Below are 57671 nucleotides of genomic sequence, written 5' to 3'. Positions count from 1 at the left end.
TCAGTCACTCCACTCAGCGCAGATACTACTACTATAACAGGCTCTTCTATCTTATTGATGATATCTATACATCTCTTTATATTCACGGCATTAGCCACTGATGACCCGCCAAACTTTATTACTTTCATAAAATTTCATTGATTTGGTTTTCTCCCAAAGCAAGTAACTAATTGATATTAATCGCTTTGGATAATATAAAATACAGCCGTTAATAAATAAACGACCACAGACGATGGTTATATGTAATAAATTCCCCCTTTACAGGGTTGAAATAGATGACGATGACGAAGATGTCAACGTAATAGTAGTTACTGTCGAAGTAGTAACGTTAGAAACACGAGAAGTTGCACCACTTAAGATAGTAGTGTTTAAAACAGGATTATATGTTCTAAAATTCGCGTTCATTGATATGGCTAAGATACCAAAACCATTTTGAAACAAACCAATAAAAAGTTAAAGAAATTCAAATATTTATTTCAAACGCCTTTATTAAAGCACTCTTAATCCCAACAAATACAAGGGATAAGCAACATTAAAAATATTTTTTAAAACACTCCTATTTACGCAAAAAACAAAGAACTCCATCACTAAAAGCGATGGAGTTCTTTGTTTTTTAAACTCTGTAAACTTATTTTATACCGTCTTCATCAGCCAAATAAGCATATTTCTTTTGTCTATTTTGCCATCTTTCTTCTGCATATTGTCTTAAGTCAACAATCTTATCTTTCTCATCAATAATCTCAAAGCCAAGTAGAGTCTCGATAATATCTTCCATAGTGACTAGACCATCTACTTCACCATACTCATTCACTACAATAGCGATATGCTCATGCTTCTCCTTCATCTTATTCCAAGTTGTAATTACATTCAATTTTTCAGACACAAATAGAATATCTCTCTTTATATCCTTTAATTGAATATCAAATCTATCTTCTGCTAAATACTCGAACGCAACTTCTCTTAGCACATAACCTGTAATATTGTCTTTCGTATCACTATACACAGGGATTCTAGAGAAATGTAGAAATTCTTTATTCTTCAGGAACTCTCTTAAAGTCATTTCTTCATCTGCACTAACCAACATAATACGTGGCGTGTGAACTTCGTCTATACGTACTTCATTTAACTTGAATACATTTTGAATAATCTTGTTCTCTTTAACACCTAAGATACCTTCTTGCTCTCCAATACTTGCTAGAGTTGCAATCTCTTCTCTACTGGTAGAAGACTCTGCATTCTTCTTGCTCAACCTCTTTGTCAAGAAAGATGACATAACCACTAATGGATAACTTACAACAACCATAGCAGAAATAACACTTGCCATAGAACCATAAATATCCTTAGCATAATTCGCTCCTAAAGTCTTCGGTATAATCTCTGTTAAGACTAAGATTAATAAAGTCAATACAGCTGATACCAATCCGAAATATGCCTCTCCAAAAACCACCGTTGCTTGTGCCCCTACTCCTGCAGCTCCTACTGTATGAGCAACTGTATTAAGAGACAAAATAGCCGATAAAGGTCTATCAATATCCTCTTTTAGGTTTATCATTTTTAAGGCTTTCTTATCTCCAGCTTCTGCCTTTGACTTTAAAAAAGAAGGGGATAAAGAAAGTAAGCTTGCTTCTGCAATAGAACAGATAAAAGATACGGCCAAAGCCAGAAACAAATAAACTAATAATAATGTCATGTATTTTTAAATATATACACAAGATTACCTATAAAAAACACATAACAAGGATAATAATTAATCAAAACATACAAATTAGCTTCTGAAACGTCAATATGAGTTACTGATATTTAGGTATGTTGCATAATGTATCCACTTACTCTAGTCTTATCACACCAGAAGATATAACACAGTCCACCACTACCGTAATACACTTCACCTCCCTTTACATCAGGAACTTCTGAGTCTAACTGCATAATAAACTGCATCTTCTCTCCGCTAATAGGACAAGTCAAAACCTCTCCACTCTGTACCCAAGAAGGTTCTCCTCCTATTCTAAACAAATTCTCTCTACTATTAGCGCTTGCCCATGACTGAAACGACCAGCGAGAATCCGTAGATACGATGCTTACTTCTGTAGGAACCATAGCATGCTCTTCTACCCATTCTATCACCATTGGCTCTCCTATTTTATGAGGAATCCCTTGTTCATCATGTTGATAAAAGACAACACCATTTTCATTTAATTCGCGTAAATGACATCCTAACACTAGTTGAGATAAACTTATTGGCAATCCTTCAGGAATAGGGTTTAATGTAATTATATGCATAAAGGGGTTATTCTCATCTTCCGCTAAATACCCACCTACTTTATACTTATTTGCTAATGGTGTACCATTCCACGTTGGGTGATCTGTACGGTTTAAATGTACTGCACTTGGCTTGTTTAAATACTTTGGTTCAAATAAAATATGATACGTTTGATCTGAACAGTATCTTTTTACCTTTCCATGTTCTCTACACAATCCCACACCTTCTAAATACCCATCGATATAATCTGCTGAACTCACATAAGTGCTCAATTCTAATTCTAACGCATGTGGAATAAGGCTTTCTATAGTAGTGATATCTCTAGATTCGACTAAACAATTAAACAACTTAATCTTAGTTTCTAAATCTGTATTCGATGCTAAGAATTGAGCTAAATAAGGTTGTAATTGAGCAGAAGTACAATTTCTCCAATGATAATCTGCAAAATAGCTATCCCCATTAGGATTTAAGACTAATAAATCATCTAGATAAGGATGTAATATATGAGGTAACTGAATACCTGCATACTCTATAACACTCTCTGCTACGGCACTCTCTTTTTCTTTTAAAATATCAATTGCTATTTTAACTAATTGGCAAAAGTCTTTCTCATTAACATAACTTAGTGCACTGTGAAAAAGCGTTGAATCCTTCTCTATATTCATCAGAAACTCTAAGCAGAAAGCATATATTTCTGCTTCATCCTTCATTAATCCTCTTAATTGATTATAAACATCAGGTGTCTTCCATTCTGTCTGTTTATAATCTATTGCTAATTGTTGTCCTTTACTACTCATTCTTTTCTATCTCTATCCGATTTATTCTAGTTTGCCTTATTGAGAGGTACTTTATACCTTTTGTACAAAGTCTAATCGCTGTATTCCTTGCACTTTGGCGCACATTGCTTGCACTTTCCTAGGACTTTCCTTGCCCAGAGCACCTTTTTGTCGAAGAATAGTGCAAGAATACCTCAAGGAATCTGCTAGCATCATACAGCAAAACTAATCTTGAATTATGACATACTTAAATCCCATCTCTATTTTAATAAAGCCTCGATTCTCTTCAAAGCTTCTTCTGTCGAAATTCCATCATAAAAGTCTTTTATAAATACTGAATCTCCTTTTTTATGAGGTAAGATAGTTGGAATCCCTTTACTATTATCTACCTCAACATTGGTAGGTAAAGCAAAAGAAGTATTAGGAGGGTAATTAGGTAAATTAGTCACTAGCCAACCAAAGTAAGTAGTCTTGTACTCTTTATCCTCATAGTGCTCATAATAGTCCTTCATACTCGCCTCACTAAGACTAACCCAAACCCCGTAATCCAAGTATTGGCAGGCATCATAGACATACTGAGTCAACACCCCTCTCAGATACCAATGTGTCTCATCTCCTTCATCTATACTACATATTTCGCTGGTTAAATCTGCGTGTTCTCTTTCTTCCTCAGACAATGCTAAGTAAGGATCAGGAGCTTTAAATACTAATGCAGGCCAATCTTCGTGTTCTTGCCCACAATCTGCACATATATATTTCATTAGAATGTTCCGTTATCTATTATAAATTGTTGATGTTCTGTTATTTCTCCTTCTAAAGATTCTATCTCTCTATAAATCAATTCCTCTAGGCAGAAAGCAATTACTGTTCTACTCCAAGACTCATTTTGTAATTCTATAATTTGTCCATACGTCCCTGTATCACTTGGATCAGTATCTATCAATAGGTAGTCTCCATTCTTTCCTTCTGCAAAAGGAATCCACTTAGGATTAGCATATCCTGTACACTTAAGTCGGGTATCATAATCAGCTATTGTATCTTCATCTACCTCCTCATCATCGAACAACTCATTGATACCTTCCCATTCATCTGCTATCTTCTCAAAAGGCAACAAATCGTAATTCCAACCATTGGCATGCAAACTTAAAGCTGAAGTAACAGCATTCCACTTCACATTCGCTATCTTATAGAAATTAACCAAAATAGCAGGCAATTCTACTTCATCTAATTGCTCTACAACAGTATCTAACTGCTCTTGAGTAATACCATGAGTAGGGTTATAGTATTTATTATCTGCACCAACTCTATTTTCTATTGTTTTTTTCCATTCATACCATACCGCCTCTAAATATTCAAAGTTTTCATCAATAGGAAGTAATGCTACTTCTACCTCCTTTGCTTCTTCATAGGCTTGTAAAGAAAGTGAGTACAACTCTTCTCTTCTGATATTATACCACACCGTCACATCATTAAATCTAAAAGCACCAGTATCATCTGTATCCCAAAGTTTTATACGCTCTTGCTTATGTTCGTTATAATACTTCATTACATCTGATTCCTCATTTAATTTTAATTGACCTATAAATGCAGATTTCACAGCTGTACTGTAATCTTCTACCCTATAGGTTACTTCTATGGTATTAATATTTATTCTATCCTTAGCGAAAGCTCGTAATCCTACTGTATGCCAAATATAAACATCATTGTGCTCTCCTGAGAATACCTCTGGCTCTCCAAATAGCCTAAACATTTCTTCTTTCGCTATCGGAAAGCTATACAGTTGCCCATTTATCTCAAATCCTTTTGATGTAAAAGCAAAGTCTATCATCTTTTTTATTTTGGGCTAAAATACTATTAATTTCAAACAGTAATGTCACTGAATATATGGAAGTATTTACTATTTTTATAAAAACAATCCTTATGACAACAATAGAATTAACCACAGAACGCCTTCTTCTAAATCAACCTAATCTACAGGATATTCCTCGCCTATTAGAGATTATGAAAAACCCTGTGTACAGTCAGAATACAACCAATATCCCTTACCCTTATACAAAGGCAAGTGCTACTTTTTGGGTAAACTTAGCTTTAGAAGGCTTGGAAATTGGAGATAAATACATCTTTGCTATTCGTCTAAAAGGTAGCTCTACGATCATCGGAGGAGTCGGTTTAGGCATAGACAAGGCAAATAATAAAGCTGAAATGGGCTATTGGTTAGATGAACAATATTGGAATAAAGGATATATTACTGAAGCAGCACAAGCTCTCATTCATTATGGCTTTGAGACATTGCATCTAAAAAGAATATTTGCTTCTCACTTTATACATAATCCATCATCAGGAAAGATTATGCAGAAGATAGGAATGCAACAAGAAGGGGTATTGAAAGCCTATACCCTAAAGGATGGTGAATACCTTGACCATGTATTATATGCGTTAGTAAATAAATAATGGTTAGAAGCTAAAGCTTCTAACCATTATTTATGTATTGAATTAGTTCTAATTACTTTTTCTTCACTTTTACATTTTGAGAAGTTGTATTAACCATCGTGATATTAACTCCTTCATCTGATTCTATATTAACTGTAACATCTAACTTACCTTCTATAGATTCAAAATATTTCTTCTCCATATCGTAAATAACTTCTTTAGTACCGCCTCCCTTCATCTCAGCAAACTTAGTAGAAGTACTCTTAGAAGTGATTGTAGTCTCAATAACTAAATGTGCTTTATTATTAGCTATTTTGGCTATTTTATTGACTTCTTTAGTTGTTACCTCCACTTCACTTTCTTCTGATAATCTCATCTTTTGAGTGTTAGTAGACTCAAATTCTTGATTCACTTTTATAGGATCATTCCCTAAACCATTTCCATTAAATAAATCATCTAACATTACAACCAAGTCTCCTTCTAAACTCTTGTACTTAGCACCTAATGATTTAGATAGTTTTAATCCTTTTCTTGCATCTACACTTCCCTTAGTATATCCTTTTATAGGTCCTTCAGTCTCAGTATTTACAACTGATTTCCCTTCAAAATCTCTAGTAACTCTCTTCTCTAAGTCCAAATCAAAGTTAAGAGCATTCTTCTTCTTAGTTGTCCAATGTAATGTATAACTTGCATTAGATTCTTTAGTCTCGTAAGTAGGATAAGAATTCTGCCCCTCTTTATTAATCATTTCAATGATTTCTTTATTACCTACAAGGTTAGTAATCGTACTAAACTTATCATTTGAAGTTATCTCATAAGAGCTACCTGGCTGTAAGTCAAGTAATAAAACAACAGATTCTTGTGCTTGTACCTGAATAGAAAGTGCTACACAAGAAATAAAAAACAGTATCTTTTTCATCTTTTTTAATTAAAATCAACACAAGGTAATTACTTTTTAACAATTAAACTATTCAAATATTAAAAGCTTTTCTCTGCTAGATTTCTTATTTCAATAAACTCACATTGTAAATTAAGCTTCTTAGATCTTGTTGGATTGTTTTTACGGTTGCTTGAAGTTCATTATTCATATCAGACATTAAATGAATTCCGTCTGATTTAAAAAATCCACCTTTGCCAAAATAGAGTTCCTCTTCCTTTTTACTAATCTCTTCATCAAAAGCAAAAAACAACCATCTATTCTTTAGTGTTTGTATTAGGGATAATTTGCCTTCATTACTAAACGATTTATCATTCATCACTCTCCATACCGCAGGAGGAAATGCAAAATTATCATTCTGTTCAAACCAAATATTACTAAGTAAACTTCGATTCGTTTTTAGTTCTACTTTTTTGCCTTTCGGATTCAATAACAAAAACCCTAGTCCTGTACCTACTACCCCACCTGCAATATTTAACCCTTTATTCGTATTATCATTTGTAATCAAGGCTGTAGATAATGTAACTGCTGCACCGATCGCGATAGAAGCAACTGTTAGTTGAGTATTGGTAGTTCCATTTTTAGCATCCAATACCCTTGCTAGTTGATCATATCGCTCCCCATTACAATCAAGTTCTGCTGCCAAAGCATCTATCTCTGTCTGAAACAATTGAACTCTAATAATAATCTGTTGCTTCGCTTCTAATCTCTCTATAGGATCTGTACTATTTATAAACTTAGCCAACTGAGGCACTAATCCCAGATGAGACGCTAGTCTATAATCATGAGTAGACAACTTCTGTTTAACACCTAAATCTTCAAACGCCCTTTGCTCTTCAGTGGTATCATCTGTATACACAATGTTAGGCGCACAGTAATTCTCTTGCAAAACAGTCACTCTTGAACTTTTAATAACTGATGAACAAGACGCTAAGAAAGTACAGCCTATAAGCACTATTATTAGTTTAATCCATTTCATTATACTTATTTTTAATTAAAAAATAGTTAATATTAGTTAAAACAATTCTTCTTAACCAATATTTTTACAATAAAAACAAAAGAGATAAGCATTACACTTATCTCTTATTCTTTTACTTAAATAACCTTCTTAACCAACTCTCTTTCCCTTTTGTATAAGGAGGATATTTCATATTAGATTCAAACCAAAATGGCTTGTGCAAAATACTTTTAAAATGAGTAAACGCTTCGAAACCATATCGTCCATGATAACTCCCCATCCCACTAGCACCAACTCCTCCAAAAGGCAAAGTACTTGTGGTTAAATGCATTAAACTATCATTGACTGCACCTCCTCCAAAAGAGACTTCTCTTAAGATCTTCTTTATAAGGCTCTGATCCTTGGAATAAATATAACATGAAAGAGGTTTAGGTTTTTCTTTTACTTTCTCAATTACCTCATCTAATGACTCAAAAGCTATAATAGGCAATATAGGGCCAAATATCTCTTCTTGCATAACACTATCTTCCCAAACCACATTATCAAGGATTGTAGGGCTTATAAAACGTTTTTCTCGATCTATAAAACCTCCATAACATACCTTCTGGGGATCAATTAGTCTTACTAATCGATCAAAGTGGTGTGTATTAATAATCTGTAAATAGTGAGAAGGTAAGGTTCGACTATCTTGTGGATAGATCTCCATTTCTTTTTGAAGCAAATGAATTAGCTTATTCTTTATCGACTTTTCTACTAATAGATAATCAGGAGCCACACAAGTCTGTCCTGCATTCAACAACTTCGCCCAAACAATACGTTTAGCCGTTATCTCTAAGTCACAATCTTTTAAAATAAACACAGGACTCTTTCCTCCCAGTTCTAGTGTAACAGGAACTAAATTCTTCGCTGCTGCCTCATACACTATCTTTCCAACGGCAGTACTTCCTGTAAAAAACATCTTATCAAACTGTAGACTTAATAATTGTGTAGTTTCTTCTATTCCACCCTCTATGACATAGAGTAATTCTTTTTGAAAAGCGTTATTAAGTAATTCAGCTAATACATTGGATGTATGCATTGGTAACTCACTAGGCTTTATCATTACTGTATTTCCTGCTGCTATAGCTGTCAAAGCAGGTAATAAAGACAACTGATAAGGATAATTCCACGCACCAATAACTAAAGTTACACCTAATGGCTCTGGCATTATATATCCTCTTCCTGGGAAGTTGATAATTCCTGTAAAAACTCGTTTAGGCTTACTGAGTTTCTTAATATTCTTAATAAAGTAATCAATCTCTAGATAAACAATAGACAACTCTGTAATATAGGTCTCAAAAGAAGACTTTCCAAAATCTAGATAGATCGCTTCTGCTAACCTCTCTTCATTGGTTTTTAGCAATTGTTTTAGCTTCTTTAATTGTGCAATGCGAAAGCTAATATCCTTCGTTTGATTGCTATTAAAGAAGTCCTTTTGAGCTTTAAATATTGAGAGTATAGTGTCCATAGCGTAATAGTTATCCTATCAAAGATATTCATTTTACAGATATGATAAAGTGATACAAAAAACGAGACTTATAGCCTCGTTGGTTATTACGGAATTTAAAGAATAACTCCATCGTTATAATAAGTCAAAGTTCCTTTCTCTGTTAGGTAAATCACTTTATTCTTCGCTAATACTTTTAGACGTATTACCATCTCATTTTCTTGTTTAGAAGATTTAGGTAATAGTACTTGCCAATTCTCTATTTTACTAAGATCAACACTTAATTGTCCTTTTAAGAGATTTTTACCAGCAGAAAGATAAATAGCCTCCTCCGTATGACAATAATCTCCTGCACCTAATAATTCAATATCATCTCCATTGTCCTCGAAAACAGACTTACTATATACTTCTAAGATTTCTTTTGCTGTATAATCTTTAAACTGAATAAGACTACCACTGTACATCAGATGCTCTAGCCCTGAAGTAAAATATACCTGTTCTCTATCTTCAAAGAAATTCACTACTGGTAATAGCTCCATTTTAACCTCATTCATATTTAAATCAATAAAACTCTTATTTTCTGTATCAAAAGCAATAATATCTCCACCCCATTCTCCATAATTAAAACCTCCCCAAATAACATCACTCCTATCTATAAAATAAGTTGAAGGAACAGACATGCCTTCTTTCATTCTTATTTGAGTATTCATAATTTTTTGTTGATTGTATATTTTAGATGTAGAGACATCTTCTATTCCTTTATCAGTGAATAAATAGCCAGCACCTTTACTAGTATATTGTACTCCATTCACCTTATTAAGACTAGTGTAGATAATCTTCCACTCCTTATTTTGGTAAAGGAGAAGATTCTTATTATTAGCAACTGCAATTAACTCATCCTCTTTTAAACTAATATTATTTAATTGTGTATATCCTGCAACTTGGATTTCCTCTACTAGTTTTAAATTAGCTTTATTATACACTGATACTTTATTCTGTCCCTTTAAGACGTATACAAGTGAATCAGAAACAACAAAGTCTCTGACTTTCTGACCAAAAACAGTACTCATAAAAACAAGATTTACTAAACTTAAAATGATAAACTTTTTCATATTCTTTCTATCAAAGACTTTACACTACTCTTTTTAACCTTCTCTTATCAATAAGGCTCTTAGGAATGACAAGAATGCTTACTAATATACATTATCTCCTCTTAGTACAACTATTTATTAAACAAAAAAAGGGACTCGTCTCTGAGTCCCTTTCAGTTATAATTATATTTTTTAATGGATTACCAAACGAACATTGGTCTTTCTTCCATCATTTCATTTACTTCGTCTGCTACTTCCTCTAAAACAGCCTCATCAGTATGATTCATCAATACTCTATCGATAAGGTCTACGATAGTTTCCATATCAGCTTCTACTAAACCTCTTGTAGTAATAGCTGGAGTACCAATACGGATACCAGAAGTTACAAATGGAGATTTGTCATCGAAAGGTACCATATTTTTGTTTACTGTGATTTCAGCTTTCACTAATGCTTGTTCAGCTTCTTTACCAGAGATATTCTTATTTCTTAGGTCGATAAGCATCATGTGGTTATCAGTTCCACCAGAGATAATGTTATATCCTCTCTTCACGAAAGCAGCAGCCATAGCTTTAGCATTTTTTTGTACTTGCATCATATATTGGAAGTACTCATCTGTTAATGCCTCACCAAAAGCAACAGCTTTAGCAGCGATAATGTGCATTAAAGGTCCTCCTTGATTCCCAGGGAATACAGCACTGTCTAATAAAGCAGACATCATACGTACTTCTCCTTTAGGAGTAGTTAATCCGAATGGATTAGGGAAGTCTTTCCCCATCATAATCATACCTCCACGTGGTCCTCTTAAAGTCTTATGAGTAGTCGTAGTGATAATGTGACAATGAGGTACAGGGTCATTCATTAATCCTTTAGCGATTAAACCTGCAGGGTGTGAAATATCAGCCATTAAAATAGCCCCAACGCTATCTGCAATCTCTCTGAAACGTTTAAAGTCCATATCACGAGAATAAGCAGATGCTCCAGCGATGATTAATTTAGGTTGCTCTTTAGTAGCTACCTCTTGTATTTTATCATAATTTAATAATCCTGTCTCTTGATCTACTCCGTAGAATACAGGATTGTATAACTTTCCTGAGAAGTTAACTGGTGATCCATGAGTTAAGTGTCCTCCATGAGATAAGTCAAAACCTAAGATTTTGTCACCTGGTTTAAGACATGCAAAGAATACAGCTGTATTAGCTTGTGATCCAGAGTGAGGTTGTACGTTAACATACTCAGCACCGAATAAAGCTTTGGCACGGTCTATCGCGATTTGCTCTACTACGTCTACTACTTCACATCCGCCGTAGTAACGTTTATTAGGGTATCCCTCAGCATACTTGTTAGTCAAACAAGAACCTGCTGCTTCCATAGTTTCTTCACTTACAAAGTTTTCAGAAGCAATTAATTCAATACCATGAATTTGTCTATCTTGCTCTTCTACGATCAGGTCGAAAATTTCTGAATCTCTTCTCATTTAGTTTGTGTGTTTCGTTAATTTGATTCCAAATGTACAAAAAACGTTTGTTATATTCAGTCTTAATTATATATTTGAATATACTATTAACTTAAACAAAAAAACAATTATGATGATTAGTGCAAATGATCCGATGAGGAAAACATGGTTACCAGTAGAGAGTGATTCTGACTTTCCAATTCAGAATATTCCTTTCGGTGTTTTTATCACCAAAGATGATATTATAACTATAGGAACTCGTATCGGAGATTATGCCATTGATTTGAGTGCCTTACAAATGCTTGGATATTTTAAAGGTATAGAGCTGACAGATGATGTTTTTTTACAAGACACACTTAATGACTTTATCTCTAACGGCAAAAAAACATGGCGAGCGGTAAGAAATAGAATCGCTGAGATATTTGACAAAAACAACGATGAACTAAAAAACAATACTAAACATAGAGATGTTGTCATCTTCAAAATAGAAGATGTAGAAATGCAATTACCTGTGTATATAGGAGACTATACTGACTTCTACTCAAGTAAAGAGCACGCTACCAATGTTGGGACCATGTTTAGAGATCCTGATAATGCTTTATTCCCTAACTGGCTTCATATCCCGATAGGGTACCATGGTAGAAGTTCTACTATTGTTCCTTCAGGAGTAAATGTAAAACGTCCTGTAGGACAGACCCTTCCTAAAGGGGCTACCACTCCTATATTCGGAGCGTCACAACGTGTAGACTTTGAACTAGAAACTGCTTTTATTACTACAGATGCTAACCTAATGGGAGATAGTGTACCTGTAGATGATGCTGAAGAGTACATCTTCGGTATGGTTCTTCTAAATGACTGGAGTGCTAGAGACGTTCAGACTTGGGAATATGTACCACTAGGGCCATTCTTAGCTAAGAACTTTGCATCTTCTATCTCTCCTTGGATCATCACTTTAGATGCTCTTGAGCCTTTTAGAGTAGCAAGTCCAAAACAAGACCCTACTCCTCTCCCTTATCTACAACAAACTGGAGATAAAGCTTTTGATATCAAATTAGAAGTTTATATACAACCAGAGAATAGTGAAGATAAACTAGTCGCTGAATCTAACTTTAAATATATGTACTGGACAATGAGTCAGCAATTAGCTCATCACACTGTAAATGGATGTAAAGTAAACTCAGGAGACTTAATGGGCTCTGGTACTATATCTGGTCCTACTCCTGATAGCTACGGTTCTATGTTAGAGTTAACTTGGGCTGGTAGTAAACCTATCACCATGCCTGATGGTAGTACTAGAACATTCTTACACGACTATGATACAGTAACAATGAAAGGATACTGTAAAAATGATGAAGTAAGAATTGGTTTTGGTGAAGTAAGAAGTACTTTACTTCCTGCTACAATCAAGTTTTAAAACACTATACTGATCAAATATAAATGACATACAAAAGCGTGAAGTAACTCTGTTATTTCACGCTTTCTTTTTGAGTAAACCTATACTCTTTTCTAATTATTAAGTACATTTGAACCTTCAATACTATGACTATGTACACAGAACAAATCAAACGCATCAAAGAAAAAATAAGTCAACTTGACAAATTAGACCAAGACTTGGAAGTATTCGGTGCTGATACACATGAATATATATTAAACCCTGTATTAAGCGAGAAAGAAGTAACACAATTTGAAAAAGAGCATCAAATCAGTTTACCAAAAGACTACGTAGCTTTTATTACACAAGTAGGAAATGGTGGTGTGGGTCCGTTTTACGGATTACAAACACTAATGGAAGCTAGTGTAAACGAAGAACTAATGATAATCACAGGAGAAAACACTTCTTCTCTTTTGCAAAAAGCTTTCCCGCATACTCAACCTTGGAACCCTATTGAGGCACTAGGGGAAATAGATAATAAGATAGAAAAAGCTGCTGAAGAAGGAAACGAAGAATTAGAAGAGGAACTATACGAAGAGAGATTAGAAATAATCGGTGGCGAAGAGCACGATTATGGAAGACTTAACTTATGTGACTATGGATGTGGTATTACCCTATTCCTTGTTGTGACTGGTGACCAAAAAGGAATTATGTGGACAGACGACAGAGTCAATGATGGCGGATTATACCCAAGTATTGAGCTAGAGAACGAAGCTAGTCTGTCTTTTCTAGACTGGTATGAGCTTTGGTTAGATAATACTATAGCTGAATTTGAATAAAACTCAGTATACATAATTGAAATAAAGAAGCGTGAAACGCCCCGTGCGTATCACGCTTTTTTTAATAGACTAATAATCTTTTTAGCCATAGTCTGTACATGGTAAGTCAATGTCTTATTCCTTTTTCTTTTTCAACGATTTGATTAAAGTGTACAGCATACTTCTAATCTCTGTAATAGTAGAATCGTATTGAGCTATATTCTCTAAATAATTCAGATCATGTGCTATCACCAATTGAGTTTCTAACTCTGCTAAATTTCCTAGAGCTATGTATAGAAACTGTTTATACTCCTTATTCCCTTTTCTAGCACTCCCCTCAGCTATATTAGAAGGAATAGCTAAAGCACTCTGTCTTAACTGACTGCTCAGTCCATATATTTCCTCTTTCGGGAAGTCTTTTGTAATATCATAAACAGTAGAGACGAACTCTACACTGTACTTCCAAACCTCTAAGTTGCGATGTGTATTCATAATTAAATTTTAGTCGAAACTACTTATAATAATGCTGGTATAGGCTATCATAAATATTACGAAATAATTAAGTTATCGTAAAGTAGAGATTATACACTCCTCTATCTTTCCTTTCCTAACCTGAGTTCGATTACTATTAATTTTTTACAATTACATAAAACGTAAAAACAAAACAACACTATAAGCAACTACACAACAACGCATTTTATCACCATACTTAAAGATAAGTGCGTGAAATCTATTTTATATAATAAGTTTTATACTTTTTTATTTCATACTAAGTCTAAAAAGGCTGTCAAAACAAAGAGACTTGCTTTTATCTTTTAACCTTATTCAGTGTTTTCTAAGAAATGCAATAGCTTCATGTAGTTAAAACCCACAAAGACTATTAAAACTCTTGCGTATATTGCAAAACTACCTGTACAAAAGAAACTGATTAGCACTACTCAAACTAAACATTAAACAAGGTTTTCTTCGGGCGTTGATTGGAGAGTCTTTTGGAGTTCTTCGGAAAACTAGTCTTCCTTCCGAAGAAACACTGAATTATTCCGAAGAGGTTCCGAAGAAACGCATAGTGACAATATTACTTATCACTGTAAATCAAATAATTACAACGCCAATATAGGAATAAAGTGGAAGTTTTTGGAAATAAAGAGAAGTTTTTGGAAGAAAATGGAAGAAAATGGAAGAGAATGGAAGAAAGTGGAAGCTATTCTAAAAACTTGTTTTTCTGATTGTAGTTTTGCTATGTAATCATAAAGAGAAATATGATCTAATTGGAATCCTTTGATTTTTCCTGATAAACCTACAAGCTAACTTCTTTTTTAATTTTTTTATCAGACAACCATGATTTTATATCAGTCTTTATTTACAAATTAAGGATAGTTTTATTTTGATCTACTAGGGGATTGCTTGAGGTTTTCTTGCACCTTTCTTGCACCTTTCTTCGACAAAACTACCTTCTAGGCTAGAAAACCCCTAGAAATCTCCTAGCAATCCCCTAAGAAGTGCAAGCCAAGTGTTCTTGTTCTATTCCTAAATATGAGTGTCATTCTATATTAATACCATGATACACTAATGGATAAAACCTCTTTAGTCCAACTGAGGTTCCTAAATAAAAAAGCCCCTTAGTATGATCACTAAGAGGCTTTAAAAAAAGTACATTATTTACTCTGAAAGTAAATCGTAATTAACATCCTATACTTTCGTGCGCCGCTACAGGCTGTATAGAAACATTATTATTGGTTGTATCTGACAGATACAATGTCGGTCTAGAGATATTGTACTCCGTAGAAGTATTGATCAATATATCTATTATATTATCACCATTAAGATCTCCACTAAAAATCACTTTAGGCACCTGTCCTTCTTCAAAGTACTTCTGAGATAATAGCATCATTTCGCTGACTTGTTCTCCATCTTTTATCTCCATACGTAGAGTATAATTCTTCACATAATACTTAGGCATTTCATAGCCTTGCTCTACAGAGTTTAAGAAGTCTTCTTCGCTTACTCCATTAAGCTTTCTTGTACCCGTAGCATATAAAGTATATTCCTTACCTTTAAATGAAATTTGTACTTTCTCACCAGGATAGATATATGAAGGAATATTTGCCGTCTCTACAACAGCCTCTTTCAGACTACTATTTTTCTTCTCTATAAACATTAGACAAGCTTGTTTTCCACTATTAGAAATAGCTACTCCACTCACTTCATCTTCCTCTTCACTAGTATCTGCAAGAATCTTAGATACCAGAGGCGCCATAGCCACTAACTTATAAGTATTAGTACTATCCGATATTAAGCCTAGCCATTCTTTTGACTCTATTCTTTCAGGAACTTCATCTGCATGAAATGCCCCAGGTGTAAGAAGCGTATTGTCAAATGAAAAATGTTTTGGATAATCCTTAATATTTTCGGTTCCAGACACTATACTATAGTGTTCAAAACCATCGTCATCTGTTCCTAAGTTACTGATGACTATTTCTTCAGGTTTTAGGTTAGCGTAACCAATATTCCGCTCACCCTCAGTAGATACTTCTTCTACTTTTTTGTTTTTACAACTGTTCATAGCTAACCCAATTGTCAAAACTATCACTGCAATTAGTGATTTTCTTTTCATCGTTATTTCGTATTTTTAAGGTGGTGCAAAAGTATATGTTCTTCTGATATCCCAACTATAAAAACCCTATTTTAACACTACACATAATCAGTTAAATAACAATCACTTACACACTAAAACAATAATACCTCATTGCTATTTAATGTCAAAACACTTAAAAAGCTTCCCAATGAGTTTACTATACCTCTTCTTTTTGTAAATTGCTGATTCTTAAAAACAAGATGAACAGTAAAGATAGTCTTCATCTTTTACACCACATAAATGCAATACATCATGAATGCAAAAACATACTTAATATTTGGAGTAAGCAAAGGCTTAGGAAAAGCCATCACTCAATATATTCCTAATGAACAAGATATCGTTTATGGGATCTCTCGCACTAGACCTAATTATTTAGATAAAAACGATCAGAACAAACATTGGATAGCAGGAGATTTATCTCATCCTAGTCAAGCTACTAACGACTTAAAAGAAACAATAGGGCAACAAAAAATTGATTATTTAATCTATAATGTAGGGATATGGGAACACAATGCCTTCTCAGATACATACAGCTTCCATGATAATACACAAGAAGAAATCATCAATATGATTAATACCAACATCTCTTCTTGTATTCTAATGATTCAAGCCTTTATAGAAAACCTAAAGTTATCAGAGAGTGCTAAGATTATCTTGATAGGATCTACTTGGGGATTAGACAATCACAATGGAAAAGAAGTTACTTTCTCTGCTACAAAGTTTGCTCTACGAGGCATTATTCATTCACTAAGAGAAAATTTAAGAGAACACCTAATCGGAGTATCGATTCTAAATTTAGGTTATTTAGCAACAGAATATGGATGTGCGGAGCCAATAGAGACCATTATAGAACAATCTAACGGAGAACTTATCCCACTACAAGATGTCTTACAAGCCATCCGTTTTATTATATCAACATCTAAAGCATCTTGTGTAAAAGAAATCAATATGCCTGCGATGAAGGATATAAATATGTAGCAAAACAAATATCAAAAAAGCCATAACACACTGAATGTCTTAAAAATATAAAATAAAAAAAATCTAAACCTGTATTTTATTTATACCTTTGTAACAGATATTAAAATCACAATACTTATGAAAACTAAACACACAGAAAATCAAAACAAAAACGGATCTTGTGTTACTCTCTGCAATAAAAGTATTAGCACAGAAATCATAAGTAATACTATATCACAAGAACATAAAAATTTTATAGATTCTAGATTAGAACACTATCATAACAATCCAGATGACTTAATGGACTTTGGAGAATTATTAAATAAATTTGAAAAAGAGCTATAGTGTATATATTGGTAAACAATTCTTTAGTTGAACAAGATATTAGATTTGCCTTTGATTACTACAAAAGTATATCACACAAACTTGCAAAAGAATTTATACAACAGTTACAAAAAGCAAAAGAGAACATAATATTATACCCTTTCAGTAATGATATAGTCTATAATAATGTACGTCTACATAAGTTAAAACAATTCCCTTATCACATACATTATATTGTAGAGGAAGATAAAATGAAAATTATCATTCTCGCTATTGTACATACTAAAAGAGAATATTCTAAATACAAATAAAAGAGGCTGTCCATGGACAGCCTCTTTTATTTGTATTGGTTGTTTACTAACATCCTAAATTCACTAAAGCCGCAACAGGTTTTACTGTTACTGCTCCTGATTTACCTTCTGATAGATACAACGTATATCTACTCATATTATAGTTATAAGTAGTATTAATTAGAAAATCAATATTTCCATCTCCATTTAAATCTCCTACAAAGTCAATTGTTGGAGTAGCTTCTTCTAAACTTGATAAATCTAATAAAGTGATTACCTTATCTTGTCCCTTAACTTTTAAGAATAAACTGTATTTTTTAATCTCATACCCTTGTACCTCTTCTCCTTCTTCATTTTGGTAAGTATAGGCTGCTCCTTTTTCTCCTTTAGCGAAGAGAGTATAGGTTTTTCCCTTAAATATAAAATCTTTGCTCTCGCCTGGATAGATAGTCTTAGGCAAATTAACTGTTTCTAAGTTACTACCTTGAGTTAATACTCCTTCATTCGTCATGAACACCACTTCACCCACACTCTTAGCAGAGACTTTTACCCCTGTCATTTCTCCTACCTCATCTAATACTACATCATGTATTAGTTTAGTAGTAGGATTTACTTTATGTACACTATATGTACCATCTGTTTCCTTTACTAATCCTACCCAAGACTTACTACTTACGTTATCTACTATTTCTCCCTCATGATAATCACCTGTCATAATTAAATCATGCTTAAACTTAAAAGAAGTTGGATAAACTGTAGGGTCATAATAATCTTCCTCTCCTTCTACTACAGCCTCATCTACTATAGCTGCAGGTTCCTCTTCTCCTTCATTAACAGAAGTTGTTGTTTCCTCTATAGGAGTTTCTGTTGTAGAAGATTCTTCTTGTTTGTCTTTACAAGCTGTAGTTAAACCAACTATAGCCGTAAATACGAATATAGACATCAGTCTTTTCTTCATAATTTGCGAGTTTTAAAACCTTGCTAAAATAAAAATATTCTTGCTTCCTACAACTCATAACTCACAGAGAATAAATAATTAAAAATCAAAAAGTTATATCAAAAAGAATATTTATCTCCAAGTACAAGAGTCATTTTTACATCCAAAATTAAAGAAAGCTTGTAAAAACAAATACAAAACTGGAATCATCAAAATCCACAATTCTGAATCTAAAGCTTGAAATAAAAGTAATACTCCTAGACCTAGACGAATCCACCTCATCACTGTCCATTTCTTAAAATATGCAATAATCATCTTATATCATTTAGTACTTCAAAGATAGGTAACGATAATCTTACCTACTGTTACATAAGTTACAGACTCTCTCTTTTAAGATGACGACATTAACTTCTTCAGGAATTCGTGTCCAATAGATGGGGGCTCTTGCTGGAAAACCTCATTAACAAGAATATTACATGAATTGACAAAAAAGAAAGAATAACTTTTCATTATTTAATCCTTGTGTAACAATTGTTACTTCACTTGTCTACACTATCTGCTACTTTCGCTGATATATAAACCATAATATAGTAAACAATGAGAAAATTAGTTTTAGCCATCGCTTTATGTTCTATCGTAAGTGCTCAAGCATTAGCCTACAATACAATAAACAATGAAACATCTATTGTTGCTTACGAACAAGATACTAAAGGAGATAAATATGCTATTCTAGTACAATCTATAAAAAACCTACGCTCTTCTATAATGACTGGAAGTGAAATCAAACAAGCTAATCCAAAAGCTGATTTCCAAATCGTAATCATGGGGCAAATGGTACAAGACTTAAACAATAAAGAACTACATGCTGAATTAGATGCTGCAAATAAAGCAGGTATTAAATTAGTAGTATGTGAATTTGCATTAAACGTTTACGGTGTAACATTGAAAGACTTGCCTTTGTACTTTATCGGAACACCTAATGCGCATAAATACATGTTTCAGTTAAATGAAAACAACTACAATACACTTTCTATTTAACCCAGAATACGCGAGAGACCTATTAACGAGAGTAAATTATACAAAACAGCTCTGAATTTATGAAAAAAGCATACTCTAGTATGGTTTTAGAAGAAATGAAAGAGATGTAAAGTAGAATTTATTCGTAGTATTGGGCGAATGCGAAATCTGGGTTAAGTTAATAAAGTCCCCCCTGTATTTATGACAAAAGAGGCCGAAAGCCTCTTTTTTATTTTACCTCATCTGTATTCCATTGATCCCAATATTCAGGTCCATATATAATGTCTATATACTCTCCATCTTTACTGTCCATATCTCCTAAATACATCTGCATATGTTCAGGGATACGTTCATAAGCTATTTTTAATGCTTCTTTTAATTCATCTGTAGGATTCTCTTGATAAGCTTCTAAAGCCTCTCTACAGAACTGAAGTAAAGATTACTCTCCATTTAACTGTCTATAGTCATCTTCTAATTCTACGAATATCTCTTCAATCTCATTACTATAAAACTCCTCTACTATTGTAAATTCTCCAAGGTTTTCTATTATCACTTTAGCCCCATTAGGAATGGTACTACAGACAATACCTTCATCTATCAAAGCCCTTAAACGTTCAAAGTCTAAAACTTTTTCTTCTCCACAACCGTGAATTAAGATCGTTTTATCTTTAAAAAGTAATAATTGCACTAAATAATACTTCCCTTCAAAGACATAAAATAGACTGCGATTCTCTCCTTTTATTTTAGTAGGAAAAAAGTGATCTACATTAACTGTATCAATTTTATACAACGTTCCTGTTCCTGACTCTCCTACTGTGACGCCATTGACTTTTCGCTCTTGATAAGTATATATATTTGTCCAATTAGGATTAAGCTCTAATACCAAGCTTTTTATAAACTCAAGATACTCCTTAGGTGTATAATACCACTGCCCTTTATCTATTTTCCAAGAACCTAAATTAAAACAAGAGATTTCCTCTCCGTCAGGTATATTAGTGACAACCCATCCTTTCTGTACATCTTTAATAAAATGTTCGAAATCTTCAAAGTTCCAATCCGCTATCCTCCCATCTTCATAAACATCAAAATGTGTAAAATGGTAGCCTCCATTATGGATAATACCTGGTGTTTTCACCCCTTGTAAAGTTGTCGTTCTATAAACTAGTGTTCTACTCATCCTATAGTCTCAACAGTAATTTCTCAGTATCAACACCATCTATACTCTCATGTGAAGTATTAAAGACCGCTTTTCCTTTAGAAACAATGATTAATTGCGGTGACTCGTGATGCACATCTAGTTCTTCTTTTACCTCCATAGACTGAAGTCTATTATTCACTACATCTACTAGATAACAATCTACACCAGTAGGATTAGTAAAGCTTGCTTCAAAATTTCTTAATGCAAATTTACTAATATGGCATCGAGGACTGTGTTTAAAAATAATTACTGCTTTATCATTTGAATTAGCAATCAGGTCTTTTACTTGACTACTTTCTGTTATATTGATCCATTTCATAAGACAAAATGTTAGTGTGTTCTACGTTACTTAAGCGAATTTATGACTTTTTGACATCTTTTACTAATAAGAATAATTCAAATATTGCCAAAAAGTCTTAATTTTAATATTGGAACACCTTTTGTCTATTACGATATATCCAAACAAATAAACGATTTAGTATATGAACTTAAATAATTTTACAATAAAATCACAAGAAGCCCTACAACAAGCACAGGTAATCGTGCAAGGGCTTGGACAGCAACAAATAGAAAACGAGCACATCTTTAAAGCGATAATGGAAGTAGACGAAAACGTTACTCCATTTATCTTAAAGAAATTGAACATTAATGTAGATACATTTAAATCTGTATTAGATGCTACAATCTCTAATTTTCCTAAAGTAGCTGGTGGACAAATGGGCTTATCAAGAGAAGCAGGTACTGCTATCACTGAAGCTCAGGCTATCGCTACGAAAATGAAAGATGAGTACGTATCTATTGAGCATTTAATCTTAGCGATCTTTAAATCAAAAAGCAAAGTAGCTCAGATCTTAAAAGATCAAGGTGTTACAGAAAAACAACTTGAAGCAGCAATTAACGAAATTAGAAATGGAGCAAGAGTAACTTCTGCCTCTGCAGAAGAGACATACAACTCATTAAATAAATATGCGAATAACTTAACGCAATTAGCTAATGAAGGTAAACTGGATCCTGTAATTGGTCGTGATGAAGAAATCAGACGTGTGTTACAAATCTTGAGCCGTCGTACTAAAAATAACCCAATGCTTATCGGTGAGCCAGGGGTTGGTAAAACAGCTATTGCAGAAGGATTAGCACACCGTATCGTACAACAAGACGTACCTGAAAATCTAAAAGACAAGCAAATCTTCTCATTAGATATGGGGGCATTGATTGCTGGTGCGAAGTACAAAGGTGAATTTGAGGAGCGTTTAAAATCAGTGGTTAAAGAAGTAACTTCTGCTGAAGGAAATATCATCTTATTCATTGATGAGATTCACACCCTCGTAGGTGCTGGAGGTGGTGATGGTGCGATGGATGCAGCAAATATCTTAAAACCTGCATTAGCACGTGGAGAACTACGTTCTATTGGAGCAACAACATTAGACGAGTATCAAAAATACTTTGAGAAAGACAAAGCTTTAGAGCGTCGTTTCCAAAAAGTAATGGTAGATGAGCCAGATACAGAAAGTGCGATCTCTATCCTACGTGGTATAAAAGAGAAATATGAAGCTCACCACAAAGTACGTATAAAAGATGAGGCGATTATAGCTGCTGTTAATTTATCAGAGCGTTATATCACCAACCGTTTCTTACCAGACAAAGCTATTGACCTTATGGATGAAGCTGCGTCTAAATTGAGAATGGAGATTAACTCTAAACCAGAAGAACTAGATGTACTTGATCGTAAGATTATGCAATTAGAAATCGAGATTGAGGCAATCAAACGTGAGAACGATGAGGACAAACTTAAATCTCTTGGGTTAGAAGTAGCTAACCTAAAAGAAGAAAGAAACGATATCTATAGTAAGTGGCAATCTGAAAAAGAAGTTGTAGATAAGGTGCAAGCTATCAAACAAGAAATAGAAACTTATAAACTGGAAGCTGAAAAAGCAGAACGTGATGGTGACTATGGAAAAGTAGCTGAGCTTAGATATGGTAAGATAAAAGACGCTCAAGAAGAACTTGAAAAAGCTCAAAAACAATTAGACGAGAACCAAAATGGTCAATCGCTAATTAAAGAGGAAGTAACAAGTGATGATATCGCTGAAGTAGTAGCAAAATGGACTGGTGTACCTGTTACTAAAATGCTTCAAAGTGAAAGAGAAAAACTACTTCACTTAGAAGATGAATTACACAAACGTGTGGTAGGTCAAGAAGAAGCAATTGAAGCGATTAGTGATGCTGTACGCAGAAGTCGCGCTGGATTACAAGACCCTAAAAAACCAATTGGTTCATTCCTATTCTTAGGTACTACTGGGGTTGGTAAAACAGAGTTGGCAAAAGCGTTAGCTGAATATCTATTTGACGATGAGAATGCGATGACTCGTATTGATATGAGTGAATATGGCGAAAGACACAGTGTAAGTAGATTAGTAGGAGCGCCTCCAGGATACGTAGGATATGATGAAGGTGGTCAATTAACTGAAGCTGTTCGTAGAAAACCTTACTCAGTAGTGTTATTAGATGAAATTGAGAAAGCACACCCTGATACATTCAACATTTTGTTGCAAGTATTAGATGAAGGACGTCTAACAGATAATAAAGGACGTTTGGCTGACTTTAAAAACACAATCATCATCATGACTTCTAATATGGGTAGTCATATTATCCAAGAGAAGTTTGAGAATGCTACAAATATAGAACAGGCTTCTGAAGATGCTAAAGTGGAAGTATTAAACGAGTTGAAACAACAAGTGCGTCCAGAGTTCTTAAACCGTATAGATGAAGTAGTGATGTTTACTCCATTGAGCAAAAACAATATCTTACAGATTGTAGACATACAACTACAAAGTGTATTCAAGATGCTTGCTCAACAAAACATACATATGGAAGCTACTGCGGAAGCTAAAGAGTTCTTAGCTACTAAAGGCTTTGACCCTGAGTTCGGTGCACGTCCTGTAAAACGTGTTGTACAAAAAGAAGTGTTGAACCGATTGTCTAAAGAGATTTTATCTGGTAATGTGAAAGCAGATAGTATGATCTTGTTAGATTCGTTTAACAACGAGTTGGTCTTCAGAAACCAACAATAATATTTGGATTGATTAGTTAGTTATAAAATAAAAACACCCTAAGTCAAAATGGCTTAGGGTGTTTTTTATTGCGTATACTTTTAATTAGTATTCCCAAAGCATTAATCCTGCCTCATAACCAGCGCCTAGTGTCCAAAACAAAATCTGTTCTCCTTGTTTAATCTTCCTTACTCTTCGTTGATATTGATCTAATGCTAAAAAAGGACTTGACGAACCAGTATATCCTAATTCATGAGAATAAAAAGGCACTTTATCATCGCCTAAATTAAAATACTCTTTGATTAATTGTACATTTTTATAAGAAAACTGAGAAAACATAAACAAATCTATATCTTCTAAACTCATTTTATTTCTTTCTAAAAATGATAGTAGTTCTTTCTTTATGAAATCCACACTCCCCATTCCATCAAAGGAACGATCCCACACTAATACATCTTCATTCTTAAACTGAGAAAAACCAGCAGGCGGATAAGACACTGTATCAGCAATATCACTATCTGTATGATACATTACATCTTTTAGTCCTCTACTTTCTCCATCTTTATCAAGGATAAAAGCAAAAGCAGAATCAGAAAAACAAAATGCTGTAATTGGATTATTATTATCAACTATACGACACAGATTCTCTGCACATACAATTAATGCTCTCTGCATTCTAGGAGTACATTGCAAATATTTAGTCAACTGATCTAATGCTATAAATGCTCCAATACAATTGGCATTTAAATCAAAGCACATAGTTTTCTTCTTTGCATTCAACATTTGATGTAACTTGATAGAAGCTGATGGTACTAAAAGCTCCGGTGTAGCAGAAACTAAAGCAATAACATCAATATCTTCAATATGCAAACCACATTCTCTTAATGCTCCTTCTGCGGCTTTAGTAGCCATAGTAATTGTTGTTTCTGCAGAATTTCGATCTAGAATAAATCTTTTTTCCCTTCCAAGACTCTGTTGGATTTTTTGCATTGGAATATTTCTTTGCTCAAAAGAAGCTATCACACACTCATTTGTTTCATAACTAGTTGGGTGATAAAAATAGGTCTGTTTTATTGTCATAATTATAAATTTTAATAGTAATTCAATTACATAAATTTATAAACCCTACTAGTTAAAAAATTAAAACTATTGAATTTTAACACTAAAAACCATACTTTATAACATCTACTAATACTAACAAAAACAACCTTTTATACAAAAAACATATTCTAAACACCTTTATTCACTACCTTTTATTTTCAAATAAAAGATGGTAAAAAGGGTCTTAAACACTAACTAAAAAACTGTACTATCTATAACTCTACCTTTTTTAAACTTCACACTACTCTTACCATAATACCAAATCTCGATATCTCCTTGTTCTTTTATATCTGTAGGATCTCCTTGTACAGCCCATACATCATTCTTACTCGCTCCTATTTTAAATGCTTTCTTAGTTTGAAACTCATCTTTCAGGTTATCTGTTTTAGAACTTGGTTTAGTAAGCTTTTCTTCTTTACTTATTTTAGTTGTCTCTGTCTTCTTTTCTACAGAGATTTCCTTTTTCACTTCTTTTGCCTTATCAGTTACTAGTATTTCTTTCACACTTTCTGTATGTTGATACTCCTCTTCTTTTTTTTCGGCTGTATAAATCTCTCTTCTTACCTCTACAGGCCTCTCTTCTACTTTCTTTATATTCGCTTTAGGTTTTGGTAATTCTTGCTCAACAACCACTGTTTCTTGAACCTTCGTATCTTCACTCTCACTAAATGTATAATAAACTAAATACCCTCCTAAAACAACGATAATACCAATAACCACAAATAAGAAAATATAGGCATTATTACTTCCTGTATCTACTATCTTTTCTTTCTCTTTAGGGATTTCTTGTTTATCCTCAGGTCTAGAATAGACAGGTACCTCATAGCCATTAGCTATATTATACTTTTCTCTCTTTTCTCTATCTCCTAATGTAGCATAAGCTTCATTCAGTTGTTCGAACATCGTCTTATAGAATAAACTACTCGGATTCTTATCTGGACTATAACGCTCATATAAAGACTGAAAAGCACGCTTGAGCTCTTCCTCTGATACGGTAGGATTAACTCCTAACACTCTATAATAATTAACCTTACTCATTTAAATAAATCAATTTATTAACAAAATTAACAATAACAAATCAATATAAGTTTAACTAAACAAATACTTTTATTACAAAGTCTAGTGATAATAGAAATATTACTTCTTTATAAATTGTGGATTTTTAGGTTGAAAGATATTTTGTAACTTTTTAGATAGACGCTTTAAAGTATTAGAATGTTTAAGATAATAAGGTATTTGATCTAGAGGAATACTTCTAACATTAGCGATCATCTCATCTACTGTATAATTATGCATAAAGGATCTTTTTAACCAATCTGATATAAACTCATCCCATTGGTCTTTATTCCCCCAATAATGCCCTATAATATGATCAGCAGACGTCATATCTCCAGCCGCTCCTAAAGCTAAAGAAAAAGCAAGTTGTTCTTTTGTAAATGCTTTAATATTTGCTTCACACATTTGGTCACTTATATCTAAAGCCTGTTTAATACTTGAAAAATTAGCTTTTGATACACCTATAACACCGGCATTCCACATACAAGTATTTTCAGTAATAAGAATTCCACCATAAGTATTGTCTTTTAATTCCTTCCAAAACCTCTTTCCGGTTTTTGTAGTAAACTTGTTGAGTTGCCCTTCATCTATATGCATAATACTAGTCCCTTGTTCTAATTTATCACTTAGAGGAGCTAATGACTTATAGACAAAAGTATCTACATCTAGGTACAATAAATCTTTCTCTGGATACTGCTGAGCGATATACTCTAATGCCTTTATTTTTACTCTAAACATATATTGGTACTTCCCTAACCAATCTTTAACAAGATCCTTATCTAAAGATTCTACCGTTATTCTTCCTTTTAATTGATTAAACAGCGAAGGTTCTTCAGTCAATACAATAATATTATCACTTGCTCCTTTATGAGCCAATACGGTATATATAGAGAAAAAAACTTGTTGATAATAACTCATCTTATTACCAAAAATCAAATAAACAATATTCATTCTAAATATTAAATTTGAAACAAAAATACAACAATATAACAAATACCATATATCTATATAACAAAAAAAAGATCTACATCCATAAAGAATGAGATCTTAAATCATTAATTCCAATATTTTATTTATACCGCCAGCTCTCTTACGATTTGATGCCACATGATGGGTAAGTCTGTTATGCTACTCCATTTCTCAAAACCAATATTCTTCACTATCATTACGGCATCTGATATCTGCTTTTTGGAAGTACTTTTATTGACAATTGATTGCGCTATACTACTCAACTGACTAAACGCCTTTGTTTCCTCTATTTTCATAATCATACAGTTAAATGAAACCTCTTCTCTTGCTCTTATTATTGACTATAGATTAATCACTTATAAGATCTTTTTATGTTTTATAATTCTTTTATTAAGATACTCCTTTTTAGAGTAATAACAAAACTTATATACTAATTCATATTGATTTTAACTTATCTTTTATAGTCATCTAACTAAAAAAGTTATACTTTAGAAAAGAACAAACACAAAAGATTATGAGTCACAAAAAACTATTTGCAGGCAGTGAAATAATGGTATTGGCTGTTAGAAACATTCTAGACGAAAACAACATCTCTTATATCATCAGAGATGATATACAGTCAGCCATAGGCATCGGAGCAGGTACTCTAGATAGAGCTGTACATATCCTGGTCAATGAAGAAGACTTAACTAGAGCACAAACTCTATTAAAAGAAAACGATTTAGAAGAATAATAAAAGGGACTCTTAGCTAAGAGTCCCTTCCCATTTATATACACTAGTCATCTAGTTTTCTATTGATAATTCTATCAAAATAATCCTGAAGAAATGCCTTACACTTCATTTCTAGCTCTTCCATTTCTTTATTCTTTTGTTTGATTAGGTTTTTTCTTAAGGCTTTATCATGGATATCATAGAACCCCGTTGCCTCTTGTCCATTAAATCGAACAATATATTTATCTCCTTGATACGTTATTTCATTAGCTCCATAACTCACTGTAAAACGGTCATTGATAGGTCCGTTAATCAGACTACTTCCCCAACTCCTAAATGGCTCGTCATATCCTACTAGATCTAAGATCGTTGGATATATATCCATTTGTTGAGCTAGTCGATTATCCTCCCCTTTCAATCTCTCATCTGGCGTATAGATCATAATCGGGATCGCTGTCCTATTGACCAATTCTTTATATTTATCATAATAAATCTGATTAGTATGATCCGCAGTGATTATAAAAATAGTGTTCTCAAACCAAGGTTCGTTCTTACTCTCTTCAAAGAAACGTTTAAAAGCATAATCTGTATATCCCACAGGTCCGTGAATTTGTAAATTACCTTTAGGAAACTTCCCTTTATATTTTTCTGGTAACCCAAAAGGTTCATGTGAAGAAACAGAAAACAACGTTGCAAAGAAAGGAGTTTTCTTTTCATTTAATGTTCTTCGCATAAACTGAAAGAAAGGCTCATCCCATATCCCCCATGTCCCATCGAAGTCATCGTCATTATCGTATTCTGTCATTCCATAATAATGATCATAGCCTAAGATATTACCAAAGCCTAAGAATCCCATAGAACCATTCACAGCTCCATGAAAGAAAGAAGTATCATACCCTTTTGAGTTCAGTAGAGACACTACTGACTCTATCTTCTGATTAGGAAACGGAGAAGACGTAAACGCGTCTTTAAAAGATGGAATACCAGCTAGAATAGAAGGAATAGCATGAATCGACTTATATCCATTTGCAAAAGCATTAGTATATATTAAACTATGTTGCGCTAGCGAATCTATAAAAGGAGTATAACTTTTATAATCTGGTATATCAGTATCTTTATTAAACGCACCTATATACTCTCTACCGAAACTCTCTGTGATAAACAACACAATATTAGGCGTACTTGGCTTATTGACATTATATTGCTCTATACCATCTACATACTTTTCTAATGTTACTTTATCCATATAGTTCACCATTTTATAGCTACTCTTACCTATTGTTCTTAAGATAGCAAAGGGAGTGTTTAATACGATATCTCCATGCTCTGGTTTAGTCGTATGTCTATTAGCATCGACTATATTGATAGGTCTAGTTTTTTTAGTTACTCCACCTCGTATACCAGATACGATTCCTACTGATGCGATAATGGTGATAACAAGAGTAGACACAAAATAATCTTTAGTAGGCTGTCTCTCCACAGGGCTCATTTTAACCCTAGTGTATAGATATATCCAAAGCGCAGAACTAATCAAAAATAAAACCAACACATCCCAATAATTCATTAGAAAATTAGAAAATAATTGTGTCTTATTCTTTTCATGTTCTAGACTATCTAGCACTGCGATAGTTGTTCTAGACAGAATAAATCTATAATATATTAAATCGACGAAGTTAGTCGCATAAGCTATTAGATTAGGAATAAAGTAAGCTATGAATACCACTTTCTGATATCCAGGTTTTGTATTTATAAATGCTGGCAGTATAGATAGTAAAATAAACAAAATACTGACATAGAAGATAGCCGCACTATCAAATGATAAGGCATAAAATGATAAAGCTAAAAACTGTCCTATCGAATCAACATTTAATAGATCTGCATTATAAAAATAAAATAGCAGACGAGCGACGAAGTAAAAAAGAAAAGCTAGTGATAGTCTATATAACAATACTTTTACCTCGTATACTCTAAACTTATTAGGGGTCATAAGGTTGTAAGGTTTTAATTTTTAAGGTGGCCAAATTTAACCAAAACTTCACTCTAAAGAGTTAACCTACAACAAGTTTAAGACTCACATTTTTTTTTAATACAATTTTCACAAAAAAGAAAATTATCAAGATTTACAACTTTTTACTTAAATTAAGATACTATTCTATAATTAACAATAAAAAAGAAAATATCATCGTCCTTATTTATCAAAATCCCCATACAAAGCATACTGTAATCTCAATTTGAGATTTAACCTATACACCTGCGTTTCTCTTAAATACAGCATATAAATCGTTTAAAAAACACCAAACAACAAATATCTTTGTTCTAACTCACAAAAAACCAACTTATTATTAATTTATAATACTATACTATTATAAACTTTCTAGTAAAAACATCTATTAACTTACAAAAACAATAGTGCACTAAACGAAGAAAGCACCTTATATAGGTGCTTTCTTCGTTTTAATTATCTGTCTAATCGCTTATCTATTATACGTTCAAAATAGTCTTGAACAAAAGCTTTACACTTTATTTCGAGTCTCTCCATTTCTTTGTTTTTTTGACCGATTAAATTTTTCTTTAATCCTTTATCATTAATATCAAAGAATCCTGTCACCTCTTTCCCATTAAATCTTACGATATAATTCCCCTCTTGGTAAGTGTATTCATTTCCTCCATAATTAATCGTATATGGAGTCGTTATTGTATCATTCACTAAACTTCTTCCCCAGCTTCTAAAAGGTTTGTCATATCCTATTAGGTCTAATACTGTAGGATAAATATCTATTTGCTGAGCTAGTCTCTTATCTACCCCTTTTAATCTCTCATCAGGAGTATAGATAAGTATAGGCACTGCAGTACGATTAACCAGTTCTTTATACTCATCATAAGCGATCTGATTAGTATGATCTGCAGTAATGATAAAGATTGTATTCTTAAACCATGGTTCTTTACTACTCTCTTCAAAGAATTTCTTAAAAGCATAATCTGTATACCCTACCGTCTTATGAATAGGAACATCTCCTACAGGAAACTTCCCTTCATACTGAGCAGGAATATTAAATGGCTCATGTGAAGACACTGTAAATATAGTAGCAAAGAAAGGATCTTTCTTCTCATTCAATGTAGTACGCATATACTGGAAAAAAGGTTCATCCCAAATCCCCCATGTACCATCGAAGTCATCATCATTATTATACTCTGTCTTTCCATAGTAGTGATCATACCCTAAGATATTACCAAATCCTAAGAATCCCATAGATCCATTAGGTGCACCATGGAAGAAGGAAGTATCATATCCTTTAGATTTCAGTGTAGACACTAGAGATTCTATCTTCTGCTTCGGATATGGAGATGATGTAAATGCGTCTTTAAACGAAGGAATTCCCGCGATGACAGATGATACACCATGAATAGATTTATATCCATTGGCGAAGGCATTAGGGAATATTAAACTATGCTGAGAAAGCGAATCTATAAAAGGCGTATAACTCTTATAGTTCTTAATATTCATATCTTTATTAAAAGCTCCTATATACTCACGTCCATAACTTTCTGTGATAAACAGTACTATATTAGGAGTACTAGGTTCATTAGTATGATACTGCTTCACTCCACTTATATTTTTATTAAGTGTAGCTTCATCCATATATTCTACTTTCTTAAAACTTGTCTTACCTATTGTTCTCAAGATAGCGAATGGAGTATTTAATACGATATCTGCGTGCTCAGGTTTCTCTACATGTCTATTCGCATCAATGATATTCAGTGGTCGAGTAGCTTTCTTTAAATCCCCTCTTACACCTGCTACAAAGCCGACTCCTGTCACAATAATAATCAATACAGTAGACAGCCAATAAGACTTCTTATTTTCTACCTTTAAGAATCGTGTAAACTTGACCTTAGTATATAAGTAAACCCATAACACACATAGTACAATACAAATAAGAAAAACATGCCAATAATTAACCAAGAAGTTAAAAAACAATTGCCCCTTATTTGACTCGTGTTCTAAACTGTCAAAAACAGCTATAGTAGTACGTGCATAAATAAATCTATAGTAAATAAAATCAATAAAATTAGTAGAATACGCTATCAAGTTAGGAATGATATAAGCGTAAAATACTACCTTCTGATACCCTTTTTTCGTATTGATAAATAAAGGCAGAATAGATAATAATATAAATAATATATTTACATAGAAAATAGCCATCCTATCAAACGTGATACCATGATACGCTAATTCTAAAAATTGACCAAAAGAGTCTACATTTAATAAATCACTATTATAGAAGTAAAATAGTGTACGAGCAATGAAGTAAAAGAAGAAAGCTAAGAATAATCTATAAGCCATTACTACTACTTCATTCAATCGATATCGATTAGAAATCATATTATTATTTTTTTAGAAACACAAACTTAATCATTTCTATTCGGACTTGTATTAGCATTTAGAAGCATTTTATACCCATACTAAAGGTTTTTTTAAGAAAAATTATATTATCCCTTCTAATAACAATATCTGATTCCATCTATCTAGAGAAGTAATGCTCTTCCACAGAACATTCAGTCTTCATGCATATAGCTACATAGTAACTATCTTATCCTTATGATATCAGTCCGTTATATCTTACCAAAAAACGGACTTACTACGGACTCATAACGGACTCACTACGGACTCAAATCAAGCGAAACTTGTCTCGTCCTACTATAACTGTACAGCTAGAACAGAAAGAAAGAATACAATTGTATTGAAGATAAATACTAAAATGAAATTCGTATAATCTCTAAATTAACTAATATCCTATAATAATTTTTAACGATTATTTTAATATATCACAAAGATACTAAATGTTTTTTCCTTATATTTATAGAGCATGATTTACAGTCATTTAGACTCTTAGTATAAACTTCATCAACAAGGAACTATAAAATGAATAATGTAGTTTAGAAGAAAATCAACTACAAGAATTGCAAATAAATCAGATAAAAATTGCCAAGTACACACTAAATACGAGAAATCTTATATTTTTTTTGTACTTTGCGTTAGCTAATTAATGATAACATGGTAAATCCTACAAGACTTTTTGATATTCCTTATTTGCAGAATGAACACTTTCCTCTGGCTGCATCCTTAGTTACTAAGGTAAATGGAGTATGGGAAAAAACATCCTCACAGGAATATATAGATAAGGCTAATATGGTTTCGCGTGCCTTACTACGTCTAGGCATAGAAGCAAATGATAAAATAGCTGTCATCTCTACTAATAACCAAACTAAATGGAATCTTTTAGATATTGGTATTTTACAAATCGGTGCTCAGAACGTGCCTATCTACCCTACTATTGCAGCAGAAGACTATCAATACATTCTTAGTCATGCAGAAGCGAAGTACTGTGTAGTATCAGATCAAGAAATTTACAACAAATTAATAAGTGTTAAAGATCAATTACCTCTTCTTAAAGGTATTTGCTCATTTGACCATATCGAAGGTTGCAAAACTTTTGATGAGATTCTTGAATTAGGAAGAGATACTTCCAATCAAGAAGAAGTAGATCGCATTAAAGACTCTATCACACCAGATCACTTAGCTACACTAATCTACACATCTGGTACTACAGGTAGACCTAAAGGTGTAATGCTATCTCATAACAACATCTTATCTAACGTGATAGGTAGCTGGGACAGAGTTCCTTTTGGTCGTGAAGATCATTATAAAGCACTTAGTTTCTTACCTTTATGCCACGTATTCGAAAGAATGCTAATTTATCTTTACCAATTCTCAGGTACATCTATTTACTATGCAGAGTCGATTGATAAAATGGGAGATAACTTAAAAGAAGTTAGTCCTAATGTCATGACTGTAGTACCACGACTATTAGAGAAAGTGTATGATAAAATCTTTGCAAAAGGTTCTTCTCTAACAGGTATCAAAAAACGTATCTTCTTCTGGGCTCTTGAACTAGGGTTCCAATATAAACCATATAACAGAAGTGCTTTCTACAACTTCCAGCTAAAAATAGCTCGAAAGTTAGTATTCAGCAAATGGCAAGAAGGACTTGGAGGTCAAATGAAGATTATTGTTTCTGGTAGCGCTCCTCTCCAAGCTCGTCTATCTAAAGTATTTAATGCTGCAGGTATACCTGTAATGGAAGGATACGGTCTTACAGAGACATCTCCTGTTATATCTGTAAATGATGCTCGTAATGGAGGATTGAGATTCGGTACAGTAGGCCGCCCTTTAAGTAATGTAGAAGTAAAAATAGCAGAAGACGGTGAAATCTTATGTAAAGCTCCTAATGTAATGATGGGGTACTTTAAAGATGAAGAAAAAACCAATAGTGTTATAAAAGATGGGTATTTCCATACAGAAGATATTGGTAAAATAGACGAAGATGGTTTCTTACACATCACTGACCGTAAAAAAGAAATGTTCAAAACATCTGGAGGTAAATATGTAGCTCCTCAGATGATTGAGAATATGATGAAGCAATCTCGCTTTATCGAACAAATCATGGTTATCGGTGAAGGAGAAAAGATGCCTGCTGCTTTTATTCAGATAGATTTTGACTTCGTTAAAGAATGGGCACGTCGCAAAAGATATGATATAGGTACTACGAATCAAGAAATAGTAACAAATCAAAAAGTTATTGACCGTATAGCTGAAGAAGTAGAAGCTGTAAACAAAAAATTTGGTAAATGGGAACAAGTGAAGAAATTCGAACTTACTCCTGATGTATGGAGTATTGACAGTGAGCACTTAACCCCTACTCTTAAACTTCGTAGACGTATTATTCTTGAGAAACATAAAGACTTATACGACAAGATTTACAGAAGTTAATGACATAAAAAATCACTAAATCAAGAAATATTTTAAAAATAGTATGCGTGCATACTATTTTTTTTTATATTTGAATTATTCTAAATGGTATGAAGAACACAACAATCGATTATATACTTAGAGCAACATGGCAAGCTGTAGCTAGAATGTACAATGAAGAAGCCGCTAAATACGATGCGACAATGTCACTTGCTTTTGCACTACTAAGTATAGACAAAGAAGGTACCCCTTCTACTCTACTAGGACCAAATATGGGTATGGAAGCAACGAGTCTTACTCGTACTCTAAAAAAATTAGAAGAGAACAAATTAATCACACGTGAAAAGAATCCTAATGATGGCCGTGGTGTGATTATAAAACTAACTCCTCTAGGTTTAGAGAAAAGAGAATTATCTAAAGCAAAAGTAAAACGCTTTAATGAGAAAATTCGCACCCAAATATCTGAAGAAAAAATTCAGCACTTTATGGAAGTAACTGAAGTTATTAATCAGTTAATCAACGACAAAAGTATATTTGAAGACAAATAATTTTTGTACCTTAAGAGAGTTAAATAATAGTATTAAAAACCAAAGAACAATAAATATGAAAAGAATAATTAAAAAGGTAGCCGTAGTAGGATCTGGTGTAATGGGATCAGCTATTGCTTGTCATTTTGCAAATATCGGATTAGAAGTATTGCTTCTTGACATTGTACCTAGAGAATTAACTCCTGAAGAGGAAAAGAAAGGTCTTACTCTAGAAAGTAAGATTGTTAGAAATAAAATAGCAAGTACTCACTTAGCTAATGCACTAAAATCTAAACCTGCTCCTATTTATTCTCAAGCTTTTGCTTCACGTATCACTACAGGGAATATAGAAGATGATTTAGTAAAAATAAAAGATTGCGACTGGGTAATCGAAGTAGTAATCGAAAGATTAGACATTAAGAAATCTGTATTCGAGCAAATCGAGAAATACAGAAAACCAGGTTCATTAATTACATCTAATACATCTGGTATTCCAATGAAATTAATGGTAGAAGGTCGTTCTGAAGATTTCCAAAAACACTTCTGTGGAACACACTTCTTCAACCCTCCTAGATATTTACAATTATTCGAAATCATTCCTGGTCCTCATACAGCTCCAGAAGTTATCGAATTCTTCCAAAAATATAGTAGCTTATACTTAGGTAAAACTCCAGTATTATGTAAAGATACTCCTGGTTTTATCGGTAACCGTATCGGTGTATACTCTATGGCGATGGTAATGCAGTTAGCACAAGAGATTGGATTAACTATTGAAGAGGCTGATACATTAACAGGTTCTATCCTAGGTCGCCCTAAGACGGGTACCTTTAAACTAGGTGACTTAGTAGGTCTTGATACAGCTATTAACGTAACAAATGGCTTAAAACAAAACTGTCCTCATGACGCTATGATTCAAGAGGTAAAAGACAGTAAGCCTTTAAACTTCCTATTAGAAAACAAATTCTTAGGTGATAAGTCTAGAAAAGGATTCTACTATAAAGAAGTAGATAAAGAGGGAAAAACAAATCGCTTCGCTCTTGACCTAGAAAAATTAGAATACCGTCCATTAGAACGTGCTAAGATTGCTGTATTAGAAACAGCAAAACAAGCTGGTGGTACTAAAGCTAAATTAGCTTTAGTATTAGCTGACCAAACAAAAGCAGGTGAATTAATAAGAAAACACTTTGCTTCATTATTCGCTTACGTTTCTCAACGTGTTCCAGAAATTACAGATACCCTATTCCCTATCGATGACGCCATGCGTACAGGATATGCATGGAAATATGGTCCATTCCAAACTTGGGATTTAGTAGGACTTGAAAAAGGTATTGCTTTAATTGAAAAAGAAGGTTATACAGTAGCTGACTGGGTTAAAGAATTAGCTGCATCTGGAGCAAAGAGTTTCTATAAAGTAGAGAATGGTAAAAAGTTATTCTACAATCAAAACACAAAAACATTTGAAGCAATCCCTGGCCAAGATGCATTCATTATCTTAGATAATATTAGAACAACTAATAAGGTTTGGGGTAATAGTGAAGCATCTCTTATTGACTTAGGTGATGGTATTGTGAACTTAGAGTTCCACTCAAAAATGAATACTATCGGTGGTGGTGTTTTAGCAGGATTAAACAAAGCTGTTGAAATTGCAGAAAAAGACTTCCAAGGACTAGTAGTAGGAAACCAAGGTAGCAACTTCTCAGTAGGTGCTAACTTAATGATGATTTTCATGATGGCTGCAGAGCAAGATTGGGATGAATTAAATATCGCTATCAAAACGTTCCAAGATACGATGATGAAAATGCGTTACTCTGGTATTCCAGTAGTTGCTGCTCCTCATGGTATGACATTTGGTGGTGGATGTGAGTTGAGCTTACACGCTGATAAGGTAGTAGCTGCTGCTGAAACCTATATCGGATTAGTTGAATTCGGTGTAGGACTTATCCCTGGTGGAGGTGGTTCTAAAGAGATGACAGTAAGAGCGTCTGATCTATACCGCAAAAACGATGTGGAACTAAATACATTACAAGAGCACTTCTTAACAATAGGTATGGCGAAAGTAGCTACCTCTGCTCAAGAAGCTTTTGATTTGAATATATTACAAAAAGGTAAAGATGTAGTAGTTGTAAATAAAGATTTACAATTAGCACAAGCTAAACGCGAGGCTTTAGTATTAGCCCAAGCTGGGTACACTCAACCTGCTAAACGCAAAGACATTAAAGTACTAGGTCGTCAGGCTTTAGGTATGTTCTTAGTAGGAACTGATAGTATGATGGCTGGTAAATACATCTCTGAACACGATCGTAAAATAGCTAACAAATTAGCATATGTTATGGCTGGAGGAGATTTATCAGAAGCTACTTTAGTGACTGAACAATACTTACTAGATCTAGAAAGAGAAGCATTCTTATCACTATGTGCAGAGCGCAAAACTCTAGAAAGAATCCAGTATATGTTGAAAAATGGTAAACCATTAAGAAACTAATCTTTAACCAATTTAAAACGACAAAGAATATGAAAACTGCATATATAGTACAAGGATATAGAACAGCTGTAGGTAAAGCGCCTAAAGGAGTCTTTAGATTTAAAAGACCTGATGAGCTTGCTGCTGAAACTATTGAATATTTAATGAGCAAATTACCTGAATTTGACAAATCACGTATTGATGATGTCATGGTGGGTAACGCTATGCCTGAGGCTGAACAAGGATTAAATATGGGACGTCTAATCTCTCTTATGGGATTAAAAATAGATGATGTACCTGGAGTTACAGTAAATAGATACTGTGCATCTGGAATAGAAACTATCGGAATGGCAGTTGCTAAGATCCAAGCTGGTATGGCTGACTGTATTATCGCTGGTGGAGCAGAAAGTATGAGTTATATCCCTATGGGAGGATATAAACCAACTCCTGATTATGGTGTTGCAAAAGAAGGACATGAAGACTACTACTGGGGAATGGGATTAACAGCTGAAGCAGTAGCTCATCAATTCAAAGTCTCTCGTGAAGATCAAGATGAGTTTGCTTATAACTCTCATATGAAGGCTTTAAAAGCACAAGCAGATGGAAAGTTTGATGATCAAATCGTTCCAATCAATATTAATGAAGTATTCATTAATGAAAAAGGTAAAAAAGATAGCAAATCATATACAATAACTAAAGATGAAGGGCCTAGAGCAGGAACTTCTATTGAAGCTTTAGCAAAACTAAGACCTGTATTTGCTGCTGATGGTTCTGTAACTGCAGGTAACTCTTCTCAAATGAGTGATGGTGCTGCATTCGTTATGGTAATGTCAGAAGAAATGGTTAAAGAATTAAACATTGAGCCTATCGCTCGTATGGTAAACTATGCAGCGGCTGGTGTAGAACCTCGCATCATGGGTATTGGCCCTGTAAAAGCAATTCCAAAAGCTCTTAAACAAGCAGGATTACAACTAAAAGATATTGACTTATTCGAATTAAATGAAGCTTTTGCCTCTCAGTCTTTAGCTGTAATCAGAGAGTTAGGTATCAACCCAGATATCGTCAATGTAAACGGTGGAGCTATTGCACTAGGTCACCCTCTAGGATGTACAGGTGCCAAACTATCAGTACAGTTATTTGATGAAATGAAACGTCGTGGATCTAAATATGGAATGGTAACGATGTGTGTAGGTACAGGACAAGGTGCTGCAGGAATCTATGAACTATTATAAAAGCTATTAACCCAATAAACGAAATATATTATGAGTAAAGATATCACAAGAGGAGGACAATTTTTAATTAAAGAAACTAAATACCAAGACGTATTTACTCCTGAAGACTTCACAGAAGAGCAAATCATGATGCGTGATTCTGTAAAAGAATTCATTGACAAAGAAATATGGCCAAACAAAGAACGCTTCGAGAAAAAAGATTATGCTTTCACAGAAGCTTCTATGCGTAAAGCAGGAGAATTAGGATTATTAGGCGTAGCTGTACCAGAAGCTTATGGAGGATTAGAGATGGGATTCATTTCTACAATGCTGGTATGTGATTATATTTCAGGAGCAACAGGTTCTTTCTCAACTGCCTTTGGTGCTCATACAGGAATTGGTACAATGCCAATTACATTATATGGTAACGAAGAACAAAAGAAAAAATACGTTCCAAAATTAGCTTCAGGAGAATGGTTTGGTGCTTACTGTTTAACAGAACCAGACGCAGGATCTGATGCTAACTCAGGTAAAACAAAAGCTGTCTTATCAGCTGATGGAAGCCACTACTCTATCACTGGACAAAAAATGTGGATCTCTAACGCAGGATTCTGTAATCTATTTATCGTATTTGCTCGTATCGAGGATGATAAAAATATCACAGGATTTATCGTAGAAAACGATCCTAGCAACGGAATTACATTAGGAGAAGAAGAGCACAAATTAGGTATTAGAGCTTCTTCTACTCGCCAAGTATTCTTTAGCGAAACAAAAGTTCCAGTAGAGAATATGCTTTCTGAAAGAGGGAATGGTTTCAAAATTGCGATGAATGCATTAAACGTTGGACGTATCAAATTAGCCGCTGCTTGTTTAGATTCTCAACGTCGCTTAATCACACAATCTGTAAAATATGCTAATGAGCGCATCCAATTTAAAACACCTATTTCTTCTTTTGGTGCTATCCGTACAAAATTAGCAGAGATGGCTACAAATGCTTATGTAGGTGAAGCTGCTTCATATAGAGCTGCTGCTTCTATTGAAGAAAGAATTAACCAACGTGTTGCTGAAGGAAATTCACATCAAGAGGCTGAATTAAAAGGAGTAGAAGAATTCGCTATTGAGTGTTCTATCCTTAAAGTAGCAGTGTCAGAAGATGTTCAATCATGTGCTGATGAAGGAATCCAAATCTTCGGAGGAATGGGATTCTCAGAAGACACACCTATGGAAAGCGCATGGAGAGATGCTCGTATATCTCGTATCTATGAAGGAACAAACGAGATTAACCGTATGCTAGCAGTTGGAATGTTAATCAAAAAAGCAATGAAAGGACATGTTGATTTATTAGGTCCTGCTATGAAAGTAGCTGATGAATTAATGAGCATCCCAAGCTTTGATGTGCCAGATTATTCTGAATTATTTGCAGAAGAGAAAGAAATGATTAGTAAACTAAAACAAGCTTTCTTAATGGTAGCTGGTAGTGCTGTTCAAAAATATGGCCCAGACCTAGATAAACACCAAGCACTATTAATGGCTGCTTCTGATATGATGATTGAAATATATATGGCAGAAAGTGCTATTCTTAGAACTGAGAAATTAGCGAAATTAAAAGGAGAAGAAAATATCAAAGAACAAATCGCTATGGCACAATTATACTTATATCACGCTGTAGATATCATCGGAGCAAAAGGAAAAGAAGGTATCGCTTCTTTTGCTGAAGGTGATGAACAACGTGTAATGTTAATGGGACTACGCAGATTTACAAAATATGTAAACTTACCAAACGTAAATGCACTTAGAGAAACTATTGCAACGAAATTGGTAGATGCTAACGAATACGTATTCTAATAAGAATACAAACAATTTGGTTTAGTTTGTTTGAAAAAAACCGCTTCTTTTCTTCGGAAAAGGGCGGTTTTTTATTTTATAACACAAATAAGAAACCTTTATAGCACCTTAAAAAAGAAACTATTCATAAATAAAAAACGAAAAATCAGCACTTTGCAAAAATTTGTTCAAAATATTTCATCTTTTGTTTCACTATAATCATCTAAAAAGTTTACTTTTGCACCATAATTTTTTATACTTAAAAGATATTTACTGTGGAAAACGCAAATGCTTTAAAATTGATTAAAAAGATTCAATCAGATTTAATTTCTGATGGTCTTGTTGTAGAAAACATTGTAGCAGATTTACAAAAACTTAGAGAGTTTGCTCTACTTGAAGAAAAACCAGTGTTAGTTAAATCTATTCGTTTAGCTTATGAGCACATTCAAAACAACAAAGCTTTTTTAATTGCAATACCATCTGATGAGCCTATCGAAGAAGAAGGAGAAGAAGGAGCTACTGCAGTTGAGAAAGAAGCTAAGAATGACTTAGAAAGTTTACAGTACTTATTATCTTTATACAAAGACATTAATAACAAACATAACTTAGAAGACTTAAAAGATTACAACAATCGTTTATTAGCTTTCTAATTAAAATGTTAATCTAAATATAAAAGCCTATCAGAACTCCTGTTAGGCTTTTTTTGTTTCTATTTAAAAACTATATTAGCATACTTAAAACTTCTAATTTAATTAAAATGCTAAAGACATTTAAAATTGTTGCGTTACTTGAAGGGTTATCTTTACTAGCGCTTTTATTCATCGCTATGCCTTTAAAATACTTCTTCGAAAAACCTGAAATGGTAAGTAAAGTAGGAATGGCACATGGAGTATTGTTTATACTATATATAGTAATGGCTACAGTACTTAAAAGTGATGAAAAATGGAGTCTACGAAAATATGGTCTTATCTGTCTAGCTTCAGTTGTGCCATTTGGTACTTTTATCATGGAGAAAAAACTTCTTGAAAGTAAAGCATAAAAAAAATAAGTCTGTATAGACTTATTTTTTTTTGTATCGTTCTATAGCATCCAAAACAATGTCATGATGATCAAATGCTAAATCTGGTAATTCATCTATCGCAAACCAGGCTAACTCTTTAGCATCATCAGCTGCTTCTCCTATAACCTCCTCTCCTACTTCACCTAAGAAAGCTACTGTAACCATATGAGACCTAGGATCTCTAAATGGTTTACCATAAGCTTTAAGTTGAACTAATTGATCAAGGTCAATTGACGTTTCTTCACGTAATTCACGCTTTGCTGCATTCTCTAAATCCTCATTTTCATCTACAAAACCACCAGGCAAAGCCCAATAATCGCGAAATGGTTCATTTTTGCGCTTTATTAATAATATCTGTGAAATATTTAAATATTTTTTAAACAATACTACATCTACAGTAACGAATATCTTTGAAACATATCCCATATTATACAATTTTTATGAAACAAAAGTACTAAATCTATCCTTTTTTACAAAAAAACAACATTTTATCTTTCTATTACAAATCTTTGCCTTATATTTGCTCCATAAGCGATTAGTAAAAAAACTGATTATTTTAATCATGTTTAATGGAAATTAAAAAGACAACTATGAAAAAATTAACATTACCGTTATTGGCTTCTGTATTAGCTTTTGGTGCTGTTCATGCTCAAAGTCCTTACAACAAATGGTCTATTGACTTAAATGGAGGATTTGCTAAACCAGCTAGAGCAGGTCAATCTGCTGAAACATTCAAAAACTTACACTTAGATGGAGGTGTACGTTATAGCTTAAACAACAAATTTGGTATTAAAGCTTCTTTTGGCTATGATAAATTAGACAACTGGACTAATGATGCTGATTTAAACACTAACCACTACAGAACAAGCTTAGAAGGGGTTGTTAACGTTGGAAGACTTTTAAACTTCGAAACTTGGACTAAAGTATTAAACGTACAAGCTCACGCAGGGGGAGGTTACTCTTGGATGAACGGAGATGCATTCTCTGGAACAGACAATATGGGACACTTAATGGCTGGATTAACTGGTCAAATTAAAGTTCACCCACGTGTTGCATTAAACGCTGACTTTACAGTTATTCAAAACTTAGAGCAAAACACAAACTGGAGTGGTATAGGAACAACTAACCGTTCTATTGCTCAAGGAACTATGTTTAACGCTTCTGTTGGAGTTTCTATCTATTTAGGTAAAAATGCTCAACACGCTGATTGGTATACTGAAGCAGAACAAGAAAATGCTTTATTAGCTGAATTAGACGGAAGAGTATCTAAAGTAGAAAGCATGTTAGTTGACTCTGATGGAGACGGTGTGCCAGATTACTTAGACTTAGAGCCTAATACACCAGCTGGTGCTTTAGTTGATTCTAGAGGTAGAAATATCGATAAAAACAACAACGGTATCGCTGATAACATCGAAGCTTTCATCGCTGAGAAATATGGTAACCAACCAGAACAAGCTGTTGCAGGTAACGATTCTAACATGATTAAAGAATTAATCAACAAAGGATATGTTGCTGCTTACTTTGATTTTGATAAAACTCAACCAACAAACGTTGACGGAATCAACTTCATCGTTAACTACTTAAAAGCTAATCCAAATGCTTCTGTTGAAGTTATGGGTTATGCTGATGCAGTAGGAAACAAATCTTACAACAACAAGTTATCTGAAAGACGTGCTAACGCAGTTAAAGATATCTTAGTTAAATCTGGAGTTAGTGCTTCTAAAGTTTCTGCTAAAGGAAACGGAATCGATGACGCAGTGTCTAAAGATTCAGCTGCAGCTCGTAGAATTGCAAGAAAAGTTGTATTCAAAATTAACTAATTTTAGAATTCAATCTAATCATATTAAAGCGCAAGATTATTCTTGCGCTTTTTTTGTTTTTAATAAGTACCTTTGTATACTTATTAAATCAACTATGAAATTCAATTTAAATTCAGAATATAAACCAACAGGAGATCAACCTGAAGCAATTAAAAAGCTTGCTCAAGGAATCAATACAGATGAAAAATATCAAACATTAGTTGGAGTTACTGGTTCTGGAAAAACATTTACCGTTGCAAATGTTATTAGCGAAGTTAATAGACCTACTTTAATACTAGCTCACAATAAAACATTAGCAGCACAATTATATACAGAGTTTAAAAGCTTTTTTCCTAATAATTCAGTAGAGTATTTTGTCTCATACTATGACTACTACCAACCCGAGGCATTCTTACCAGTAACAGGTACCTATATAGAAAAAGACTTATCAATCAATGAAGAACTAGAAAAAATGCGATTAAGCACTACTTCTGCCCTACTATCAGGAAGAAGAGATATTATCGTAGTAGCTTCTGTTTCTTGTTTATATGGTATAGGTAACCCTATTGAGTTCCAAAAAAACGTAATCACACTTGAACTAGATCAACAAATAAGCAGAACAAAACTATTACATAGATTAGTACAAAGTTTATATGCTAGAACTGAAGCTGAATTTACTCCAGGAACTTTTAGAATAAAAGGAGATACAGTAGAAGTATTCCCTAGTTATGCAGACAATCCATTTAGAATACATTTCTTTGGAGATGAAATTGAGGATATAGAAGTATTCAATCCCTCTACTTCTGCTGTAATAGAGAAATACACCAACCTTAATATTTATCCAGCTAATATGTTTGTAACATCACCAGATGTTCTACAAAAAGCTATATGGGAAATACAGCAAGATCTAGTCAAACAAGTTGATTATTTCAAAGAAATAGGAAAACACTTAGAAGCCAAACGTCTAGAAGAACGCACAAACTTTGATTTAGAAATGATCAGAGAGCTTGGCTATTGTTCTGGTATCGAAAACTATTCAAGATATTTAGATGGTAGAGAACAAGGCACACGCCCATTCTGTTTACTAGATTATTTCCCAGATGACTATCTAATGGTTATCGATGAGAGTCACGTTACTGTATCACAAGTACACGCAATGTATGGAGGTGATAGATCTCGTAAAGAAAATCTAGTAGAATATGGATTCAGATTACCTGCCGCACTAGACAACAGACCTCTTAAATTCGAGGAATTTGAAGCCATGCAAAATCAAGTAGTATATGTTTCTGCAACTCCAGCTGATTATGAATTACAAAAATCTGAAGGAGTTTATGTAGAGCAATTAATTCGCCCGACAGGACTACTAGACCCTATTATCGAAATTAGACCAACAGAAAATCAAATAGATAATTTAATAGAAGAAATTCATTCTAGAGTTGAAAAAGATGAAAGAGTACTTGTTACTACATTAACCAAAAGAATGGCAGAAGAATTAGCTAAATATTTCACACGTGTAGGAATCAGATGTAGATATATTCACTCTGATGTTGATACACTAGAACGCGTTGAAATCATGCAAGACTTAAGAAAAGGACTATTTGATGTGTTAATCGGAGTAAACTTATTAAGAGAAGGACTAGATTTACCTGAAGTATCGCTAGTTGCTATTTTAGACGCTGATAAGGAAGGTTTTCTTAGAAGTCACAGATCACTCACACAAACCGTAGGAAGAGCCGCTAGAAACGTAAATGGCAAAGCAATTATGTATGCTGACAAAATCACAGATAGCATGCAAAAGACCATAGACGAAACAAACTATAGACGAGAAAAACAGATGAATTTCAACAAGAAGCACAACATTACTCCTACCGCTATTAACAAAAAGATATCTAGTGAATTAGTAAAAGCTTCTCATGAGGACATTCAAAAAGAAACTATTCTTCAGGCAGCAGAAGAAACTCTTAAATACAAATCTAAAGCTGATATAGAAAAAATAATAAGAGAGAAGAGAAAAGAAATGGAGAAAGCTGCTAAAGACTTAGATTTTATCAATGCAGCTCGTTTAAGAGACGAAATAAAAGCTTTAAAAGACAAACTGTAGATAATTTAATTACCTTTGCAAAAATAGATAGAATGAACAATAACGACATATTAAAGAAACTGAGAGTTGCTTTACAATTACGCGACGATCAAATAGTAGAGATTTTAGAATTAGTAGATTTCAGAATTTCAAAAGGTGAAATTGGTAACTTTTTCAGAAATGCTGACCATCCTAAGTATGTAGAATGTGGTGACCAAATCCTAAGAAACTTTCTAAATGGTTTAGTAATTCACTTAAGAGGGACAAAAGAAGCTCCTAAAAACCCACTAGAAGTGCTCGCCTCTAACAAGTCTGAAGTAAAGCCATTCAAGCAACAGACGACAGAAAAGAAAACCAAACCTACATCTAAAAAAGAAGAGAATACAAGTAAAAATGTAAATTTTAAAAAGAAAACTACATCTAATAAAAAAGCAACTCCTAAATCGCCATTAGCAGGAATCAAATTCAAAAATGGTAAAAAATAAAAATAACGCTATTCTTTAAAAGAATAGCGTTATTTTTTTATCTCTATTTTACTAAATACCACAAAAAAAAGGCTAGCTCAAATGAGCCAGCCTTCTAAATATTCTTTTATCTAAATTATGATAAAGCCACTTTTACTTGGTCTGCAGCTTCTTGGAAAGCAATAGCAGATAAAATAGGCATACCTGATTGATCGATAATTTCTTTTGCTAATTCAGCATTAGTTCCTTGTAAACGAACGATGATTGGCACTTTAATATCGTCACCCATGTTCTTGTATGCATCAACAACACCTTGAGCAACACGGTCACAACGAACAATACCTCCAAAGATGTTAATCAAAATAGCTTTTACGTTAGGATCTTTTAAGATAATACGGAAAGCGATTTCAACACGTTTAGCATCAGCAGTTCCTCCTACGTCTAAGAAGTTAGCAGGTTCGAAACCAGCATACTTGATTAAATCCATAGTAGCCATTGCTAATCCAGCACCGTTAACCATACATCCTACAGTACCATCTAAATCCACATAGTTTAATCCTGCTTCTTTAGCTTCTACTTCGATAGGTCTTTCTTCAGTAACGTCTCTGTACTCAGCATAAGTTTTTTGTCTGTATAATGCATTGTCATCTAAAGTAACTTTAGCATCAACAGCTAAAATTTTATCATCAGAAGTTTTTAATACAGGGTTAATCTCGAACATTGAAGAATCACTTCCAATGTATGCTCTATATAAAGCATCTACGAACTTAACCATTTCTTTGAAAGCATTTCCAGATAATCCTAAGTTAAAAGCAATTCTTCTAGCTTGGAATCCTTGTAATCCAACTGCTGGATCAATTTCTTCTTTGAAGATTAAGTGTGGAGTTTTCTCAGCAACTTCTTCGATATCCATACCTCCTTCAGTAGAATACATAATCATGTTACGTCCTTTAGCTCTATCAAGTAATACAGACATGTAAAACTCGTTAGTTTCGCTTTCTCCAGGATAGTAAACATCCTCTGCTACTAAAACACGGTTAACTCTTTTTCCTTCTGGTGGAGTTTGTGGAGTAATTAAATCCATACCGATAATTTTACCAGCGATTTCTTTTACTTCGTCTAAGTTTTTAGCCAACTTAACTCCTCCTCCTTTACCTCTTCCTCCTGCATGGATCTGAGCTTTAATTACATACCAACTTGTACCAGTTTCTTCTGTAAGTTGTTTTGCTTTTTCAACTGCTTCTTCTGCGTTGTTAGCTACTAATCCACGTTGTACTCTTACACCGTAGCTAGCTAATATTTCTTTACCTTGAAATTCATGTAAATTCATAGTGTGATACGTTTAGCTTTTAATATAAACAGTTACAAAAATAACAATTCAGTTTGAAAAACCCTAATTTAATTAAGCTTATATAGCTTGTAACTGTAAATTAACCTTGTTTATTAATTTGTTTTTATACTTATTTGATTCTTTTAGAAGATATCAGTATCTCCCTTACCTGCTCTTATAATTTCAGGTTCTTCTCCTGACAAGTCAATTACTGTTGATGCTTCATTATTTCCATAACCACCATCAATAACAATATCAACTATGTTTTGCCATTTTTCAAATATCAATTCTGGGTCAGTAGTATATTCCAATATTTCATCTTCATCATATATTGAAGTCGAAACGATTGGATTACCTAACTTTCTCACTATTTCTCGAGCGATATTATTATCTGGCACACGAATCCCTACTGTTTTTTTCTTCTTAAACTCTTTAGGTAGTTCATTATTTCCCGGGAGAATGAAAGTATAAGGACCAGGTAGTGCTTTCTTTAATATTTTAAATGTAGAAGTATCTATCTGCTTCACATAATTAGAAATATTACTAAGGTCATAACAAACAAAAGAGAAGTTAGCCTTATCCAGTTTTATTCCTTTAATCTTAGCAATTCTTTCTAATGCCTTAGAATTAGATATATCACATCCTAACCCATACACAGTATCAGTAGGATAGATGACTAGACCTCCCTCTCTTAACACCTTAACCACTTTATCTATTTCCTTTTCATTAGGATTCTCTGGATAAATCTTTATAAACTGTGACATACTTATATTTTTTATACTCTATACAATTTACTATAAAACTTGAAGCTTAGCAAATCTTAACAGCAGTTTTTTTATTCCTCCAACATCAAATCGAATCTCCGCTTTCTTATCTGCTCCCACACCTTCGAGATTAATAATAACCCCCTTACCAAATCGCTCATGCATAACCGTTTGGCCGACTTCTAAAAGCTGATTACCATTTGTCAATGTCGTTGTCTTCGTAACTGAAGCATCAACAGGCTTCAGTTTTCTTATATTCCTATTCTCTTTTGGTTCCTCATTATCGGTTACATAAGCTGGCGGAGTACCTGCAATAGGTTTCTTCAATCTCAACTTACTCTTATCTACATCGCCAAAAATATCAGCATTAATAGTTGGTTTGTACCTATAATTTGTTTCTACTGGAGTTAAATATTCTAAATACTCATCCTTAATCTCCTCTATAAATCGAGAAGGATCACTATCTACTAATTTACCCCATCTATATCTTGATTGAGCATAGGTTAAATAAGCCTGATGTTCTGCACGCGTTAAAGCCACGTAAAACAACCTTCTTTCTTCCTCTAACTCACTTCTAGTATTCATACTCATAGCACTTGGAAATAAATCTTCTTCCATTCCTACACAGAATACAGTTGGAAATTCCAATCCTTTCGCCAAGTGAATTGTCATCAATGCAACTCTATCATCATCACCTGTATCTTTATCTAAATCTGTAGCTAAAGCCACATCTTCCATAAACTCGCTTAAAGCTCCTCTAGCACCATCTACCTCACGTTGACCTTCAATAAAATCTTTAATACCATTCAGTAATTCCTCAATATTCTCCATACGAGTAATACCTTCAGGAGTCGTATCTTTACGCATTTCCTGAACAAGTCCAGTTTTCTTAACAATATGCTCTGTCAATTGATAAGCATCCATTGTCTCTTCTAAAGCCTGAAAAGCTTTAATCATATTACTAAAATCACTCAATTTACTACGCGTCCCTGCAGTAATCTTTAAGTCTATCTTATCAATATGTTCAACCACCTCAAATATAGAGCGCTTATAGTGATTAGCTGCAATAGTTAATTTGTCCAAAGTAGTATTACCTATACCACGTGCAGGATAATTAATCACACGTACTAATGCTTCCTCATCTTTTGGATTAATAACCAGTCTTAAGTAACTCAGAACATCTTTAATCTCTTTTCTTTGATAAAACGACAGACCACCATAAATGCGATAAGGTATATCTTTTTTACGCAAAGCATCCTCCATAGCACGAGACTGTGCATTCGTTCTATATAGAATAGCAAAATCACTGTTGTTCTTTTGATTTTGCATCTTTTCTTCAAAAATAGTAGAAGCTACAAAACGACCTTCTTCCCCGTCCGTTAAAGATCTATGCACCTTAATCTTTGGGCCAAAATCATTTGCAGTCCATACTACCTTTTCTAATTTAACTTTATTATTATCAATAACAGAGTTTGCAGCCTCCACAATATTTCGAGACGAACGATAATTCTGTTCTAATCTATAAGTTTGTACACCTTCATAATCTTTCTGGAAGTTCAAGATATTATTAATGTTCGCTCCTCTAAATGCATAGATACTCTGAGCATCATCCCCCACTACACAAATATTCTGAAAGCGATCTGATAAAGCACGAACAATAAGATATTGTGAATGGTTTGTATCTTGATACTCATCCACTAATATATATTTGAATCTATTCTGATATTTAGAAAGCACATCAGGAAAACGAGTCAGTAACTCATTTGTCTTTAGTAATAAATCATCGAAATCCATTGCTCCTGATTTAAAACAACGTTCTACATAATTATTGTAAATTTCCCCTATACGAGGTCTTTTACTCATTGCATCAGCCTCTTGTAACTCAGGATTATTGTAATAAGCTTTTACAGTAATTAAGCTGTTTTTATATGATGATATTCTACTTAATATCTCTTTTGGTTTATAGATATCTTTATCTAATTGCATTTCTTTTATAATCTGTCCTATAAGACGTTGACTATCTTGAGAATCATAAATAGTAAAGTTACTTGGATATCCTAACTTATCTGCCTCAGCTCTAAGTATCTTAGCAAATACAGAGTGAAATGTCCCCATCCATAGATTCTTAGCCTCTGAACTCCCAACAATTTGAGCAATCCTTACTTTCATTTCACGAGCTGCCTTATTGGTAAACGTCAACGCTAGAATATTAAATGCATCAACTCCTTGGTGCATTAAATAAGCGATACGTAAAGTCAATACTCTCGTCTTTCCTGACCCTGCTCCAGCGATTACTATCATTGGTCCATCTTTCTGAAGCACAGGCGCTCTTTGAGCCTCATTTAACTGATCTATATAATTTTGCATATCTGATTTACTCGAAAACGTCAAAATTACAATTACTATACCTTTATAACAAGTTTTTTGCAACCATAAAAAATATCACAACAAACATAATATTCCCTACTTTTGCTTAAAAAGATCGCAATGAGCACAGAATTTATTTTACAGCTATTAGCCTATACCCTACCTGCTTTGATTTCAGCAGCTTTAGCTTATACATTTTTTAATCGCATATTAGAAAAGCAGACAAAAAAAGATCTATTTCTATTAGAAAAATTAAAAGCTCAAAACACAATAGACCTTCAAGCCTTGAAATTACAAGCCTTTGAACGCTTTATAATACTAATTGAACGCATTGATTTAAAAAAACTAATTCTAAGAATAAGTCCTACCTCAGAAGATAAAACACTATATCAAATCAATTTAATAAATCATATAGAACAAGAGTTTGACTATAACGTAGCTCAGCAAATCTATATTAGCGAAGAGCTTTGGCAAATTATAGTTCAATCAAAAAACAGTATTATAGAATTAATACATCAGATTGGTAGTAATCCTAACATCCTAGATGCGAACCAACTTAGACAGACTTTAATTACTAAAAATATACTAATTGAAGAAAAACTAGAAATTGCTAGAAAAGCAATAAAACTAGAAGTAAATACAATAACAGATAAATAAAACACTATGAAAAAGACAATGATTGCTGCTGTACTAACCATGAGTACACTAGCCTATTCCCCAATCATCAATGCTCAAACCACTAAAAAAAACAACCTAATCAATTCTCTTACACAAGACAAAGTGGCTAAGGGATTAAAAGAAGCTCTTGATAAAGGAATTGCTGATCAAGTAAGTAAACTATCACAACCTGATGGTTTCCTAAAAAATGAATTAGTTAAAATTGTAATGCCTGAAGAATTTCAGAAAGTAGATAGAGCTTTAAGAAGAATAGGTATGGACAAATTAGCAGATCAAGGATTAACACTAATTAACAGAGCTGCAGAAAGTGCTGTGAAAGAAGCTACACCAATCTTTGTAGATGCTGTTAAGAATATGACATTCACAGATGCTAAAGATATTCTAGTTGGAGGAAAATCAGCTGCAACTGATTACTTAAAGAAAAGCACATCTAAAAGTTTATATACTAAATTCAGTCCAGTGATTAATTCATCTATAGCATCAGTAGGAGCTGATGTAATCTGGGAAAAAATGACCACTACTTATAATGCACTTCCTCTAGTATCTCCTGTTACAACAGACTTAACAGATTATATTACCAACCAAACTATGGATGGCGTATTCAAAATGATCGCAGTTGAAGAGGGAAATATTAGAGAAAACATCACAGGATCTAGAGATTCTAAATTATTAAAAGAAGTATTCGCAATTCAAGATAATCTAACAAACTCAACTAAAAAAAACACATCAAGTAATTCTATCGAGAAACTTTTTAAAAATAGAAAGTAATTAGGTACTTACATTGAAGTATATTTATATTTTTAAACAAAAAACTAAATATAACATTATTATAACATTCAATTAACTGACCTTTCTAAATATTTTTTTGATATTTGTATAATCAATAATGATTGATTTCATAATAGTTAGGGTTAGTTAAAAAAAGCCGAGTAATTTCTTACTCGGCTTTTTCTTTTTTATATTCTTACCGTAATCTTCTAGACTACTTTTCATCTAATAATCAAGATATTATTCAAGTCGTTTATGAATTTGTTTAAAGTACTCAAAAGCATTAAACAAATGTGTCCCATGCCAAGAGAACATTTCCCCATCCACAAACACAGTTTTTCCGTGATGTGTATGTCTTCCTAATTCGAATGCATGTTCTTCCTTAAATGGATAAGGCTCTGACGACAAGAATACCAACTCTGGATCTCCTTGAATTCTAATCTTTCTTATCTCTACTTCAGGATAACGCTCTTCTCGATTAGCATATACATTCGTGAATTTATTCAAAGTCAAAAGGGTATTGATAAACGTATTATTACCTGCCGCCATATAAGGTTCTCTCCAGATAAAATAAGCTGCTTTTTGTGTTTCTCTAGTACTTACAAAAGACATGAAATCTTTGATAGCAAAATCAATCTTATCATTCCATTTTTTTGCCTCTGTACGTTTATTAAACAAGACACCAAAATCTTCTATCATTTGCTTATTATCTTCTAATGTAATTACATCAGTAACCCAAACAGGACAAATATCTTTCAGACTTTCTACGATCTCCAAAGTATTTTCTTCTTTATTAGCAATAATAATATCAGGATTAAGTGCCTTAATCTTTTCTACGTGTACCTTCTTAGTTCCACCTACTTTGATTTTGACTACACCTAAGTGATAAGGATGTACACAGAATTTAGTTATTCCTTTAATCTCATCTTCCAATCCTAAATCACATAACGTTTCTGTTTGTGAAGGCACTAATGAAATAATTCTCTTTGGTGCTTGTTCAAAGCGATGCTCTTGCCCTATTTGATCTTTTAATACAATCATACCATTTTATTTAATATCTCCTCCATTTCTTGTTGAATGGCTTTAGCTTCTAATCCCGCTTTCTCTGCGAAATCTTCTGCCTTAGATGCAAAGATAATACCTCTTGACGAATTGATTAGCAATCCTACATTTTTACTTAACCCATATTTACATACATCTTGTAGATTACCACCTTGCGCCCCTACTCCTGGCACTAATAGAAAGCTTTCTGGTACTATTTTTCTAATCTCTTCAAAATATTCTGCCTTAGTAGCTCCCACTACATACATTAAATTCTCTGCATTTTTATATGTTTGAGAAGTTTCTAATACTTCTTGATACAATGGCTTTCCATTCACTTCTTTCGTTTGGAAATCAAATGCACCTTGATTTGAAGTTAATGCTAAAAGAATAGTATGTTTATCTTCAAAAGCTAAAAATGGCTCTACAGAGTCTTTTCCCATATAAGGAGCAACAGTTACGCTGTCAAACGACATATCCTCAAAGAAAGCTTTAGCATACATAGACGCAGTATTACCTATATCCCCACGCTTAGCATCTGCTATAGTGTATACTTCAGGATAATTAGTATTTAAGTATTCTATTGTCTTCTTCAGAGACATCCATCCTTTTATACCATAAGCTTCATAGAACGCAATATTTGGTTTATACGCTACTGCATATTGATGAGTTGCATCGATAATTGCTTTATTAAAGCTAAATATAGGATCTTCTTCTTTTAATAAAAAAGTTGGAATCTTATCTAAATCAACATCTAAGCCAACGCATAGAAATGAGTTCTTTTGCTTAATTTGTTCAATTAATTGTTGTGTAGTCATGTCTCGTAGTTATAGTTTAAAAAAAACCACACTATACAAAAGCAAGTGTGGTTTATAATATTTACATAAGACGATTAAAAAACGTCTCCTTCTTTTAATTTCTCAGTATTACTTACCAATTGTAATTCATCGATAATCTTCTGAATATTACCATTCATAATACCATCTAGATCATATAAAGTAAGTCCTATACGGTGATCAGTAACACGTCCTTGTGGATAGTTGTAAGTTCTAATCTTTGCAGATCTGTCCCCACTACTTACCTGAGACGAACGTTTAGTTGCATCTTCTGCTTGTTTCTTTGCTAATTCCATTTCATACAAACGAGAACGCAATACAGATAAAGCTTTATCTTTATTCTTGTGTTGAGATTTCTCATCCTGACATTGAGCCACAAGTCCTGTAGGAATGTGAGTCATACGTACAGCTGATTTAGTTGTATTTACAGACTGTCCTCCAGGTCCTGACGAACAGAATAAGTCAATACGTACATCATTCATATCGATATGTACATCGAACTCTTCTGCTTCTGGTAATACCATTACAGTAGCTGCTGATGTGTGTACACGTCCTTGAGTTTCCGTTTGAGGAACACGTTGTACACGGTGTACTCCTGCTTCAAATTTTAATGTACCATATACATCTTCTCCTGTTACTTCAAAGATAACCTCTTTGTATCCTCCAGAAGTTCCTTCATTCACATCTACTACAGATGTTCTCCATCCTTTAGATTCACAGTATTTAGTGTACATTCTAAATAAATCTCCTGCGAAGATACTTGCTTCATCACCTCCTGTACCAGCACGCACCTCTACCATTACGTTTTTAGCATCCTCTGGATCTTTAGGTATCAATAAGAATTTGATTTCTTCTTCTAATTCTGGTAAACGACCTTTTGCCTCATCTAATTGCATCTTAGCCATTTCTACCATTTCAGCATCACTTCCATCAGCTAATATTTCATTAGCTTCTTCCATATTACCTTTAAGATTTATATACTCAGCACGCTTTTCAACTAACTGTTTTAAATCTTTATACTCTTTATTTAATTGTACGTAACGTTTTTGATCAGCAATAACATCTGGCTGAATAATTAAGTCAGAAACTTCGTCAAAACGTTGCTTAATAATTTGTAGTCTATCTAACATATCCTAAAATAGATAATTTATTTGGTTTGCAAAGGTACAAAAAAAGAGGAATATTTATGCATACTCCTCTTCAATTACGTTACAAAAGTAACTAATTATTTTTTAATCTCAGCAGAAATCTCTACGTCAGACCAAGTTTTTCCTTCGTGCAAATCTTTACAAGCTTCATGTAAGCTATCAAATGCAGACTGAGCCGTAAAATCAGCAATGATATCTATTGAACCATTTAACTTAAGAGCATCACCTTCTACTCTATATGCGAACTCTTTCTCTTTAGAAATTCCATTCATTGTTAAGTTCACGATTACTTTACCATCTTTAAACTCACCAAAGAATCCATTGATATTTCCAACCATTTTAGCAAAGAACTGACCTTTTAACTTCTCATCTCTACCAGCATCATTAGTGCTTACAGAAGATGTTACTACTACGAAGTTAGCTCCTTTTAACGCTTCTTCTAATGTAGCAGCATCCGCTTTTACTTCATTCAATTTAATATCTGAGAATGTTCCTTTTACTCCTACTTTCTCAGGTGTTTTAAAAGCTGTCCATTCCATAGAATAAGATAATTCTTTTTGTACAGGTGCTTCTACTTGTTCTGTTGTTGTCTCAGTAGTTCCTTCTACTGCATTTGTATCTTTTTTCTCTCCACAAGAGATTGCTAATGCTCCAATTAAAGCTAAAGCTAAAACGGATTTTTTCATAAATATTGAGTTTTAATTATATTGCAACCAAATTACTAATTTTAACACGCTTTATTCTTAAATAAACATTAATATTTTTAAACACTCTAGCCTTAATACATTGCTGTTTACACCTTAAAAAATAATGACCGTATTAGATTATAAGTCATAAAGTATCTTCTAGTACTAGACTTTTTTTATAAAAGAATAAGAACAGAATAATTAGTTATAATAACCTTATTAAATTAATTTCTACAGTCTTAATCTCTTTGGCACTATTCATATATTCTATGATGACTTTCTTATTCTCTTCTTTTAGTATACTTTCGTATTTATCTATATCATTAGTACGAATACCATTGATAGATACAATCCTCTGTCCCTTTTCTAATCCTTTAACCGCAGCTTCTGTATTATGGATAACACTTGAAATTAAAATCTGATCCCTTTTATCATTATACATCAGAGACAATGGCTTTACAAAAGGATCAAATGCTTTTACAAACAAATCATTAGGCTTAATGTAAACAAACTGATCTTTGTAATCAAATATCAAGTCAAAACGGTGTATAATTTCACTTCCTAGGATTCCCATCAATCCTTTTACAGCACTTACCCCTTCTGTATCTGAAGAAAAAGAAACCGATAATTCATTACTCTCTATCTTATAACTACCTAACCTCAAACTCTTAATTAGTCCTTTTTCATAACTTGTACTATTACTCAAATTATCACTAGAATAGGATATCTTTTTATCTATTTTACTTAACAAATCATGCTTTTCTTTATAAGGTGTGTTTACTATCAAAGTAGCACTAGCTCCACTATCAAATAAGATATCTCCAGAGAACTGCTCATTATTATTCAATGTCATCATGATTGGCAATTGAATTAAAGCACCATTATAGAACTTAAAAGGAATCTTCTCATAACCACTATAATCTATCTTTGTCCCAAAACTATATAGACTCATCATTTGTGTATTAAAGTCTAGCTTTGTTATATAATTCTTTAAAATAGTAGCCCCTATAATACCGTCAAACTTCTTTTCAGTCATAGCATACAGCCTAGACATATCTTCTAACACTACTGAAGTACTATCTACATAATTATTTTTATCTAAATAAACTTTGTAATTCCTGACTGACTCATAAGTTTTTTTACCACCTGCTCCAGTTATATCTCTTTTATAATCTGCTTTTAGACCAAACTCTTTTGCCTTTTGTGAATCTAAGAGTAGTGCCCCTGCTCCTGTATCAAAGAAGAAAAGCAAACTATCTTTTTGATTCTCCATTGGCAATCTTAGAAAAATCGTACTATCATCTTTTGAAAGCTCAAATGGCAACTGAAGTTTTTGTGCAAAAAAACAATTCACACTTAATAACATTAACAGCAATACCCCTCTTTTAAACATACAATACTAATAAGTTAATTATAAATCAAAATTAAAATAATTTAACAACAATTAAAAAATTAAAACCAAATAAATAACAATTAAACTAATCAAAAGCAAAGTATTTAAAAACAAAAAAAGGGCATCCTAGTATAGGATACCCTTTTCTTTATTTCTAATCTATTAGATTACTTTTTCTCAGGAATCTGAGTTAGGATCTCTAATAAGAATTTCCAGAATTTCTGTACAGAAGCAATATTAGCACGCTCTACAGGAGAGTGAGCTCCGCGGATAGTTGGTCCAAAAGAAATCATATCCATATCAGGATAGTTTGTTCCTAAGATACCACACTCTAGTCCTGCGTGACATGCCACTACATTTGGTTTCTCACCTACTTGTTTTTCATAGATATCTACTAATACATCTAATATTTCAGATTCTGAATTAGGTGTCCATCCTGGATAAGATCCAGAGAATTCTACTTCACATCCCATTAATTCAAATGCAGAACGAAGACTATTCGCTACATCAAATTTAGATGATTCTACAGAAGAACGAGTTAAACATTTAACTACTAATTTACCTTCTCCTAAATCTACTTTAGCAATATTATTAG

Annotated in this window: 54 protein-coding genes and 1 pseudogene (2 of these 55 cut by a window edge); 21 read left to right on the top strand and 34 right to left on the bottom strand. The window is 33.3% G+C overall.

Going from position 1 to position 57671, the window contains the following annotated elements; genetic code table 11:
• The 6 genes from thrA to MPR_RS07345 all read right to left on the bottom strand — a co-directional run.
• A protein-coding gene (gene thrA, locus MPR_RS07370; RefSeq protein WP_041890917.1) for a bifunctional aspartate kinase/homoserine dehydrogenase I crosses the window boundary here: on the bottom strand, nucleotides 1–128 show its 5' end (the start). The gene continues 2320 nt to the left of window position 1, outside the view; 128 of the gene's 2448 nt are visible here — the first part of the coding sequence; its start codon is at nucleotides 126–128; its stop codon lies beyond the left edge, outside the window.
• A gap of 130 nt (nucleotides 129–258) precedes the next feature.
• On the bottom strand, nucleotides 259–405 hold the full coding sequence (locus tag MPR_RS18795) for a hypothetical protein (protein ID WP_172461559.1): 147 nt from the start codon (nucleotides 403–405) through the stop codon (nucleotides 259–261).
• Between the two features lie 223 nt (nucleotides 406–628).
• Nucleotides 629–1690 (bottom strand): CNNM domain-containing protein, encoded by a 1062-nt coding sequence (locus MPR_RS07360; protein WP_041890911.1) that lies wholly within the window; start codon nucleotides 1688–1690, stop codon nucleotides 629–631.
• 110 nt (nucleotides 1691–1800) lie between these two features.
• Nucleotides 1801–3057, bottom strand: a complete 1257-nt coding sequence (locus MPR_RS07355; RefSeq protein ID WP_041890907.1) for a hypothetical protein — start codon at nucleotides 3055–3057, stop codon at nucleotides 1801–1803.
• A 239-nt stretch (nucleotides 3058–3296) separates the two neighbouring features.
• A complete protein-coding gene (locus MPR_RS07350) occupies nucleotides 3297–3797 on the bottom strand; it encodes a DUF2199 domain-containing protein (RefSeq protein ID WP_041890903.1) in 501 nt (166 codons plus the stop codon).
• Nucleotides 3797–4864, bottom strand: a complete 1068-nt coding sequence (locus MPR_RS07345; protein WP_041890900.1) for an SMI1/KNR4 family protein — start codon at nucleotides 4862–4864, stop codon at nucleotides 3797–3799. The genes MPR_RS07350 and MPR_RS07345 overlap by 1 nt, the downstream gene beginning before the upstream one ends.
• A gap of 56 nt (nucleotides 4865–4920) precedes the next feature.
• Between MPR_RS07345 and MPR_RS07340 the strand changes: the two genes are divergently transcribed.
• A complete protein-coding gene (locus MPR_RS07340) occupies nucleotides 4921–5487 on the top strand; it encodes a GNAT family N-acetyltransferase (RefSeq protein WP_041890897.1) in 567 nt (188 codons plus the stop codon).
• A gap of 52 nt (nucleotides 5488–5539) precedes the next feature.
• On the opposite strand, the gene MPR_RS07335 is transcribed toward MPR_RS07340, so the two are convergent.
• From MPR_RS07335 to glyA, 5 genes are all read right to left on the bottom strand, one after another.
• Complete coding sequence (locus tag MPR_RS07335; RefSeq protein ID WP_041890894.1) at nucleotides 5540–6385, bottom strand: hypothetical protein; 846 nt, start codon at nucleotides 6383–6385, stop codon at nucleotides 5540–5542.
• Between the two features lie 85 nt (nucleotides 6386–6470).
• Nucleotides 6471–7382, bottom strand: a complete 912-nt coding sequence (locus MPR_RS07330) for a hypothetical protein (RefSeq protein WP_041890891.1) — start codon at nucleotides 7380–7382, stop codon at nucleotides 6471–6473.
• Nucleotides 7383–7494: 112 nt separating this feature from the next.
• A complete protein-coding gene (locus MPR_RS07325; RefSeq protein ID WP_041890888.1) occupies nucleotides 7495–8868 on the bottom strand; it encodes an aldehyde dehydrogenase in 1374 nt (457 codons plus the stop codon).
• Nucleotides 8869–8963: 95 nt separating this feature from the next.
• Nucleotides 8964–9917: a hypothetical protein gene (locus tag MPR_RS07320; RefSeq protein ID WP_041895272.1), complete on the bottom strand. Its 954-nt coding sequence runs from the start codon at nucleotides 9915–9917 to the stop codon at nucleotides 8964–8966.
• 221 nt (nucleotides 9918–10138) lie between these two features.
• Nucleotides 10139–11413 carry a serine hydroxymethyltransferase gene (gene glyA, locus MPR_RS07315; protein ID WP_006259129.1) on the bottom strand — a complete coding sequence of 425 codons (1275 nt, stop codon included), beginning with the start codon at nucleotides 11411–11413 and terminating at the stop codon, nucleotides 10139–10141.
• A 109-nt stretch (nucleotides 11414–11522) separates the two neighbouring features.
• Between glyA and fahA the strand changes: the two genes are divergently transcribed.
• A complete protein-coding gene (gene fahA, locus MPR_RS07310) occupies nucleotides 11523–12806 on the top strand; it encodes a fumarylacetoacetase (protein WP_041890884.1) in 1284 nt (427 codons plus the stop codon).
• A gap of 125 nt (nucleotides 12807–12931) precedes the next feature.
• Nucleotides 12932–13603 (top strand): SMI1/KNR4 family protein, encoded by a 672-nt coding sequence (locus tag MPR_RS07305; protein ID WP_041890881.1) that lies wholly within the window; start codon nucleotides 12932–12934, stop codon nucleotides 13601–13603.
• A 114-nt stretch (nucleotides 13604–13717) separates the two neighbouring features.
• Here the strand turns inward: MPR_RS07305 and MPR_RS07300 are convergent, their stop codons facing one another.
• Both MPR_RS07300 and MPR_RS07295 read right to left on the bottom strand, forming a co-directional pair.
• Nucleotides 13718–14074: a four helix bundle protein gene (locus tag MPR_RS07300; RefSeq protein WP_041890879.1), complete on the bottom strand. Its 357-nt coding sequence runs from the start codon at nucleotides 14072–14074 to the stop codon at nucleotides 13718–13720.
• Between the two features lie 1189 nt (nucleotides 14075–15263).
• Nucleotides 15264–16196, bottom strand: a complete 933-nt coding sequence (locus MPR_RS07295; protein ID WP_041890876.1) for a hypothetical protein — start codon at nucleotides 16194–16196, stop codon at nucleotides 15264–15266.
• A 273-nt stretch (nucleotides 16197–16469) separates the two neighbouring features.
• On the opposite strand from MPR_RS07295, the gene MPR_RS07290 reads away from it, so the two are divergent.
• From MPR_RS07290 to MPR_RS07280, 3 genes are all read left to right on the top strand, one after another.
• The gene (locus MPR_RS07290; protein WP_041890873.1) at nucleotides 16470–17195 is read left to right on the top strand and encodes an SDR family NAD(P)-dependent oxidoreductase; all 726 of its coding nucleotides are present in this window, start codon (nucleotides 16470–16472) and stop codon (nucleotides 17193–17195) included.
• A gap of 117 nt (nucleotides 17196–17312) precedes the next feature.
• On the top strand, nucleotides 17313–17519 hold the full coding sequence (locus MPR_RS07285) for a hypothetical protein (protein ID WP_041890872.1): 207 nt from the start codon (nucleotides 17313–17315) through the stop codon (nucleotides 17517–17519).
• A complete protein-coding gene (locus MPR_RS07280; protein ID WP_006261015.1) occupies nucleotides 17519–17809 on the top strand; it encodes a type II toxin-antitoxin system RelE/ParE family toxin in 291 nt (96 codons plus the stop codon). The genes MPR_RS07285 and MPR_RS07280 overlap by 1 nt, the downstream gene beginning before the upstream one ends.
• Nucleotides 17810–17855: 46 nt before the next feature.
• On the opposite strand, the gene MPR_RS07275 is transcribed toward MPR_RS07280, so the two are convergent.
• Both MPR_RS07275 and MPR_RS07270 read right to left on the bottom strand, forming a co-directional pair.
• Nucleotides 17856–18746, bottom strand: a complete 891-nt coding sequence (locus MPR_RS07275; protein WP_041890869.1) for a hypothetical protein — start codon at nucleotides 18744–18746, stop codon at nucleotides 17856–17858.
• A 111-nt stretch (nucleotides 18747–18857) separates the two neighbouring features.
• Nucleotides 18858–19040 carry a hypothetical protein gene (locus MPR_RS07270; RefSeq protein WP_041890866.1) on the bottom strand — a complete coding sequence of 61 codons (183 nt, stop codon included), beginning with the start codon at nucleotides 19038–19040 and terminating at the stop codon, nucleotides 18858–18860.
• 282 nt (nucleotides 19041–19322) lie between these two features.
• Between MPR_RS07270 and MPR_RS07265 the strand changes: the two genes are divergently transcribed.
• Nucleotides 19323–19763 carry a hypothetical protein gene (locus tag MPR_RS07265; RefSeq protein ID WP_041890863.1) on the top strand — a complete coding sequence of 147 codons (441 nt, stop codon included), beginning with the start codon at nucleotides 19323–19325 and terminating at the stop codon, nucleotides 19761–19763.
• Between the two features lie 208 nt (nucleotides 19764–19971).
• On the opposite strand, the pseudogene MPR_RS19030 reads toward MPR_RS07265, so the two are convergent.
• The 3 genes and pseudogenes from MPR_RS19030 to ytxJ form a co-directional block, all read right to left on the bottom strand.
• Nucleotides 19972–20160 (bottom strand): annotated as a pseudogene (locus tag MPR_RS19030) (DUF7639 domain-containing protein); the annotation flags it as partial.
• 21 nt (nucleotides 20161–20181) lie between these two features.
• Nucleotides 20182–20919: a DUF7638 domain-containing protein gene (locus MPR_RS07260; protein WP_235280624.1), complete on the bottom strand. Its 738-nt coding sequence runs from the start codon at nucleotides 20917–20919 to the stop codon at nucleotides 20182–20184.
• 1 nt (nucleotide 20920) lies between these two features.
• The gene (gene ytxJ, locus MPR_RS07255) at nucleotides 20921–21259 is read right to left on the bottom strand and encodes a bacillithiol system redox-active protein YtxJ (protein WP_041890859.1); all 339 of its coding nucleotides are present in this window, start codon (nucleotides 21257–21259) and stop codon (nucleotides 20921–20923) included.
• A gap of 163 nt (nucleotides 21260–21422) precedes the next feature.
• On the opposite strand from ytxJ, the gene clpB reads away from it, so the two are divergent.
• Nucleotides 21423–24011 (top strand): ATP-dependent chaperone ClpB, encoded by a 2589-nt coding sequence (gene clpB, locus MPR_RS07250; protein ID WP_041890853.1) that lies wholly within the window; start codon nucleotides 21423–21425, stop codon nucleotides 24009–24011.
• 84 nt (nucleotides 24012–24095) lie between these two features.
• Here clpB and MPR_RS07245 read toward each other — a convergent pair whose 3' ends face one another.
• The 4 genes from MPR_RS07245 to MPR_RS07230 form a co-directional block, all read right to left on the bottom strand.
• Nucleotides 24096–25070, bottom strand: coding sequence for a 3-oxoacyl-ACP synthase III family protein (locus MPR_RS07245; RefSeq protein WP_041890850.1), 975 nt, complete (start codon nucleotides 25068–25070; stop codon nucleotides 24096–24098).
• A gap of 216 nt (nucleotides 25071–25286) precedes the next feature.
• Nucleotides 25287–26129 (bottom strand): J domain-containing protein, encoded by an 843-nt coding sequence (locus tag MPR_RS07240; protein ID WP_041890846.1) that lies wholly within the window; start codon nucleotides 26127–26129, stop codon nucleotides 25287–25289.
• A gap of 99 nt (nucleotides 26130–26228) precedes the next feature.
• Entirely contained in the window at nucleotides 26229–27098 is an 870-nt protein-coding gene (locus MPR_RS07235) for a glycosyltransferase family protein (protein ID WP_041890843.1), read from the bottom strand.
• Between the two features lie 122 nt (nucleotides 27099–27220).
• Nucleotides 27221–27412 carry a hypothetical protein gene (locus MPR_RS07230; protein WP_041895269.1) on the bottom strand — a complete coding sequence of 64 codons (192 nt, stop codon included), beginning with the start codon at nucleotides 27410–27412 and terminating at the stop codon, nucleotides 27221–27223.
• 218 nt (nucleotides 27413–27630) lie between these two features.
• Here MPR_RS07230 and MPR_RS07225 point away from each other — a divergent pair, with 218 nt between their 5' ends.
• Nucleotides 27631–27849, top strand: coding sequence for a putative signal transducing protein (locus tag MPR_RS07225; protein ID WP_041890840.1), 219 nt, complete (start codon nucleotides 27631–27633; stop codon nucleotides 27847–27849).
• Nucleotides 27850–27892: 43 nt separating this feature from the next.
• Here the strand turns inward: MPR_RS07225 and MPR_RS07220 are convergent, their stop codons facing one another.
• Both MPR_RS07220 and MPR_RS07215 read right to left on the bottom strand, forming a co-directional pair.
• Nucleotides 27893–29815: an LTA synthase family protein gene (locus MPR_RS07220; protein WP_041890837.1), complete on the bottom strand. Its 1923-nt coding sequence runs from the start codon at nucleotides 29813–29815 to the stop codon at nucleotides 27893–27895.
• A 471-nt stretch (nucleotides 29816–30286) separates the two neighbouring features.
• A complete protein-coding gene (locus MPR_RS07215; RefSeq protein ID WP_041890833.1) occupies nucleotides 30287–32212 on the bottom strand; it encodes an LTA synthase family protein in 1926 nt (641 codons plus the stop codon).
• A 672-nt stretch (nucleotides 32213–32884) separates the two neighbouring features.
• Here MPR_RS07215 and MPR_RS07210 point away from each other — a divergent pair.
• The 7 genes from MPR_RS07210 to MPR_RS07180 all read left to right on the top strand — a co-directional run bounded on the left by MPR_RS07210 (nucleotide 32885) and on the right by MPR_RS07180 (nucleotide 41701).
• Entirely contained in the window at nucleotides 32885–34660 is a 1776-nt protein-coding gene (locus tag MPR_RS07210) for an AMP-dependent synthetase/ligase (RefSeq protein WP_041890830.1), read from the top strand.
• 89 nt (nucleotides 34661–34749) lie between these two features.
• Complete coding sequence (locus MPR_RS07205) at nucleotides 34750–35187, top strand: MarR family winged helix-turn-helix transcriptional regulator (RefSeq protein ID WP_006259151.1); 438 nt, start codon at nucleotides 34750–34752, stop codon at nucleotides 35185–35187.
• Nucleotides 35188–35242: 55 nt separating this feature from the next.
• Nucleotides 35243–37648 carry a 3-hydroxyacyl-CoA dehydrogenase/enoyl-CoA hydratase family protein gene (locus MPR_RS07200; RefSeq protein ID WP_041895267.1) on the top strand — a complete coding sequence of 802 codons (2406 nt, stop codon included), beginning with the start codon at nucleotides 35243–35245 and terminating at the stop codon, nucleotides 37646–37648.
• Between the two features lie 29 nt (nucleotides 37649–37677).
• Entirely contained in the window at nucleotides 37678–38859 is a 1182-nt protein-coding gene (locus tag MPR_RS07195) for an acetyl-CoA C-acyltransferase (RefSeq protein WP_041890827.1), read from the top strand.
• Between the two features lie 30 nt (nucleotides 38860–38889).
• A complete protein-coding gene (locus tag MPR_RS07190; protein WP_041890824.1) occupies nucleotides 38890–40683 on the top strand; it encodes an acyl-CoA dehydrogenase FadE in 1794 nt (597 codons plus the stop codon).
• 254 nt (nucleotides 40684–40937) lie between these two features.
• Nucleotides 40938–41312 (top strand): hypothetical protein, encoded by a 375-nt coding sequence (locus tag MPR_RS07185; protein WP_041890820.1) that lies wholly within the window; start codon nucleotides 40938–40940, stop codon nucleotides 41310–41312.
• A gap of 107 nt (nucleotides 41313–41419) precedes the next feature.
• The gene (locus MPR_RS07180) at nucleotides 41420–41701 is read left to right on the top strand and encodes a DUF3817 domain-containing protein (protein WP_041890817.1); all 282 of its coding nucleotides are present in this window, start codon (nucleotides 41420–41422) and stop codon (nucleotides 41699–41701) included.
• 21 nt (nucleotides 41702–41722) lie between these two features.
• On the opposite strand, the gene MPR_RS07175 is transcribed toward MPR_RS07180, so the two are convergent.
• On the bottom strand, nucleotides 41723–42148 hold the full coding sequence (locus MPR_RS07175; protein WP_041890813.1) for an NUDIX domain-containing protein: 426 nt from the start codon (nucleotides 42146–42148) through the stop codon (nucleotides 41723–41725).
• Between the two features lie 164 nt (nucleotides 42149–42312).
• On the opposite strand from MPR_RS07175, the gene MPR_RS07170 reads away from it, so the two are divergent.
• The 3 genes from MPR_RS07170 (at nucleotide 42313) to MPR_RS07160 (ending at nucleotide 46086) form a co-directional block, all read left to right on the top strand.
• Nucleotides 42313–43542, top strand: coding sequence for an OmpA family protein (locus tag MPR_RS07170; RefSeq protein WP_006263408.1), 1230 nt, complete (start codon nucleotides 42313–42315; stop codon nucleotides 43540–43542).
• Between the two features lie 94 nt (nucleotides 43543–43636).
• A complete protein-coding gene (uvrB, locus tag MPR_RS07165) occupies nucleotides 43637–45622 on the top strand; it encodes an excinuclease ABC subunit UvrB (protein ID WP_041890810.1) in 1986 nt (661 codons plus the stop codon).
• A gap of 32 nt (nucleotides 45623–45654) precedes the next feature.
• Nucleotides 45655–46086, top strand: a complete 432-nt coding sequence (locus MPR_RS07160) for a DUF1456 family protein (protein ID WP_041890807.1) — start codon at nucleotides 45655–45657, stop codon at nucleotides 46084–46086.
• 115 nt (nucleotides 46087–46201) lie between these two features.
• Here MPR_RS07160 and sucC read toward each other — a convergent pair whose 3' ends face one another.
• The 3 genes from sucC to MPR_RS07145 form a co-directional block, all read right to left on the bottom strand.
• On the bottom strand, nucleotides 46202–47395 hold the full coding sequence (gene sucC / locus MPR_RS07155; RefSeq protein ID WP_006259161.1) for an ADP-forming succinate--CoA ligase subunit beta: 1194 nt from the start codon (nucleotides 47393–47395) through the stop codon (nucleotides 46202–46204).
• A gap of 143 nt (nucleotides 47396–47538) precedes the next feature.
• Nucleotides 47539–48159 carry an L-threonylcarbamoyladenylate synthase gene (locus tag MPR_RS07150; protein ID WP_006263406.1) on the bottom strand — a complete coding sequence of 207 codons (621 nt, stop codon included), beginning with the start codon at nucleotides 48157–48159 and terminating at the stop codon, nucleotides 47539–47541.
• Between the two features lie 30 nt (nucleotides 48160–48189).
• Nucleotides 48190–50526: an ATP-dependent helicase gene (locus tag MPR_RS07145; RefSeq protein ID WP_041890803.1), complete on the bottom strand. Its 2337-nt coding sequence runs from the start codon at nucleotides 50524–50526 to the stop codon at nucleotides 48190–48192.
• A gap of 120 nt (nucleotides 50527–50646) precedes the next feature.
• Here MPR_RS07145 and MPR_RS07140 point away from each other — a divergent pair, with 120 nt between their 5' ends.
• Nucleotides 50647–51183 carry a DUF7935 family protein gene (locus MPR_RS07140; RefSeq protein WP_041890801.1) on the top strand — a complete coding sequence of 179 codons (537 nt, stop codon included), beginning with the start codon at nucleotides 50647–50649 and terminating at the stop codon, nucleotides 51181–51183.
• Nucleotides 51184–51189: 6 nt separating this feature from the next.
• Nucleotides 51190–51972, top strand: coding sequence for a DUF4197 domain-containing protein (locus MPR_RS07135; RefSeq protein ID WP_041890799.1), 783 nt, complete (start codon nucleotides 51190–51192; stop codon nucleotides 51970–51972).
• 240 nt (nucleotides 51973–52212) lie between these two features.
• On the opposite strand, the gene MPR_RS07130 is transcribed toward MPR_RS07135, so the two are convergent.
• The 6 genes from MPR_RS07130 to MPR_RS07105 all read right to left on the bottom strand — a co-directional run.
• Complete coding sequence (locus MPR_RS07130) at nucleotides 52213–53013, bottom strand: ABC transporter substrate-binding protein (protein WP_041890797.1); 801 nt, start codon at nucleotides 53011–53013, stop codon at nucleotides 52213–52215.
• Complete coding sequence (gene pyrF / locus MPR_RS07125) at nucleotides 53010–53831, bottom strand: orotidine-5'-phosphate decarboxylase (RefSeq protein WP_041890794.1); 822 nt, start codon at nucleotides 53829–53831, stop codon at nucleotides 53010–53012. Before pyrF ends, MPR_RS07130 begins: the two co-directional genes overlap by 4 nt.
• A gap of 74 nt (nucleotides 53832–53905) precedes the next feature.
• On the bottom strand, nucleotides 53906–54979 hold the full coding sequence (prfA, locus tag MPR_RS07120) for a peptide chain release factor 1 (RefSeq protein WP_041890792.1): 1074 nt from the start codon (nucleotides 54977–54979) through the stop codon (nucleotides 53906–53908).
• Between the two features lie 95 nt (nucleotides 54980–55074).
• Nucleotides 55075–55683: a YceI family protein gene (locus tag MPR_RS07115; protein ID WP_041890790.1), complete on the bottom strand. Its 609-nt coding sequence runs from the start codon at nucleotides 55681–55683 to the stop codon at nucleotides 55075–55077.
• Nucleotides 55684–55888: 205 nt separating this feature from the next.
• Nucleotides 55889–57076, bottom strand: coding sequence for an aspartyl protease family protein (locus MPR_RS07110; protein WP_041890787.1), 1188 nt, complete (start codon nucleotides 57074–57076; stop codon nucleotides 55889–55891).
• A 167-nt stretch (nucleotides 57077–57243) separates the two neighbouring features.
• Nucleotides 57244–57671, bottom strand: partial view of an aminoacyl-histidine dipeptidase gene (locus MPR_RS07105; RefSeq protein WP_025125126.1) — the end only. Its footprint extends 1045 nt past the window's final position; 428 of the gene's 1473 nt are visible here — the last part of the coding sequence; the start codon falls outside the window, past its right edge; it ends in the stop codon at nucleotides 57244–57246.

This window comes from Myroides profundi, assembly GCF_000833025.1.
GTDB classification, from domain to species: Bacteria; Bacteroidota; Bacteroidia; order Flavobacteriales; family Flavobacteriaceae; genus Flavobacterium; species Flavobacterium profundi_A.
This window is presented reverse-complemented; position numbering and strand designations above follow the sequence as displayed.

Excerpts from the sequence above, each read along its gene's own strand:
- MPR_RS18795 (WP_172461559.1), bottom strand. The coding sequence starts at position 405 with ATGAACGCGAATTTTAGAACATATAATCCTGTTTTAAACACTACTATC.
- MPR_RS07360 (WP_041890911.1), bottom strand. The coding sequence starts at position 1,690 with ATGACATTATTATTAGTTTATTTGTTTCTGGCTTTGGCCGTATCTTTT.
- MPR_RS07355 (WP_041890907.1), bottom strand. The coding sequence starts at position 3,057 with ATGAGTAGTAAAGGACAACAATTAGCAATAGATTATAAACAGACAGAA.
- MPR_RS07350 (WP_041890903.1), bottom strand. The coding sequence starts at position 3,797 with ATGAAATATATATGTGCAGATTGTGGGCAAGAACACGAAGATTGGCCT.
- MPR_RS07345 (WP_041890900.1), bottom strand. The coding sequence starts at position 4,864 with ATGATAGACTTTGCTTTTACATCAAAAGGATTTGAGATAAATGGGCAA.
- MPR_RS07340 (WP_041890897.1), top strand. The coding sequence starts at position 4,921 with ATGGAAGTATTTACTATTTTTATAAAAACAATCCTTATGACAACAATA.
- MPR_RS07335 (WP_041890894.1), bottom strand. The coding sequence starts at position 6,385 with ATGAAAAAGATACTGTTTTTTATTTCTTGTGTAGCACTTTCTATTCAG.
- MPR_RS07330 (WP_041890891.1), bottom strand. The coding sequence starts at position 7,382 with ATGAAATGGATTAAACTAATAATAGTGCTTATAGGCTGTACTTTCTTA.
- MPR_RS07325 (WP_041890888.1), bottom strand. The coding sequence starts at position 8,868 with ATGGACACTATACTCTCAATATTTAAAGCTCAAAAGGACTTCTTTAAT.
- MPR_RS07320 (WP_041895272.1), bottom strand. The coding sequence starts at position 9,917 with ATGAGTACTGTTTTTGGTCAGAAAGTCAGAGACTTTGTTGTTTCTGAT.
- glyA (WP_006259129.1), bottom strand. The coding sequence starts at position 11,413 with ATGAGAAGAGATTCAGAAATTTTCGACCTGATCGTAGAAGAGCAAGAT.
- fahA (WP_041890884.1), top strand. The coding sequence starts at position 11,523 with ATGATGATTAGTGCAAATGATCCGATGAGGAAAACATGGTTACCAGTA.
- MPR_RS07305 (WP_041890881.1), top strand. The coding sequence starts at position 12,932 with ATGACTATGTACACAGAACAAATCAAACGCATCAAAGAAAAAATAAGT.
- MPR_RS07300 (WP_041890879.1), bottom strand. The coding sequence starts at position 14,074 with ATGAATACACATCGCAACTTAGAGGTTTGGAAGTACAGTGTAGAGTTC.
- MPR_RS07295 (WP_041890876.1), bottom strand. The coding sequence starts at position 16,196 with ATGAAAAGAAAATCACTAATTGCAGTGATAGTTTTGACAATTGGGTTA.
- MPR_RS07290 (WP_041890873.1), top strand. The coding sequence starts at position 16,470 with ATGAATGCAAAAACATACTTAATATTTGGAGTAAGCAAAGGCTTAGGA.
- MPR_RS07285 (WP_041890872.1), top strand. The coding sequence starts at position 17,313 with ATGAAAACTAAACACACAGAAAATCAAAACAAAAACGGATCTTGTGTT.
- MPR_RS07275 (WP_041890869.1), bottom strand. The coding sequence starts at position 18,746 with ATGAAGAAAAGACTGATGTCTATATTCGTATTTACGGCTATAGTTGGT.
- MPR_RS07270 (WP_041890866.1), bottom strand. The coding sequence starts at position 19,040 with ATGATTATTGCATATTTTAAGAAATGGACAGTGATGAGGTGGATTCGT.
- MPR_RS07265 (WP_041890863.1), top strand. The coding sequence starts at position 19,323 with ATGAGAAAATTAGTTTTAGCCATCGCTTTATGTTCTATCGTAAGTGCT.
- MPR_RS07260 (WP_235280624.1), bottom strand. The coding sequence starts at position 20,919 with ATGAGTAGAACACTAGTTTATAGAACGACAACTTTACAAGGGGTGAAA.
- ytxJ (WP_041890859.1), bottom strand. The coding sequence starts at position 21,259 with ATGAAATGGATCAATATAACAGAAAGTAGTCAAGTAAAAGACCTGATT.
- clpB (WP_041890853.1), top strand. The coding sequence starts at position 21,423 with ATGAACTTAAATAATTTTACAATAAAATCACAAGAAGCCCTACAACAA.
- MPR_RS07245 (WP_041890850.1), bottom strand. The coding sequence starts at position 25,070 with ATGACAATAAAACAGACCTATTTTTATCACCCAACTAGTTATGAAACA.
- MPR_RS07240 (WP_041890846.1), bottom strand. The coding sequence starts at position 26,129 with ATGAGTAAGGTTAATTATTATAGAGTGTTAGGAGTTAATCCTACCGTA.
- MPR_RS07235 (WP_041890843.1), bottom strand. The coding sequence starts at position 27,098 with ATGAATATTGTTTATTTGATTTTTGGTAATAAGATGAGTTATTATCAA.
- MPR_RS07230 (WP_041895269.1), bottom strand. The coding sequence starts at position 27,412 with ATGAAAATAGAGGAAACAAAGGCGTTTAGTCAGTTGAGTAGTATAGCG.
- MPR_RS07225 (WP_041890840.1), top strand. The coding sequence starts at position 27,631 with ATGAGTCACAAAAAACTATTTGCAGGCAGTGAAATAATGGTATTGGCT.
- MPR_RS07220 (WP_041890837.1), bottom strand. The coding sequence starts at position 29,815 with ATGACCCCTAATAAGTTTAGAGTATACGAGGTAAAAGTATTGTTATAT.
- MPR_RS07215 (WP_041890833.1), bottom strand. The coding sequence starts at position 32,212 with ATGATTTCTAATCGATATCGATTGAATGAAGTAGTAGTAATGGCTTAT.
- MPR_RS07210 (WP_041890830.1), top strand. The coding sequence starts at position 32,885 with ATGGTAAATCCTACAAGACTTTTTGATATTCCTTATTTGCAGAATGAA.
- MPR_RS07205 (WP_006259151.1), top strand. The coding sequence starts at position 34,750 with ATGAAGAACACAACAATCGATTATATACTTAGAGCAACATGGCAAGCT.
- MPR_RS07200 (WP_041895267.1), top strand. The coding sequence starts at position 35,243 with ATGAAAAGAATAATTAAAAAGGTAGCCGTAGTAGGATCTGGTGTAATG.
- MPR_RS07195 (WP_041890827.1), top strand. The coding sequence starts at position 37,678 with ATGAAAACTGCATATATAGTACAAGGATATAGAACAGCTGTAGGTAAA.
- MPR_RS07190 (WP_041890824.1), top strand. The coding sequence starts at position 38,890 with ATGAGTAAAGATATCACAAGAGGAGGACAATTTTTAATTAAAGAAACT.
- MPR_RS07180 (WP_041890817.1), top strand. The coding sequence starts at position 41,420 with ATGCTAAAGACATTTAAAATTGTTGCGTTACTTGAAGGGTTATCTTTA.
- MPR_RS07175 (WP_041890813.1), bottom strand. The coding sequence starts at position 42,148 with ATGGGATATGTTTCAAAGATATTCGTTACTGTAGATGTAGTATTGTTT.
- MPR_RS07170 (WP_006263408.1), top strand. The coding sequence starts at position 42,313 with ATGAAAAAATTAACATTACCGTTATTGGCTTCTGTATTAGCTTTTGGT.
- uvrB (WP_041890810.1), top strand. The coding sequence starts at position 43,637 with ATGAAATTCAATTTAAATTCAGAATATAAACCAACAGGAGATCAACCT.
- MPR_RS07160 (WP_041890807.1), top strand. The coding sequence starts at position 45,655 with ATGAACAATAACGACATATTAAAGAAACTGAGAGTTGCTTTACAATTA.
- sucC (WP_006259161.1), bottom strand. The coding sequence starts at position 47,395 with ATGAATTTACATGAATTTCAAGGTAAAGAAATATTAGCTAGCTACGGT.
- MPR_RS07150 (WP_006263406.1), bottom strand. The coding sequence starts at position 48,159 with ATGTCACAGTTTATAAAGATTTATCCAGAGAATCCTAATGAAAAGGAA.
- MPR_RS07145 (WP_041890803.1), bottom strand. The coding sequence starts at position 50,526 with ATGCAAAATTATATAGATCAGTTAAATGAGGCTCAAAGAGCGCCTGTG.
- MPR_RS07140 (WP_041890801.1), top strand. The coding sequence starts at position 50,647 with ATGAGCACAGAATTTATTTTACAGCTATTAGCCTATACCCTACCTGCT.
- MPR_RS07135 (WP_041890799.1), top strand. The coding sequence starts at position 51,190 with ATGAAAAAGACAATGATTGCTGCTGTACTAACCATGAGTACACTAGCC.
- MPR_RS07130 (WP_041890797.1), bottom strand. The coding sequence starts at position 53,013 with ATGATTGTATTAAAAGATCAAATAGGGCAAGAGCATCGCTTTGAACAA.
- pyrF (WP_041890794.1), bottom strand. The coding sequence starts at position 53,831 with ATGACTACACAACAATTAATTGAACAAATTAAGCAAAAGAACTCATTT.
- prfA (WP_041890792.1), bottom strand. The coding sequence starts at position 54,979 with ATGTTAGATAGACTACAAATTATTAAGCAACGTTTTGACGAAGTTTCT.
- MPR_RS07115 (WP_041890790.1), bottom strand. The coding sequence starts at position 55,683 with ATGAAAAAATCCGTTTTAGCTTTAGCTTTAATTGGAGCATTAGCAATC.
- MPR_RS07110 (WP_041890787.1), bottom strand. The coding sequence starts at position 57,076 with ATGTTTAAAAGAGGGGTATTGCTGTTAATGTTATTAAGTGTGAATTGT.